This window comes from Amycolatopsis sp. NPDC051373 (genome assembly GCF_040689465.1).
Taxonomy (GTDB): domain Bacteria; phylum Actinomycetota; class Actinomycetes; order Mycobacteriales; family Pseudonocardiaceae; genus Amycolatopsis.
Window position 1 is genome coordinate 1 of the sequence record NZ_JBFBAE010000025.1, and the last position, 56,000, is coordinate 56,000.

The window sequence follows — 56,000 nt, forward strand, 5'->3', positions numbered from 1 at the left end:
GGTCACCGGGTTCCTAACAGGGCATCTCGAACTCCGGCAGTGGCCCCGCCCGCCAGCATGGTCAACAGGCAAGGAGTCGCGCAGCGCTCCACTCGGTCAAACAACGTTCACAGGCGGGTGCCGGACGACCCCGATCCCTCCCGCCGGCCGACGAGACAGGCTCAACGCCGCACACCCAGCTTGAATGTCGGTCACCACGTCGAACACCGTGACCACGGCCGGGTCGTTGAGCCGACCGCCGGCGCGCACTTCGCGCAGCACGCGTTCGGAGAACACGGCCTGGCCCTCAGTGTCCGGCAGCCGCAGTTCCTTGATGGCCACCTGCCGGCCGATCACCTGATCCTGCGCGCGCCACACCACACCCATGCCGCCGCGGCCGAGCTCACCCAGCAGCCGATAGCGGCCGGCGACGAGCCGCGGCCCGGGCGCCGGGCGGGTCGGGTCGTACGGACGCGTCTGTTCGTCGGTCACGGGGCCGGGCTCCTCGTTCGGGGTCGCGCAGATGCTAGTCGGACCACGCGAGGCCCAGGCCGGTTCCTTCGGGTTTCGGCCCCGGGTTCAGCCCGCGACGGTGAGGTAGATGAGCGCGATGTTGAGCGTGATGATCACGGCCGCGACGCACCACGCCAGCACGGTGGTGATCCGGCGGTTCACGTCGGTGCCCATGAGCTGCGCGTCCGAGGTGAGACGGATCAGCGGCACGAGCGCGAACGGGATGCCGAAGGACAGCACCACCTGCGACACCACCAGTGCCGCACTCGGGTCGGCGCCCAGCGCGAGCACCACGATTGCCGGCGTGAGCGTGACGAGCCGGCGCACGAGGATCGGGAACCTCTTGCGCAGCAAGCCTTGCATGATCATCGCGCCCGCGTAGGCGCCCACCGACGTGGACGCGAGGCCCGAGGCCAGCAACCCGATCGCGAACAGCAGTGCGACGGTCGGGCCGAGCGCGGTGGCGACGGCCCCGTGCGCGCCCTCGATCGAGTCGACGCCGGGCAGGCCTTGGAGGTTCGTCGCGGCGAGCAGCAGCATGCCGAGGTTGACCGCGCCGGCGAGCAGCATCGCGAAGCCGACGTCGTAGCGAGTAGCGCGAAGCAGGCGTCGCCGCTTCTCGGGCGCCGGCGTGCCGTGGCGGTCGCGGACGAGCCCGGAGTGCAGGTAGACCGCGTGCGGCATCACGGTGGCGCCGAGCATCGCGGCGGCGATCAGCACGCTGTCGGCGCCGTCGAAGCGCGGCACGAGCCCGCTCGCGATCCCCGAAGCCGAGGGCGGCTCCACGAACAGGCTCGCCAGGAAGCCGATGGCGATCACGGCGAGCAGACCCGTCACCACGCGTTCGAAGGGGCGCTGGCCGCCGCGGTCCTGCACCGCGAGCAGCGTCAGCGACACCAGGCCGGTGATCAGGCCGCCGACCACGAGCGGCAGGTCGAACAGCAGGTTCAGCGCGATGGCGCCGCCGACGACCTCGGCCAGGTCCGTGGCCACGGCGACCACCTCGGCCTGCGCCCAGTACGCAAGCCGCGCCGAGCGGGGCAGCCGTTCACGCAGTGCCTCGGGCAGCGACCGGCCCGTGACCAGGCCGAGCTTCGCCGACAGGTACTGCACCAGCACGGCCATCAGGTTCGCCGCGACGATCACCCACACCAGCAGGTATCCGAACCGCGCGCCCGCGCTGATGTTGGACGCGACGTTGCCCGGGTCCACGTACGCCACGGCGGCGACGAACGCCGGACCGAGCAGAGCCGAGCCCACGCGCAGGCGGGCGAGCCGCCTGGGCCGGACCGCTTCCGCCACTGCCATCACGTCGCCCTCCATCTGTCGGGTGTCCCAACTCGAAGTTTAGGCATGCCGAACTTTCCAGGGCAAGGGTGTGCTCGACCACCAGCCGGTTGGCCGTATCGGACGACGACGGCCCTCCGCCCGTGCGGGCGGACGGCCGTCGCGTGAGTCTGCTCAGGCGGGCAGGCCGACCTCGTGGCCGGCGTCGCGGAACGCCTTCACCGCGCGGTCGAGCTCCGCGGCGCGCACGAGGATGTGGTCGGTGTCGAAAGTGGACAGTGAGAACAGCGCGACGCCGGCGGCGGCGAGTTCCGAGGCCAGCGCCGAGATCACGCCGGTGAGCGTGAATTCCAGCGGGCCGCGCACGCTCATCAGGCGCCAGCCGTGCTCCACGACGCCACCCGAGGGCTCGCGGCCCGTCGGGCAGATCACCGAAAGCTCCTCCGGCGTGCGGGTCACGGACACGAGCGCGGGCTCGGCCGGGTCGAGCAGGTCTACGGGCACCGGTGCGTCGGCGGGCAGGCGCACCACCGAGTAGTCGCCCGGGCGGACGTCGATCGCGAGTCGTTTCATCAGCCTTCGAGCACCTTCGGGCTCGAGGCGACCTCGGTGCCGTCGGGCAGGGTGGAGATGGTGAAGTCGGCGAACACGTTGCCCGCGGCCTTCTGCAGCTCCCGCAGGCACTCGATGGCCAGCGCGCGGATCTCGACGTCGGCGTGCTCGGTGGCGCGCATGGCCACGAAGTGGCGCCAGGCGCGGTAGTTGCCGGTGACGACGATGCGCGTCTCGGTGGCGTTCGGGAGCACGGAGCGAGCGGCCTGGCGGGCCTGCTTGCGGCGCAGCGTGGCGCTCGGCGCGTCGGCGAACTTCTCCTCGAGCCCGGCGAGCAGCTCGGTGTAGGCGTCGGCGCTCGCCTGCGCGGCCTTGAGGAACTTCTCGTGCAGCTCGGGATCGTTCGCGATCACGTCGGGCTCGACGAAGGCCGCGTCACGCTCGGGGACGTAGCGCTGAGAGAGCTGCGAGTAGGAGAAGTGGCGGTGGCGGATGAGCTCGTGGGTGAGCGAGCGCGAGATGCCGGTGATGTAGAAGCTCACGGAACCGTGCTCCAGCACGGAAAGGTGGCCGACCTCGATGATGTGGTCGAGGTACCCGGCGTTGGTGGCGGTCTTCGGGTTCGGCTTCTTCCACGACTGGTAGCAGGCACGCCCGGCGAACTCGGCCAGGGCCTGTCCCCCGTCGGCGTCCGTCGTCCACGGCACGTCCTCCGGTGGGAAGAACTCCGTTTTCGCGACCAGTTGCACTCTGGGCGACACGGTCTCGACCACGTCAGCACTCCCTCTCCGGCTTGCGGCTCCCGGCCCGCACTCTAACCGCTTGTGTGTTCGACACCGGCGTGACACCACTTGATGTCACGACTTCCTTGACTGACGTCACTGGTGACGTCATAGTGGTGTCATGGACCTGACGCCGTACATCGCGAACCTTCGCGAAGACCTCGCGAACACGGCCTCCGCCGGGGACGAGCAGACCCGGCGCACGGCCGCCCTCCTTTCGTCCGCACTCGAACCCTCGGCTCGGCTGACGTTGATGAACGCGCTGGCCGACCTCGCCGCCGAGGTGACCGCCGCCCTGCCGGGCCAGGTCGTGGACGTCCGGCTCGACGGCCGCGACGTGCGCGTGGTCGTGACCGGCGCGGCCGAGCCCGGCGAACCGGCGCGGACGGACCAGGCGCGCACGCCGCCCCCGCCCATCGACGGCGGGGACATCTCGCGCATCACGCTGCGGCTCGTGGAGCAGATCAAGAGCCAGGCCGAGCAGGCGGCGGCCGCGCAGGGGGTCTCGCTCAACACGTTCGTCGCCCAGGCCGTGCAGGGGGCGCTCGGCCAGGCACAGCACCACCAGCAGCGACACCACCAGGGCGGCCGCTCGGAGACCAAGCTGCACGGCTGGGTCCAGAGCTAGAAGGGCGAAGCGACGATGAGTGAAGAAAATTCCAACTGGGACGAAGTCGCCGAGGAAGCCGTCGCCGGCGCGGCGGAGGAGGCTGTCGCCGCGGCTGATCTTGGTTCGTCCACTTCGGACGATCCACTGGTGCGTTCGCAGGAGTTCGAGGCCGACGGCCCGCTGGAGCTCGACGTCGGCGTGACGATCGGCCGCGTGGAGCTGGTGCTGGACCGCGAGTCCGGCGCGCGGGTCGAGCTTCGGCACGACGCCGGCGAGCAACCGCCGTGGGTCAGTGGTGTGAACAATCTGCTGTCGTGGGTCGGCGAGCGCTTCGGCGACCAGCTGGGCGTGACCGCGGACGCCTCGCCGGCCGACGCGGTGCGCCAGGCGCGCATCGAGAAGACCGGCAACCGGCTCGTGGTGCGGGCGGCGAAGGCGTGGCAGCTGCGGAACGTGCCGGTGGCCGTCACCGTGCACGCGCCGAAGGGCTCCCACGTGGAGGTCCGCGCCGGCGCCGCCGACGTCACGGTCACCGGCACCGCCGGGCGCGCCGACATCCTCACCGGCTCCGGCGAGGTCACACTGGAACAGGCCGACGGCGCCGCCACCGTGCGCACCGGCACGGGCCGCGTGAAGCTCGGCCCGACGCCCGCCGGCCTCCAGCTGCGCACCGGCAGCGGCTCGGTGGAGGCCGCGTCCGTCTCGGGCTCCGCGACGCTCGCCACGGGCACCGGCAACGTCTGGCTCGGCTCCATCGCGGGCGAAGTCATGGCCCGCACCGGCAGCGGCGACCTCTCCGTCGCCGAAGCGGCCTCCGGCTCGATCGACCTGATCACCGGCTCCGGCGAAGTCCGCGTGGGCATCCGCCGCGGCGTCGCGGCCGAAGTCGAGCTCGCCTCGTCCGCGGGCCGCGTCCAGAGCGAGCTGGAGGTGTCCGACGTGCCGCCCGAAGCGGGCGCCACCCTGCGCGTCCGCGCCCGCACCGGCACGGGCAACGCGGTGGTGACCCGCGCGGCCGGCTAAGGGGGAGGCGGCGGGCCGGACCGAGGCATCCGGTCCGGCCCGCCGCTTCGTATCCGCAGCCTGTCCGGCGTGAAACGCTTGTGCAGCAAGGCATTCAAGCCCGGCTCGGCCCGCCGCACGCGCCTTCGACACACCACGCACTCCGCCGCCGAAAATCGACCATCCCGCCAAGTACTCAACTCCCCGCGCTGGACATGCGCTCCGGCCCGCCGCTTCGTATCCACAGCACGTCCGGTCCACGGCACGTCCGGCGCGAAACGCTTGTGCAGCAGCGCATTCGGCCCGGCTCGGCCCTCCGCACGCGCCTTCGACACACCAGGCACTCCACCGCCGAAAATCGCCTTTCCCGCCACGCGCCCAGCTCCCCTACGCCAGGCATCCGCTCCAGCCCGGCAACTTCGGCGCGAGATCCGTGCGCGGTAACACATTCGGGCCGGCTCGGCTCGCCGCACGCGCCCAAGCGCACCGCCATGGCGCTGAATCCGGGTCTTCCGCCAGGGTGCACAACCCCGGTCCGGCGTGAGGCTTCGTGCAACCTGCAGGCTTCGGCGCGAAGCACATGCCCGGCACAGCGTCGTGGCCGGCTCAGCTTCGTGGCCGGCTCACCGCAACACGCGTGACGACCGCACCGCCGAGTCACCACCCCGGCTGGAACCGGCCGTGCCGCCCGATATCCGCTCCGGCCCGGCCGCTTCTCGCCCCCTCACGTGTTCCGGTGCGAAGTCCTGCTCCCAGAACGTTCAACGTCGCTCAACGCACCGCGCGCGACAACGGCCCTGCCAGGTCACCGCGCGGGCCCACCGCCACGCCGTCCAGGCCGAGCCACTGCGCCATGTGCGCCAGCTCCCCCGCCAGCTCGTCGGCGACCCGCGGCACGTCGGCGCCCTCCTCGGCGAAGGAGCCCTGCACGCGCAGTACGCCGGCGGCGCGGTCGGACTTGAGGTCCACGCGGGCGGCCAGCGAACCGTCGAGCAGGAACGGGAAGACGTAGTAGCCGTAGAGCCGCTTGGGTTCCGGCACGTAGATCTCGATGCGGTAGCGGAAGCCGAAGAGCCGCTCGGTGCGGGCGCGTTCCCAGATGAGCGGGTCGAACGGGCACAGCAGGGCCCGCCCGGTCACCGCGCGTGGGGTGCGGGCGGCTGTGTGCCGGTAGGCGATGCCGCGCCAGTCGCGGACCTGGACGGGTTCCAGGGTGCCCGCTTCGACCAGCTCGGCGACGGCTTGGCGCGCGACGTCCGGGCCGAGCCGGTAGTAGTCGCGCAGGTCGGTCTCCGTGGCCACGCCGAGAGCACGCGCGGAGCGGTCGATCAAGCCGCGGGCACCCTCCTCGGCCGACACCTGCCGGGACAGGATCTCCGGCGGCACGACGCGTTCGGTCAGGTCGTAGAGCCGCTCGAACGACCGGCGCGTGCCCGTGGACAGGCGGCCGAGGCCGAACAGGTACTCGCACGCCTTCTTGACCACCGAGCGTTCCCACCACGCGCCGGGCCCACGGCCGGCGACCTCCGCTTCGAGCGCCTTCTCGATGGCGCCCGCGCCGATGGGGCCGTGTTCCTTGACGATGGCGAGCACGTCGTCGATCAGGCCCGGCACGGTTTCGATGACGCGGGTGTAGTTGCGCCACCAGCCGTCGCGTTTGGCGCCGGAGCGCAGGAGCGGCCAGTCTTCGACGGGCAGCAGGCTCGCTTCGTGGGCCCACGACTCGACGAGCATCCGCGGTTTGCGCGCGGTGTCGGTCCAGGCGGCATCGTCGACGAGGGCCTGATCGTAGGCGCCCAGGCGCGAGAACACGGGCACGTAGTGCGCGCGGACGGCGACGTTCACGGAGTCCAGCTGCAGCAGCTGGACCCGCGAAAGCACCTTGGCCAGGTGCCGGCGGGTGGGCGGCGCGGCGGGGCGCGCGTCGGCGAACCCCTGGGCGGCCAGCGCGGTGCGGCGGGCCGTTTGAAGGCTGATCGTCTGCATGGTCTCGCCATCGTGCCAGCCGCCCCCGACAGTTTCCGCGACGGCGGGCGGTAGATTCCCCCGCGTGAGTGCCGCCGAAGTCCGTCCCGCGAGCCTGTCCGACGCCGCGGAGATCGCCCGCATCCAGCGCCTCACCTGGCGGGCGGCCTACACCGACCTGCTGGGCGCCGAGGCCATCGACGCGCTTGACGCCGCCGACCTCGAAGGCACGTGGGCCGAAACCATCGAGTTCCCCGGCACGCGGGTCTACCTCGCGGTGGAAGGCGAGTTCACCGTCGGCTACTGCGTGGCCGGCCCCGCACCCGCCGACGAGATCGCCACCGCCGACGGCACCGCCCCGCCCGACGCCGCCACCACCGCGCTGATCGCGACGCTCGTCGTCGAGCCGCGCTGGGGCCGCCGCGGGCACGCCGGCCGGCTGCTCGGCACGGCCGCCCACGACCTGCGCTCAGACGGGCTCGACCGCGGCGTCACGTGGGTCGCGCAGTCGGACCACCCGACGCTCGGGTTCTACCGGCGCGCGGGCTGGGCGCCCGACGGGACCGTCCGCACCCTCGACACGGGCCGCGGGACGCTGCGCGAAGTGCGCCTCACCGGCACGTTGCAGCTGGAGCTCACGCACTGACGGCGGGCTCTTCGCGCTTCGCGAAGACGACCCAGCGCAGCACCGAGTACATGAACACGCCCTCGCAGGCCCCCGCGATCAGCCGCGACAGGTGGTACTCCAGGCCCAGCGCGGCGAGCCCGGCGCCGACGCCCAGCAGGAAGGCCGCGTAGTTCACCCCGATCGCCACCACGTACAGCACCGCCTGCCGCCCGACGGGCGCGTGCGAACGGAAGTTCAGCGCCCGGTTGAGCACGAAGCTGAGCCCGAACGCGATCACGTAGGACGCGCTGATCGCCAGCCACACCGGCCAGCCGAGGCTGCTGCGGAACACCGTGAGCAGCCCGAGATCGACGCCGAACGTGAACCCGTTGATGATCACGAAACCGAGAAAGCTCGGCGCGACGAGACGCGAAAGCCCGAAGGGCAGGACTCGGACGACGGCCGCGCAGAACCCCGCGAAGCGATCGGCGAAGGGCACGTCGGTCACGCCCGAATGGTGGCAGACGGAGGTGTCCTGAACCGAACGTCCAGGTGATCTTCTGGGGTCAGCACCCACCGGAATTGGGGGGTTAGCCCCCGTGACCTTTTCGTGACGACTGCTAGCCTCGAATGACAAGGATCACTTCCGGGCACTTTCAGGGGGGAGGCACGATGGCCTGGTTGCTGCTGACGCTCGGCGTCGCGTTCGGCTCCGCCATCGTGCCGCTGGTCAACGCCGAGCTGTTCGTGGTCGGCCTGTGCGCGAGCCAGCACAACCCGCACTGGCTGTGGCTCGGCGCCGCCGTGGCGGTCGGCCAGATTGCCGGCAAGCTCCTGTACTTCCTCGCCGCGCGCGGTTCCATCCGCCTGCCAAGGTTCCTGCACGACCGGCTCCACCGCGAACGCCCGCCCAGCGCTCGCCGCGACCGCTGGCACCGGCGCACCAAGGTGCTGCGCAGCAAGGTCGAAGCCCTGCGCGAGCGCTGCCAGCGCCACCCGCACTGGATGACGGGCACCTACGGCGTCAGCTCGCTCGTCGGCCTGCCGCCCTTCATGGCCACGAGCGTGCTGGCCGGCATGGTGCGGATGCGGCTGGTCACGTTCGTCGCCGCCGGCCTCGCGGGCCGCTGGGTGCGGTTCAGCCTGCTCGCCGCCGCACCGGCGGTGTTCACCGGCTGGCTCCACTGAGTGAATCACGGCATGGTGGATCAACGCATGGTGGATCACGGCATGGTAGATCACGGCATGGTGGATCACGGCACGACCGAGGCTCCCGGCGACGGCACCGTGGAACTGGAGATCCACGAGGTGATCGAGACCGGCCCGGGACAGGCATCCGTCGCGGTGCGCTGCCTGCGCGGGCCGGTTTTCCTCGACGCCGGCTTCACGCAGCTCAGCGGCTCAGCGCGAGCGATCGATCTGAAGCTGACTCGGATGGTCGAGTACGGGCGCGAAATGCCCCAGCTCGACCCTGTTCACACCGCGCTCGTGACACTGCGAGGAGAAGGCGTTCAGCACCTCAGGTCGAGCGCGAGGGACACCGGGTTCCAGGTCGTCCAAGGCGCCAACGCGGTGCCCTGAGCCGGATCATCGACCCCTTCGCTGCCCCGCACGGGCACCGCGGAATGGCTACCCCTGTTCCGCCGCGCCCCCTGTTTTCCCGCGGTCCGCGGCTTCCAGTTCCACTGCCTTGCGCATCGTCGCCCGGGCGCGGCGGCGATCGCCCGCGATGTCGTAGGCGTAGGCCAGGCGGTACCAGCGGCGCCAGTCGTCGGGGGCGGCTTCGACCTCGGTGCGGCGGGCGTCGAACCAGGCGTCGGCGGCGGTGCGGTCGACGCGGCCGGACGGGCGGCGCGGGAGGTCGGACACGTCGGGCAGCGCGCCCTCCGAGTCGAGGCGGCGGGAAAGGCGCTGGATCTGCAGGCCGGATCGCCAGGTGGCCACCACGATCCACACGCCCAGCAGCGGCAGCACGAACACGCCCACGCCGAGCGCGATGCCCGCGGGCGAACCGGTGGCGAACAGCGCCACGGCCCGGTCCGCCAGCAGGACCAGGTACACGACCAGCGCGGCGGTCAGCAGCAGCGCGACGTTGCGGGCTCTCACAGGTCGAGCACGTTCTCCAGGCCGACCGTGAGGCCGGGGCGCGACACCACCGAACGCACACCCAGCAGCACCCCGGGCATGAACGACGTGCGGTCCAGCGAGTCGTGCCGGATGGTCAGGGTCTCCCCCTCGCCGCCGAACAGGATCTCCTCGTGCGCCACCAATCCCGGCAGGCGCACGGAGTGCACCGGGACCTCCGAAACCCGTGCCCCCCGGGCACCGTCCAGTTCGGACGTCGTGGCGTCCGGACCCGGTTCCAGGCCTGCGGCCCGGCGCGCCTCGCCGATCATGCGCGCGGTGTGCGAAGCGGTGCCCGACGGCGCGTCGGCCTTGCGGTTGTGGTGCAGCTCGATGATCTCGGCCGACGCGTAGAACCGTGCCGCCTGAGCCGCGAAGCGCATCGCCAGCACCGCGCCCAGTGCGAAGTTCGGCGCGATGAGGACGCCCAGCGAAGGCTTCGCGGCGAGCAGCGAACGCACCTCCGCCAGCCGCTCCTCGCTGAACCCGGTCGTGCCGACCACGGCGTGCAGGTCGTGCTCGATCAAGTACCGCAGATTGTCCATCACGGCGTCGGGGTGGGTGAAGTCCACCACCACCTGGGCCTCGCCCAGCGGCGCGAAGTCGTCTCCCGCGTCGAGCGCGGACACCAGCTTCAGGTCGGCGGCGCCTTCGACGGCGTTCACCACCGTCGCACCCATGCGGCCGCGCGCGCCCAGCACGCCGACGCGGATCGGGGAGTCGGTCATGACGCGATCACCTCGTGCAGATCGTCCGGCAGGTCGTCGGCGTGAGCGTACGGCCCCACGACCGCCGCCGACGACACCCCACCGGGGCGGCGCAGCAGAGTGCGAGCCAGCGCACACACCTCTTCGGTCGTCACCGCGTCCACCCGGGCCACGGTGTCGTCGACACCCAGGTAGCGGCCGTAGTTCAGCTCGTTCTTGCCGATGCGCGACATGCGCGACGACGTGTCCTCCAGCCCCAGCACCAATCCGCCGCGCAGCTGTCCCTTGGCTCGCGCCACCTCGGCGTCGGTCAGCCCGTCGGCGGCGACACCGTCGAGCACCTCGCGGATCACGCCCGCGACCTGCCCGAGCCGCTCCGGCTGGCAGCCCGCGTACACCGCCAGGTGCCCGGTGTCGGCGTAGCTCGCCACCGACGAGTACACCTGGTACGCGAGCCCGCGCCGCTCCCGGATCTCCTGGAACAGCCGCGAACTCATGCCGCCGCCCAGCGCCGCGTTGAGCACCGACAGCGCGAAGCGGCGCTCGTCGTGGCGCGGCAGCGAGCGCATCCCGAGCATCACGTGGGCCTGCTCGGTGTCGTCGGTGTGCAGCACCAGCTTCGGCACGGTCTGGATGCGCGCGCGGCCCGCCCGCGGCGGCACCGGGACGCCCGCGCCGTTGAGCCGATCGCCCAAAGCCTTGCGCACCAAGCGAAGCACCTGGTTGTGTTCGACGTTGCCGGCCACCGCGAGCACCATCCGCGGCATCGTGTAGCGGCGCTTGTAGAAGCCGCGCAATGCCATGGGCGACATCTCCGTGATGGACTTCTCGGTGCCCAGCACCGGCCGGCCGAGCGGGTGCTCGCCGAGGATCGCGCCCACGAACGTCTCGTGCAGCAGGTCCTCGGGGTCGTCGTCGCGCATCGCGATCTCTTCGAGCACCACGCTGCGCTCGGTGTCCATGTCGCGGTCGGTGCACAGCGCCTCGAACACCACGTCGGTCACGAGGTCCATGGCCAGTGGCAGGTCGGCGTCGAGCACCTGCGCGTAGTAGCAGGTGTGTTCCTTGGCCGTGAACGCGTTGAACTCACCGCCGACGGCGTCGATCTCCTCGGCGATCTGCGTGGCGTCCCGGTTGGCCGTTCCCTTGAACAGCAGGTGTTCCAGGTAGTGCGCGGCCCCCGCGACGGCGAGCGGCTCGTCGCGCGAACCGACGCCGACCCACAACCCCACCGTGGCCGAGCGCGACGCCGGGACGTACTCGGTGATCACCCGCAGACCGCCGGGGAGCACGCTCCGCCTGACGATCGCACCGTCCGGAGTGGACTCGAGCGTGCGGGTGCTGCCGACGGGCTGCTCGTGCCCGGAAACCTGCCGTGCCATGGGTTCCTTACTCACGATGCCGCGAAGGCCCCCTCGCCGCAATCAGCGAGGAGGCCTTCAACGACAGTTGCTTGTTCAGAAGACGAAGCTATCTCAGGCTTCGGCCTTCTCGGCGTCGGCCTTGTCGCCGCCCTCGGCGGGGGCCGCGTCGTCTTCCTTGACCACGATCAGGCTGATCTTGCCGCGGTTGTCGATGTCGGCGATCTCGACGCGGAGCTTGTCGCCCACGTTGACCACGTCTTCGACCTTGGCGATCCGCTTGCCGTTGCCCAGCTTCGAGATGTGGACGAGGCCGTCCTTGCCCGGCAGCAGCGAGACGAACGCGCCGAACGCGGCCGTCTTCACCACGGTGCCCAGGAAGCGCTCGCCGACCTTCGGCAGCTGCGGGTTGGCGATCGCGTTGATCAGGTCGATCGCCGACTCGGCCGACGGGCCGTCGGCCGCGCCCACGTAGATCGTGCCGTCGTCCTCGATGGAGATGTCGGCACCGGTCTGCTCGGTGATCGAGTTGATCATCTTGCCCTTCGGGCCGATGACCTCGCCGATCTTGTCGACCGGGATCTTCACGGAGGTGACGCGCGGGGCGTACGGGCTCATCTCGTCCGGGCCGTCGATCGCCTCGGCGATGACCTCCAGGATGGTCAGCCGTGCGTCCTTCGCCTGCTTCAGCGCGGCCGCGAGGACCTCCGACGGGATGCCGTCGAGCTTCGTGTCGAGCTGCAGCGCGGTGATGATGTCCTTGGTGCCGGCGACCTTGAAGTCCATGTCGCCGAGCGCGTCCTCCGCGCCGAGGATGTCGGTCAGCGCGACGTAGCGCGTCTCGCCGTCGACCTCGTCGGACACCAGGCCCATCGCGATGCCCGCGACCGGCGCCTTCAGCGGCACACCGGCGTTGTAGAGACCCATGGTCGACGCGCAGACCGAGCCCATCGAGGTCGAGCCGTTTGAGCCCAGCGCCTCGGAGACCTGGCGGATCGCGTACGGGAACTCGTCGCGCTTCGGCAGCACCGGGACCAGGGCGCGCTCGGCGAGCATGCCGTGGCCGATCTCGCGCCGCTTCGGCGAGCCGACGCGGCCGGTCTCACCGGTGGAGAACGGCGGGAAGTTGTAGTGGTGCAGGTAGCGCTTCGTCGTCTCCGGGGAGAGCGAGTCGATCTGCTGCTCCATGCGCAGCATGTTCAGCGTGGTGACGCCCAGGATCTGGGTTTCGCCGCGCTCGAACAGCGCCGAGCCGTGGGCCCGCGGGATCACGGCGACCTCGGCCGAGAGCGACCGGATGTCGGTCAGGCCACGGCCGTCCATGCGGATCTTCTCGGTGAGCACGCGCTGGCGCATGATCTTCTTGGTCAGCGCCTTGAACGCGCCGCCGACCTCGCCGTCGCGACCCTCGAAGGCCTCGCCCTCGCCCAGGCCCAGCTTCGCCAGCACGGTGGCCTTGACCTCGTCGGTCGCGCCGTCGCGGTCCTGCTTGCCGGCGATGGTCAGCGCCTTCGCCAGGTCGTCGTTCGCGATCGCGGCGACGGCCTCGTAGATGTCCGGCTGGTAGGCCGGGAACAGCGGGAACTCGCCGGTCGGCTTCGCGGCGTCGGCGGCCAGGCGCTGCTGCGCCTCGCACAGCACCTTGATGAACGGCTTGGCGGCCTCGAGGCCCTGGGCCACGGCGGCCTCGTCGGGCGCCTTGCCGCCGGCGGCGATCAGGTCGAGCGTGTGCTCGGTGCCCTCGGCCTCGACCATCATGATCGCGACGTCGTCACCGACGATGCGGCCCGCGACGACCATGTTGAAGGTCGCCTTCTCCAGCTGCGACCAGGTCGGGAACGCGACCCACTGGTCCTCGATCAGGGCGACGCGCACGCCGCCGACCGGACCGGAGAACGGCAGGCCCGCGATCTGCGTGGACGCGGACGCGGCGTTGATCGCCAGCACGTCGTACGGGTCCTCGGGGTTGAGGCTCTGCACGGTGATGACGACCTGGATCTCGTTGCGCAGACCGCTGGTGAACGACGGGCGCAGCGGCCGGTCGATCAGGCGGGCGGTGAGGATCGCGTCGGTCGACGGGCGGCCCTCACGGCGGAAGAACGCGCCGGGGATGCGACCCACGGCGTACATGCGCTCCTCGACGTCCACGGTCAGCGGGAAGAAGTCGAAGTGCTCCTTCGGGTGCTTCGACGCCGTGGTGGCCGAGAGCAGCATGGTCTCTTCGTCGAGGTACGCGACGACGGAGCCGGCGGCCTGCTTGGCCAAGCGGCCCGTCTCGAAACGCACGGTGCGAGTGCCGAACCGGCCGTTGTCGATCACGGCCTCGGTCTCGTGCACGGTGACTCCGGTGGAGTCGGTCATAGGGTGTATCTCCTCTTTTGTGCTTCGTCCGGCGCGAGTCTCCCACCCTGGGACCCGGTTCGCCCGCGGACGCTCGAGGAATGAGGCCGGTCTTCGATCGAAGTCCCCGGGTCTTCTCACCCGGAAACCACTACCGAGGACCGGCGGACGGATCCTCCAGCGCGCTCGCGCCGCTTCTTTTCTTCTGTTCTGGCACCGAGGGGGAGCGACCGGACCGGTCACTCCCCCTCGGGTCACGCTATCGGCGCAGGCCGAGCCGCTGGATCAGCGACCGGTAACGCTCGATGTCCACCTTCATCACGTAGTTCAGCAGCCGGCGGCGGCGGCCGACCAGCAGCAGGAGCCCGCGACGCGAGTGGTGGTCGTGCTTGTGAGCCTTGAGGTGCTCGGTGAGGCCGACGATGCGCTTGGTCAGCAGCGCGACCTGGGCCTCGGGGGATCCGGTGTCCGAGTCGTGCACGCCGTACTCGGTCAGGATCGACTTCTTCTCATCGGTGGACAGCGCCACTGGTGTTGCTCCTCGTGAAATCGGTGCCGTGGGGCCCGCACCGCACTGCGCGGCCGGGTAGTCGGTCTCGGCCGCCACGGACTGCAGCCGGACCCGATTGTCAAGGTTACCAGCCGTGTGATCAGTGCCTTCAGGCGCCGTTCACGTTCCGGCGGCGCTCAGCGGGAACGCCCGCAGCTCCCGGTAGCGCGGGCCCGCCGTGCCGCCGCTGCCCATGAGCACCACCTCGCCGGCGGTCCACTCGCGGCTGGAGAACCCGGCCAACCGCCGCGTCCACGGTTCGGCCGCGCCCCGGCGTTCACGCGGGTACCGCGCCAGCGTGAGATGCGCCCGGTAGGGACGCTCCTCCTGGTCCGCGCCGGCCGCTTCCGCGAGCCGCGTCAGCCCATCCCCAGCGACGCCCAACCACAGCACGCCGGGAAATGTTCCCGGGCCGGTCAGTCGGACGTCGACAGCCGGGCAGCCGGCCAGCGCGGGGACGAGCTCGGCGGTCCTTTCGTCCGGGTCGGCTTCGCCGTAATACGCGAGCGTGACGTGCCAGTCCTCCGGCAGCGACCAGCGCAGGCCGGGGCCGGGTTCGCCGAGGGACAGGGCCACGGCGGCCACGACGTCGGACGGCGGGCGCAGCGCGGTGAACAGTCGCACGGAGCTAGTGGCTGGCCCCGGCGCGGCGCAGGAGCTCGGCGAGGATCGGGAAGTCGTCGTCGAGGCGCTTCGCGGCCTCGGTGAGATCCTCCTCCTCGGCGACCTCGCGCAGCGCGGCGAGCACGAGCCGCTCGTCGGAGCCCACCGGGATGTTGTCGCGCCCGACTGTGGGCCGCGAGTCGCGCACGTCCTCCAGCGCCGCCTGCATCGCGTCGCGGTTGCCGGCCGCTACCTCGGGCACGAGGATCTTGCGCTCCAGCATGATCATGCGGGCCAGCACCACGGGGTTGCCGATCTTGGCGCGCCGGCCGCTCATCACCTGGCTGAGCATGGGGGCGCTGATGCCGAGGACCTCCGCGAGGAACGCCTGCGAGATGTCGAAAGCGACGACCAGTCTGCGCACCCGATCACCCAGTGGTTCGCCGTACCACTCCCGCTGCAGCGCGACGTTCCGCTGGACGATCTTGTGGTCCTCCACCAGTTCCGCTCCCCTTGGTCCCCTCGTCCGGCCGGACCGGCGTGTCCGGACCGTTTCACCCGCCCGTGAGCATCTTGCCACCGGACCCGTACCCGGGCGGCCGGAACCGCCCATTCCGCCCCCCGCCGGACCCCGTCCGGGGGAACGGCCTCAGTCTTCGGCGCCCAGCGCCTCGCGGGTGCGCGCCACGTCGTCGTCGATCCGCTCCACCAGCTGCTCGGACCGGCTGAACCGCTCCTGGTCGCGCAGCCGCGTGACGAAGTCCAGGGCCACGTGCTGGCCGTAGAAGTCCTCGTCGACGTCGAGCACGAATGCCTCGACCGTGCGCTCGCGGCCCGAGAACGTCGGGTTCGTGCCCACCGACACCGCGGCGCGCAGCCGCCGCCCCGGGTCCGACAGGCGGGTGAACCACGCCGTGTAGACGCCGTCGGCGGGTACCGCGGCGAACCGCGGCGTCGACAGGTTCGCGGTCGGATAGCCGAGGTCGTGGCCCCGGCCGTCGCCGCGCACGACGATGCCCTCGAGCCGGTGCGGGCGCCCGAGCGCGTCGGCCGCGGCGACGACGTCGCCGGCGTCGATGCACGAGCGCACGTAGGTGGAGGAGAAGGTGATGTCGTTGGCGATGCGGTCGTCGGCGAGCGAACGGCCCTGCAGCTCCGCGCCGTAGGCCACGAAGCCGAAGCGGCTGCCGAGCTTGCGCAGCAGCGTGACGTCGCCCGCGGCCTTGGCGCCGAACGTGAAGTTGTCGCCCACCAGCACGGCGGCGGCGTGCAGCCGGTCCACCAGCACCTCGTGCACGAACTCGTGCGGCGACAGGCGCGAGAGCTCGAGGGTGAAGGGCAGCACGGCGAACACGTCGACGCCCAGGGCCTCCACGAGCTCGGCCTTGCGCCGCAAGGTGGTCAGCTGCGCCGGGTGGCTGCCCGGGCGCAGGACCTCCGACGGGTGCGGGTCGAACGTGAGCACCACGCTCGGCACGCCGCGTTCGGCCGCCGCCCGCACTGTGCGCGAGATGAGCACCTGGTGCCCGCGGTGCACGCCGTCGAACACGCCGATGGTGACCACGCACCGTCCCCAGCCACTCGGGAGATCCCCGAGGCCACGCCACCGCTGCACTGTCGTCAACTCTCCCCGCGCCGGTCTCTCGCCCAACCGCGCCCCACCCTATGCGGGCAGCAGGACCACCACCGACCGGGCCACACCCTCCGTGTCGGCGGCCAGGGCGAGCACGCGCCCGTCGGGCGCGAAGAGGCCGTAGGTCCCGTCGATGCCGGCCGCCGGGATGGCCCGGCCGTGGCGCACGGCCTGCGCTTCGGCGGCGTCGACGTCGCGGCGCGGGAAGGCGGCGGCGACGGCGGCGTCGAGATCCAGCGACAGCTCGGGCGTCTCCTCGAGCTGGTCGAGCGTGCGCGCGCGGGCGAGGGTGAAGGGCCCGACCGTGGTGCGCCGCAACGCGAGCAGGTGCCCGCCGACGCCGAGCCCGGCGCCGAGGTCGCGGGCCAGCGCGCGCACGTAGGTGCCCGACGAGCACTCGACCACGGCGTCGAGCTCGATCCGGTCGTCCTCGCGGCGCGTGGCCAGCACGTCGAAGCGGTAGACGGTCACGGGCCGCGGAGGGAGCACCACGTCCTCCCCCGCGCGCACCCGCGCGTAGGCCCGCTTGCCGTCGATCTTCACGGCGCTGACGGCGCTGGGCACCTGCCGGATGTCGCCGGTGAGCTCGGCGACGCCGGCGGCGAGCTGCTCGTCGGTGATCTTCGCGAGCACGGCCTCATCGCCCTCGGTGAGCACCTCGCCCTCGGCGTCGTCGGTGGTGGTCGAGCTGCCCAGCGACAGCGTCGCGAGGTAGGTCTTGCGGTCGAGCGCCAGGTGGCCCAGCAGCTTGGTGGCTCGCTCGATGCCGAGCACGAGCACGCCGGTGGCCATCGGGTCGAGCGTGCCGGCGTGGCCGACCTTGCGGGTGCCCATGATCCGGCGCGCCCTGGCGACGACGTCGTGCGAGGTCATTCCGGCCGGTTTGTCGACGATGAGCAGACCGGGCGGCGGAGCGGGGCGGCGCGGTTCTTTCGGGCGAGACACGGGCCGAACCCTATCGAGACGTGCGGTTCGGACCGGCGAGCACCTCTCAGGCGGCGACGGCCGCGGGTTCGGCCGGCATCTCACCGTCCCAGCGCCGGCGCGTGAGCCGCACCGGCACGTCCTCGCCGCGGGCCTCGGCGGCGAACACGTGGGCCCTGGCGCGGCGCCACCACACGAGCATCCGCCAGGTGCCCAGCGCGAGCACGACCACGATGCTCAGCAGCGACACGCGGAAGTTCCCGCCCGTCCACTGCAACAGAATGCCGACCACGAGCGAGGTGACCGTGGTCGCGACGAACCCGGCGACGTTCACGAGGCCGGTCGCGGTACCGACGCGCTCGATCGGGTTGTAGTCCCGCGCCAGCGCGAAGCCGATCATCGACACCGGACCGCCGAGCGACAGCAGCGCGAACGCGGGCCCGAGCACGCCGAGCGGGAGGTGCCCGTTCCAGCCGAGCAGTACGGCCCACGTGACGGCCGCGGCGCCGAGGTACCCGCCGACGATCGGCATCCGCAGCTCCGGGTGACGGCTGATGACCGTGCCCAGCACCGGGCCGCCGGCCAGCGAGCCGAACACGAACACGGTCAGCATCGCGCTCGCCGTGGCGGCAGGGATTCCTTGGCCCTCCACGAGAAACGGGACGCCCCACAGCAGCGTGAGCACGTTGGGCGCGAACATCGTGCTGAAATGCGTCCAGAACCCGAGCCGGGTTCCGGGCACGCGCCACGCGGCGCGGATCTGGCGCGCGAGCAGCGCCGGGTGCACCGGCTTGCGCTCGGGCTCGGGGACGCCGAGCGGGGTGTCCCGCACGCGCAGCACCACCGGCACCGCGACCAGGAGTGTGAGCGCGCCGACCGAGACGAACGTGACCGTCCACCCGGGGCCGGCGAGCAGCAACGTGAGCGGCACCGTGGCGGCGAGGTTGCCGATGTAGCCGACGGCGGAGGTGAAGGACGTGATCAACGCGTACTGCCGTGCCGGGAAGTGGGCGGCGATCAGGCGCAGCACGCTGACGAACGTCAGCGCGTCGCCCAGGCCGAGCACGCCGCGGGCGAGCAGGCCGACGCCGTAGCTTTCGGCGAGGCCGAGCAGCAGCTGCCCGGTGCCGAGGATGAGCACGGCGGCGGTGAGTACCCGGCGCGGGCCGTAGCGGTCGACGAGCACGCCGGTGGGGATCTGCATGGCGGCGTAGACCCCGACCTGCAGCACGGTGAACGTGCCGAGCGCCGCGGCGCCGACGCCGAACCGGTCGGCCGCTTCCAGGCCCGCGACCCCGAACGAGGTGCGGTGGAACACGGCGAGCAAGTACACGAAGACAGCGGTGAGCCAGATGAGCCAGGACCGGACGGTGGCGCGGCCGGGCGACAAGGTTTCCTCCTGCGGGTAGCGGTCGTCGGGGAAGGACGACGACACTGCCGCCTCGATGGTTGTATCGCCTCAGCAAGCTCGAAACATAGCCGTTACCTCGGTGGGATGCGCCACATCACCCGATCACCGCAGCGCCACTTGACCTGCGACTCCCACCACTGTGTCGCCGCCCACCCACACCTCGCCGCCCGCGCGCTCGACGTGCACGCGCCCGCGCCGGCCGAGCCGGGTGCCCTGCGCGGCGATGTAGGACTCCGGCGCGCGGCCCGAACCGATGAGCCACTGGCCGATCGCGGCGTTGAGGCTGCCGGTCACCGGGTCCTCGACGAGGCCCGTGAAGGCCCGGACCTCGAACGCCGTGGGCGATCCGGCCGGGTGCGGTCCGACGACGCCGACCTTGTACTTCCCGAGCGCCGCGACGTCGCGTTCGACCGCGAGGACCGCCTCGGCGTCGGTGAGGAGCACGGCGAGCCAGCCGGGGCCGTTGTCGGCCCACCGCGCGTCGACGACGTCGCTCTCGGCCAGGTGCAGGGCTTTCCGGACGGCGGCGAGGTCCTCGGGCGCGACGGGGCCGCCGCGCGTGAGCGGTGGCGCGGCGAAGGCGAGCCGCTGGCCGGTGCGCCGCACGCGGACCAGGCCGGCGCCGCACTCCTGCACGAGGTCTTCGCCCTTCGGCGTGCCGCCGGCTTCGAGCCACGCGCGGGCCGAGCCGAGCGTGGGGTGCCCGGCGAAGGGCAGCTCGCGCTCGACGGTGAAGATCCGCACGCGGTAGTCGGCCTCGGCGCGCGCCGGCGGGAGCAGGAACGTGGTCTCGCTGAGGTTCGTCCACCGTGCGAAGGCGGCCATCCTGTCGTCGGAGAGGCCTTCGGCGTCGTGCACCACGGCGAGTGCGTTGCCGAAGGTGAGCTCATCGGTGAAGACGTCGACCTGGCTGAAGCGCATGGCTCCACCATGGCACGGCGTTCAGGCGCCGCGGACGGCCCCGACCACCGCCCAGCGGCCGGAGCGCCAGCGGATCAGCACGGCGGCCAGGCGGAACACCATGAACAGCGACAGGCCGGTCCAGATGCCCGTGAGCCCCCAGCCGAACGCGAGCGACAGCCAGATCAGCGGCAGGAAGCCCAGGCCCGCGCTGACGAGCGTGGCGGTGCGCAGGAACGCGGCGTCGCCGGCGCCCAGCAGCACGCCGTCGAGCGCGAACACCACACCCGCGATCGGTTGCAGCGCCACGAAGAACCACCACGCGTGCGGGATCTCCGCGAGCACCCCCGGATCCGAGGTGAACGCGTGCGGCAGCGTGCTCCACAACGCACCGAAGAGCACACACAGGACGCAGCCGAGCACCAGCCCGTACGCGACGATCTGGTTCGCGACCCCGCGCGCCTGCCGCTGGGCTCCCCCGCCCAGGGCCGCGCCGACGAGCGACTGCGCGGCGATCGCGACGGAGTCGAGCACGAGCGAGAGGAACGTCCACAGCTGCAGCACGACCTGGTGCGCGCCGACGGCTTCTGTCGACGTGCGCGCCGCCACGGCCGCCGCCGAGACGAAGCACGCCTGGAACGCGAGGCTGCGCAGCACGAGGTCGCGGCCCAGGCTCAGCTGCGCGCGCATCACGCCGAAGTCCGGCCGCAGCGGCACGCGCTCGCGCACCAGCGCCGCGAAGAACAGCGACGCCGAGACCACCTGGGCCACCACGTTGGCGATCGCCGAGCCTTCCAGGCCGAGCCCCGCGACGTAGACGAGCACCGGGCACAGCACGGCCGAGATGCCGTTGCCCGCCAGCACGTAACGCAGCGGCCGCGCCGCGTCCTGCACGCCGCGCATCCAGCCGTTGCCGGCCATGGTGACCAGGATCAGCGGTGCCCCGAACAGCGCGATCCGCAGCCACGACACGGCCACCGCCGCGATCTCGTCACTGCCCGACAGCGCGCGGGCGATCGGCCCGGCCAGCAGCTGACCCGCCACCAACAGCACCAGCCCCACCAGCACCGCGAGCCACGTGGCCTGGACGCCTTCGCTCACCGCGTCGCGCCGCCGCCCGGCGCCGTGCAGCCGCGCGGTGCGCGAGGTCGTGCCGTAGGAGAGGAACGTGAGCTGCGTGGAGATCTGCGACAGCACCACCCCGCCCAGCGCCAGCCCCGCCAGCGGCAACGCGCCGAGGTGCCCCACCACCGCGGTGTCCACCAGCACGTACAACGGCTCCGCCGCCAGCACCCCCAGCGCGGGCACGGCAAGCCCGAGCACGCGGCGCGCGGGGATCCGGTCTTCGGAGGTCAGGGGCGGGGCAGGCGGGGCTTCGTCGGGCACCCGGGGAGCGTAACGACCGCCGCCGACGTTCCGGACGTCAAGCGCGCAGGATCACGGGCAGGGCGGCCAACCCGCGACTGGACGCGCGGCGCTCGACAGAACCGGCAACGCCGCCGCAGCGGATCGTGCGCGAGGGTCGCGAGTCCTCCCGCCCCGCGGCCGCGGCGCCCGGCTCGCCGGGAGCCGGCCGAACGAACCTCGACTGCCGTCCGCGGACCCATCGGACGTCAAGCGCGCAGGATCACGGGCAGGGTGGCCAACCCGCGGCTGCGGAACGACGAGCGCCACACCGGGTCGCCCGCCGGGGTCATCGCCGGGAAGCGGCGCAGCAGGGTGTCGAAGCCGATCTCCAGCTCGAGGCGGGCCAGGGTGCGCCGAGGCAGAAGTGGGGGCCGTGGCCGAAGGCGAGGTGGGGGGTTGTCCGAACGATCTGCGTCGAAGGTCTCCGGGTCGTCGAACACCGTGTCGTCGCGGTGGGCGCAGGCGAGGGCGAGCAGGACGGTGTCGCCGGCGGGGATCTCGGTGTCGCCGATTCGGAGGTCCTGCAGGGGAAAGCGGCGGATGGCGAGCTGGGCCGGGGACGCGTGGCGCAGGATATCGTCCACAATGGACGCCGATGACCCGGCCGGCGCCGACCGCGGTGCCGGGCGGGTGAGCAGCTCGTGCAGGCCGTTGCCCAGCACGTGGACCACGTTCTCGTACCCCGCGAGCAGCAGCAGGAACGCGGCGCTGAGCAGTTCGTCGTCGGTGAGGTCCGGGGCGACGACGACGAGCAGGTCCTCCCCCGGCGCCGCGCGCTTGGCCGCGATGAGCTCGGCGACGAACCCGTACAGCGACCGCATGGCGTCCCGCGCGACCGCAGCGTCCGTCGGCATCAGGACGGCGTCGGTCCACGTGCGGAAGACGGCGACGTCCGCGGGGGCGACGCCGAGCAGCACGCAGATCACCGTGATCGGCAGCGGCACGGCGTAGCCGGCCATCAGGTCGGCCTCGGCCGGGAGCGCGTCGGCGAGCTCCTCGGCGATGCCCGTGACCTCCGGCCGCAGCGCCTTGACGCGCCGTGGCGTGAAGGCGCGCCCCAGGAGGCGGCGCAGACGAGTGTGCTCGGGCGCGTCGAGGTTGAGCAGGTTCTTGTCGAGCGCGGGCGACAGCGCGAGGCCCCGGTAACCGCCCGACGAGTAGGCCTTGTCCAGTGACAGCCGCGGATCGCCGAGGCCGGCCTTGACCTCGGCGTAGCGCGTGACCAGCCAGATCGGCGCGCCGTCGGGTGACTACGCTCGGTGCACGGGGCCGGCGGCGCGCAGCCGGGCATACGCGCACACCGGATCGGCCAGGAACTCGTCGTCGAACCGGACGGGTTCAGGCACTCCGGTTCCCCAGCAGCGGCGCCCGGCCGAGCGCGCCCCGCAGCCGCGCCAGCACGTCGTCCGACGTGCCCTCCATCGTGCAGCCCGCGGCCATCCGGTGCCCGCCGCCGCCGAACTCCGAGGCCACCGCCGACACGTCGACGCGGCCCGCGGACCGCAGCGAGACCGTCCACACAGAACCCCGCTCGGCGGGCGCGAACTCCTTCAGCACGCCCGCGACGCCGGCTTCCCGCGTCGCGCGGACCACGTCGATCACCGACTCGACCTCTTCCGGCCGCACACTCGCCGCCACGGCCGAGCGCACCACCGCGTGCACGAACCCGAAGCCCTGCGCGGCTTCCGGCTCCAGCTCCGCTTCGGACAGCACTGCCGAGAGCATCGGCAGCCACGCGAACGGGTGGTCGTCCACGATCCGCCGCGCCACCTCCGTCGGGTCGACGCCGGCCTCCAGCAGGCGCGCGGCGATCCGGTGCGTTTCGGGGCGGGCGCGGCGGAAACCGCTGGTGTCCGTGACGATCCCCGCGTACAGGCAGCGGGCGGCCGGCTCGTCCAGCTCGACGTTCATGGCCTCGATGATCTGCGCGACGAGCACCGCGGTCGCCTCGGTGGCCTCGTCGACCACGTGGTGCGTGCCGTAGAACGCGTTGGTGGCGTGGTGGTCCACCACCAGCACCGCACCACCGGCGGCGTGGACCGCGTCGACGCGCCCGGCGAGCCGCCCCAGCCGCGCCGGCACCGGCGTGTCGAGCGCGACCAGCAGCTGCTCCGACACGGGCAGATCGTCGGGCTTGGTGAGCAGCCCGTCGACGTCGAGCCAGGTCAGGGTCTCGGGGGCGTCGTCGGGCTCGCCGAAGGACACGCGCACGCGGGCGCCGCGCTGGTGCAGCACGTGGCCGAGGGCCAGTGCGCTGCCGAGCGCGTCGGCATCCGGGCGCACGTGGCCCAGCAGCGTCACGTCGGTGGCCCCGGCGAGCAGGGCGGCGGCGGCTTCGATGTCCTGCGCCAAAGTAGCTGTCACAGTGCGTCACGCTACGCTCTGCGGGATGCCTGAGTACGCGATTCTCGTTCACCCGTCCGCCAACCGGGTCTACGCCGCCTCGTCGCCCGCGCTGCTGCGGGCCGAGCTGGCGGTGTTCGGCGCGGCCGGGCTTTCCGCCGAGCTGTCGGAAGCCGAGGAGGTGGAGTTCGGCGGCGTGGGCTACGTCAAGTTCGCGACGCCGGAGCCGCTGACCGAACCGGACGTCGCGCTGCTGTCCAACCTGTCCTCGCTCTACGCCCTGTTCGAGCTGGGCGACGGCGTGCTGCGCCCTCTCCTGGTGCGGCCGCTGGCGAAGACGGACTCGGACCTGCTGACGATCCAGAAGTACGCGGGCAAGACCAATGAGCAGTTCACGAAGCTGCTGCTCAACGTCACGTTGCTCGCCACCGCTGACCCGACCGGGTGGCTCGAGCGCCCGCGGACGCTGCTCGACCCGCTGTGCGGGCGCGGCACCACGCTCAACCAGGCCGTGATGTACGGCTTCGACGCCACCGGTCTCGACGTGGACGGCAAGGACTTCGAGGCCTACGAGCAGTTCCTCAAGACCTGGCTGCGCACCAAGCGGGTGAAGCACACCGCCGACTCCGGGCAGCTGCGGCGCAACAAGGTCCGCCTCGGGCGCCGCCTCGACGTCGAGTACGCGTTCGACAAGGACGACTACAAGGGCGGCCAGACGCGCCGGCTCACCTACTTCAACGCCGACACCCTCACCACCGACGAGCTGCTGCGCGCGAACTCCGTGGACGTGATCGTGACCGACGCCCCGTACGGCGTGCAGCACGGCAGCCACCGCACGCAGGACGCGAGCCTCGCGCGCAGTCCACGCGACCTGCTGGCGGCGGCCGTTCCTGTGTGGACCCGCGTGCTCCGCCCGGGCGGGGCGCTCGGGATCTCCTGGAACCTCAACGTACTCCCGCGCGAGGAGCTCGTCGCGGTGCTTTCGCGGGCCGGCCTCCAGGTGCGCGAGGGCGGGCCGTACGAGGAGTTCGCCCACCGCGTGGACCAGGCGATCGAGCGGGATCTCGTGGTGGCGGCGAAACCGGCCTGAGGCGTCCTCTGTGGTCAGAGCCCGAGGAGCTTGCGCGCGTTTCCTTCCGCGATTTTCTCGTGCACCTCGCGGTCGAGGTCCAGTGCGTCGAACCACGCGGCGGCCCCGCCCATCGACTCGAACGGGTAGTCGGCTGAGAACAGTACGCGGTCGGCCCCGACCTCGTTGATCGTGAACACCAGCTCGGGCGTCGAGAAGTTGCCGCTCGTGGTGACGTGGAAGTTCTCGCGCAAGTACTCGCGCAAAGGTTTGCGCGCCGGGATGCCCGCAGGCTTGACCTCGAGCCGGTGGTCGGAGCGCCAGATGTTGAACGGCAGCAGCTCGCCCAGGTGCCCGAGGATCACCTGCACGCCCGGATGTTCGTCGAACAGGCCACTGGCCATGAGCCGCAACGCGTGCGTGCCGGTCTCGATCGAGAAGCCCCACGCCGAGCCATAGAGCCACGGGTGACCTTCGAGCATCCGGCTGTCACGCGGCAGCGGGTCGCGCGGGTGCAGGTACACGGGCACGCCCAGGTCTTCGACGGCCGCCCAGAACGGCCGGTACCGCGCCTCGTCGAGGTAGGCGATCCGGTCACCGTCCACTTCGGAGAACCCGTTCACCAGCGCGCCCTTGAACCCCAGCTCGGTCACCGCGCGGCGCAGCTCGACGACGGCTTCTTCGGGGTCCTGCAACGGAAGCGCGGCGAACGCGGCGAAGCGATCCGGCCTCAGCTGCACGTGCCGCGCGGCCACGTCGTTGGTGCGGCGCGCCCAGTCCACGGCCTGCGCACGGTCGGGCAGCCCCTGAATTCCGGGCGCCAGCAGGGAAAGCACGACGATCTCGATGCCGGCCGCGTCCATCAGCTTCAGACGTTCGTCCTGGACGTCCAGCAACTGGCGGCGGTGCGGCGGCCACGTCTGCTCGGTGAAGTGCTCGCGCGACTGCTCGACGATGTCGGGGTCGCCGGTGCCGAAGTGTTCCTCGAGGGCGATCTTGCGGACCATGCTGCGTCTCCTCTCGGTTCCGTGGTCTGAACATAGCATGCTATGAACTCCGGTGATCTAATCTTTCCGGGTGACCGAGCCCTCCGAGCCCTCCGGGTCCCTCGAGCCCGCCGACACCGCCGTCGACCGCTTCGCCGACGCCTGCAACGCGCTCTACTCGGCCATGCGCACCAACCGCGCCCGCCTCGACGCGCAGGCCGCGGCCGCCTCCGCCCTCAGCGACTCGCAGGCCCAGCTCGTGACTCCCCTGGCCCGGCTCGGCGCCATGACCATCGGCGAGCTCGCGCAGGAGGCGAAGCTCGCCCAGCCCACCGTCACGCGCTCAGTGAAGGCCTTGGAGTCCGCCGGCCTCGTCCGCCGCACCCCGCACGCCCACGACGACCGCCGTGTCGTCGTCGACCTCACCGACCGCGGCCGCGCCCACTGGGACCGCGCCCGTACCCGCCTGCGCGACAACCAGCGCGCGGCGTGGGACCTGCTGCCTGACGACCTGCGACCACAGGCGCTGGAACTACTGAAAGCGCTGACCGACGCCGTGACCGCCACCCGGCCGGCGGACTGACCGGATAAAAAAACCGCCGGCCCTGAACGTCGTGCGTTCAGGGCCGGCGGCCTGGTGGGCGGGGTAGCCGCGGGCGGCGTACCCAGCGGGGCGGAGCGCCCGGAGGAGGTGGCGACGAACGGCGCGGCGCCACCGAACAGCGCGCCGCGTCGTGGGACGTCGGGGATCCTCCGGAGCGGTTCAGCCTCGGGTCTCCTCTTCGGCTTCGATGTCGGTGTCGGCGAGGTCTTCGTCGTCTTCGCGCGGCGCCTTGTACGGGTCGGCTTCGCCGGCGTGCTGGGCGCCGGTGGCCTGGCGGGCCACCTCGGCGTCGGCCTCGCGGGCCTTGGCGAGCAGTTCCTCGATGCGGCGCGCGTCGTCGGGGATGCTGTCGGCCACGAACGCGAGGGTCGGGGTGTAGCGGACTCCGGTGCCCTGCCCGACTTTGGTGCGCAGCACACCACGCGCGGACTCGAGAGCCGCCGCGGCGCCGGCGAAGTCCGGCTCCGAGTCGAGGCTTTCGCCGAGCACCGTGTAGTACACCGTGGCGTCGTGCAGGTCCGCGGTGATCTTGGTGTCCGTGATGGTCACGGCACCGAGCCGCGGGTCTTTGACGTCGTGCTCGATCGCCGACGCCACGATCTGCGAGATCCGCTTGGCGAGCTTGCGAGCCCGAGCAGGATCGGCCATGGGAGGTGTCTCCTTCTGAAATGTTCTCCGGTCTAGTCGTCCGGACCCAGCAGCCGGCGGTGCGCCGACAGCAGGACGAACTCCGGTCGCGAGGCCACGAACCGCTCGCACGAGTCGAGCACGTCCCGGACGTGTTCGGCACCCGCGGCGACCACGGCCACCCCGATCAGGGCTCGCCGGTGCAGGTCGAGGTGACCGGCTTCGGACACCGAGACGGCGAAGCGCTTGCGCACCTCCGCCACGACCGGCTTGATCACGGATCGCTTCTGCTTCAACGAGTGAATGTCGTCGAGCAGGATGTCGAGCTCGAGAGCTCCGACGTACATAGGCTCCTTCAAAAGAAACGCAACGACCCCGGGGGGCCAGGGGGCTTGCCCCCTGGCGGGGGTTTGGGGGTTCGACCCCCAAGAAACACCGTGACGGCGGGAGAGGGGCGAGCGCAGCCTGCGAGCCCGCCCCTCTCCCAGCTAGCCGTCACGCACGGGGCTTCTCCCGCTGTTCGTAGGTCTCGATCACGTCGTCGACCTTGATGTCACTGTACGAACCCAGCGTCAGACCGCATTCGTACCCTTCACGAACCTCGACCACGTCGTCCTTGAACCGCCGCAGCGAGCTGATCGGCAGGTTCTCGGCAATGACGGTGCCGTCGCGGAGCAGGCGTGCCTTGGCGTTGCGCCGGATCTCCCCGGACATGACCAGGCAACCCGCGATCGTGCCGATCTTGGAGGACTTGAAGACGTCTCGGACCTCGGCGCGACCGAGCTCCACCTCTTCGAACTCCGGCTTGAGCATGCCCTTGAGGGCCTGCTCGATCTCGTCGATCGCCTGGTAGATGACCGTGTAGTACCGGACGTCGACGCCTTCGCGGGTGGCCCGCTCGGTCGCCTTGCCCTGGGCCCGGACGTTGAACCCGAGCACGATCGCGTCGGACGCGGTCGCCAGGTCGATGTCCGACTCGGTCACGCCACCGACACCGCGGTGCACCACGTTCAGCTCGACGTCGTCGCCGACGTCCAGCTGCAGCAGTGCCGCCTCGAGCGCTTCGACGGTACCCGAGTTGTCACCCTTGATGATCAGGTTGAGGCTGCTCGTCTCTTTCAAGGCGGAGTCGAGGTCCTCGAGGCTGACCCGCTTGCGGCGCGACGCGTTGAGCGCGTTGCGGGTGCGAGCGGAGCGGCGCTCGGCGATCTGCCGGGCGACGCGATCCTCGTCGACCACCAGGAAGGTGTCGCCCGCGCCCGGCACCGAGGTGAACCCGATGACCTGGACGGGACGCGAGGGCAGCGCCTCGGTGACGTCCACGTTGTGCTCGTCCACCATGCGGCGGACGCGGCCGTAGGCGTCGCCCGCGACGACGGAGTCGCCGACGCGCAGCGTGCCTCGCTGCACCAGCACCGTGGCCACCGGGCCGCGGCCGCGGTCGAGGTGCGCCTCGATCGCGACACCCTGGGCCTCCATGTCCGGGTTGGCCCGGAGGTCCAGAGCGGCGTCGGCCGTCAGCAGGATCGCCTCGAGGAGACCATCGATGTTGATGTTCTCCCGCGCGGAGATGTCCACGAACATCGTATCGCCGCCGTACTCCTCGGCCACGAGGTTGTACTCGGTGAGCTGCTGGCGGATCTTCTGCGGGTTGGCGCCTTCCTTGTCGATCTTGTTGACCGCGACCACGATCGGAGCCTTGGCGGCCTGTGCGTGGTTGATCGCCTCGACCGTCTGCGGCATGACCCCGTCGTCGGCGGCCACCACGATCACCGCGATGTCCGTCGAGTTCGCACCACGAGCACGCATGGCGGTGAACGCCTCGTGACCCGGGGTGTCGATGAAGGTGATCAGCCGCGGCGTGCCCTCGAGCTCGGTCTCGATCTGGTAGGCGCCGATGTGCTGGGTGATGCCACCGGCTTCACTCTCGCGCACCTTCGTCTTCCGGATCGTGTCCAGCAGGCGGGTCTTACCGTGGTCGACGTGACCCATGATCGTCACGACCGGCGGCCGGACCTGCAGGTCCTCCTCGCCACCCTCGTCCTCACCGTAGGTGATGTCGAAGGTCTCCAGCAGCTCGCGGTCCTCCTCCTCGGGGGACACGACCTGGACGACGTAATTCATCTCGCCGCCGAGCAGCTCGAGGATGTCGTCGGACACGGACTGCGTGGCCGTGACCATCTCGCCGAGGTGGAAGAGCACCTGCACCAGCGAAGCCGGGTTGGCGTCGATCTTCTCGGCGAAGTCGGTCAGCGAGGCACCACGCGGCAGCCGGATCGTCTCGCCCTGGCCCTTGGGCAGGCGGACGCCGCCGACGCTGGGCGCCTGCATGTTGTCCATGTACTCCTGGCGCTTCTGCCGCTTCGACTTGCGACCCTTGCGCGAGGGACCACCGGGACGCCCGAAGGCACCCGCGGTACCGCCACGGCCACCGGGGCCGCCACGACCGCCGCCGCCACCGCGGAAGCCACCGCCACCGCCGGCAGGAGCACCGGTGCCGCCACCGGGACGGAAGCCGCCACCGCCGCCACCGCCACCGGGACCGCCGCGGAAGCCACCGCCACCGCCGCCACCACCGGGACGGAAGCCGCCGCCACCGCCGCCGCCACCGGGACGACCGCCGCCGCCACCGGGACCGCCACGGGCACCGCCACCGGGACCGCCACGGGCGCCACCGCCCGGACCGGCCGGACGCGGGGTGCGGCCCGGCATCATGCCGGGGTTCGGCCGCGGGGGCATGTTGCCCGGGCTCGGCCGGTTGCCACCGGCGCCACCGCCGGGACGCGGCGCGGGCCGGTCACCGCCGCCACCGGCACCGCCGGGACGCGGCGGACGGTTGTCGCCGCCCTGACCCGGACCGGGGCGCTGGGCCGGCGGACGCGGGGCCGGGGCGCCGGAACCGACGCCGAACGGGTTGTTGCCGACGCGCGGGGTGCGCGGGCCGGGCTTGGGACCGCCGGGCTTGGGGCCCTGCGGCTTCGGCGGCACGACCGAGCCGGACGCAGCGTCCTGCTTCGGAGCGGGCTTCGGCGCCGCGGTGCTGCCACCGGACGGCTCGGCCTTGGCCGCGGGGGCCTGCACCTGGGGCTGCGGTTCCTGCTGCGGCTGGGCCGGAGCGGGCGTGGCCGGGCGCGGGCCGGGACGCGGGCCCGGACCCGGGCGGCTGCCCGGGGTGGCCGGACGCGGGCCGGACTGCTGCGGAGCGGCGGACGGAGCGGCCTTGGCCGCCGGCGCCTGCTGCTGGGTCTGCTGCGGAGCGGGCGCGGCCGCGGGCCGGGGGGCCTGCGGAGCGGGCGCGGCAGCGTTCGAGTTGCCCGAGCCGGGGGCGGGCGGCATGGGCCGCGGGCCGGGCGTCGGGCCGGACTTCTTCCCGCCCTTGGCGGGGTACGCGTCACGCAGACGGCGGGCGACGGGCGCCTCGACCGTGGATGACGCGGACTTGACGAACTCGCCCTGCTCCTTGAGCTTGGCGAGAACTTCCTTGCTGGTGATGCCGAGCTCTTTCGCGAGCTCGTGAACACGGGCCTTGCCTGGCACAGCTCTCCTCATCTAGGGGAGGCCAGGCGGTGAAGAGACCCGCTGACCTCGTCCTTATCGTCGCGCGTTCATGGCGTCGGCTTCACGGCTGACTCATGACGGGTCGACCTGCTTCCTTGATTCACTGCGGTTCCGGGTGGGTCCCGGAGCCCATCTCCATGGTGAACGCCGCGTGCTCACGCAGCCCCGCGGCGTCGAGCGTGCCCTGGGCCCGAAGTGCCCGGGGGAACGCCCGCTTCCGCTCGGCCTTGGCCAGACAATCCGGTGCGGGATGCAGCCACGCGCCCCGCCCCGGCAGCCGCCGACGTTCGTCGACGACCAGCCGCCCGGCCACCGCGATCACTCGCAGCAGCTCACCGATCAGGACCCGCTGCCGGCAACCGACACACGTGCGTACCGGGAAGTGCCGGTGGCGCTGGAGGTCGGTCGTGTCGCCACATCCCCGCGGCGGACCCTGAACCAGTGATGAGTCTAGCGCTTCGACCTTCACTCAGCCGAACCGGTTGTCGCGGCGGGCCGCGCCTGTCCGGCGTGGTCTTGATCACCCGCCGGGTCGGCGGGTGCGGCGTCGCTGCGGATGTCGATGCGCCAGCCCGTGAGCCGGGCCGCGAGCCGCGCGTTCTGGCCCTCCTTGCCGATGGCGAGGGAGAGCTGGAAATCGGGCACGACGACGCGGGCCGTCTTCGCCCGCTCGTCCACGACACGTACCGAAACAACCTTCGCCGGGGACAATGCATTCCCCACGAAGCGGGCCGGATCCTCCGAGTAGTCGATGATGTCGATCTTCTCGCCGGCCAGCTCGCTCATCACGTTGCGCACGCGCGCGCCCATCGGGCCGATGCAGGCGCCCTTGGCGTTCACCCCGGGCACGGTGGAGCGCACCGCGATCTTGGTGCGGTGCCCCGATTCGCGCGCCACGGCGGCGATCTCGACGGTGCCGTCGGCGATCTCGGGCACCTCGAGCGCGAAGAGCTTGCGCACCAGGTTCGGGTGCGTGCGCGAGAGCATGATCTGCGGCCCGCGGTTGCTGCGGGAGACCCCGACCACGAACGCCTTGATGCGCGTGCCGTGCTCGTAGGACTCCCCCGCGACCTGCTCGCCCGAGGGCAGGATCCCCTCGGTGTCACCGACCTGGACCACGACCATGCCGCGGGCGTTGGCGCGCGCGTCGCGCTGCACCACACCGGCCACGATCTCGCCCTCCTTGGCGGAGAACTCGCCGAAGGTCTTCTCGTGCTCGGCGTCGCGCAGCCGCTGCAGGATGACCTGGCGGGCGGTCGTCGCGGCGATCCGGCCGAAGCCCTCCGGCGTGTCGTCCCACTCCTCGTCGACCTCGCCCTCGGGGGTGAGGGTGTGCGCGAGGACGCGGACGAGGCCGGTCTTCTTGTCGATGTCGATACGCGCGTGGGACTGGTGCCCCTCGGTGTGCTTGTAGGCGGTGAGCAGGGCCGTCTCGATGGCCTCGATCACCGTGTCGAAGGGGATGTCCTTGTCCCGTTCGATCGCCCGCAGCGCGGCGATGTCCACGTTCACTTCGGCTCCTCCTTCGCTTCCGTCTGGCCGGCAGGGGTGCTGCTCTTGCCGGACGCGTCCTCTTCCAACAGTTTGAGCTCGTCGACGGGTGGTTGCTTGAACTCGATCTCCACCACGGCCTTCGCCACCGACTTGTAGTGCACGTCTTTCAGCCGGCCCTCGAAGAGCACGGTCACGCGCTCCTCGCCGGCGTGGCCCACCCGCGCGACGAACTCCGCGCCGTCGGCGGGCGTGATGCGGACCAGGCGGAACTTCGCGCGTCGCCAGTGGCGCGGCTGCGCGAGCGGCCGGTCCAGCCCCGGCGAGGTGACCTCGAGGGTGTAGGCGCTCGCGAGCACGTGCTCGTTCTCGTCGAGCGCCGCCGACACCTTGCGGCTGATCTCGGCGATCTCGTCCAGCCCGACCCCGTCGTCGGAGTCGACGACGACCTTGACCAGCTGCTTGCGGCCGGCCTGCTGCACCTCGAACGAGTCGAGGTCGAAACCCGCGACGGTGACGGCTTCGGCCACTATCGGCTGAAGCCGGCTGGCGAGTTCGTTGGGCACGTGGAGCACTCCTGTTCGGCCGAGGTGACGCGGGCTGGTCACGACAGTGGTCGGTGGTGGACCAGCTTATCCTGCGCCCCCAGGAGGACGCGCGAGCGGCGGTGCCGGTGCCGGGCCTGGCAGGATGGGCCGACGTGACCGCAAGACCGACCGACCTTTCCCGGCGCGGCGTTCTGCGCCTGGGCGCCGTCGCCGCTTTGGCCCTCCCGCTGGTGGCCTGTTCCGGGGGATACGACGAGAGCCCCGACCCGCTCGCCCCGCTGCTGTCCGCCGCCGACGCGGACGCCGCTGCGGCCAGAGCCCTCGGAGGCGGGGTCGCCGGGCAGGTCGCCGACGCGCGCGCCGCCCAGGCCGCTGCCCTGAAACCCGAGGTGGACCGGCTGAACCGGCCCAAGCCGACCACGGCGCCCCCGCCCGCGCCCGCCGACCTGGGCGCGTTCAAAGAGCGCTTGGCGACGGCCCGCAAGCAGGCCGAGGACCTCGTGCCCTCGCTCCCGGCCTACCGCGCCGGCCTGGTCGCGGGCGTCGCGGCGGGCTGCGCGAGCCTGCAGCGCCTCGCCTCGACACTCGGGCCCGGCGAAGACGCCCAGGCCGTGGTCGCGCCCGCCGCCACCGCCGCGTCCGACGCCGTCGACCCCCTGCAGAAGGCGCTGGCCTCGGAGCACGCCGCGCTGTGGGTGTACGGGCTGGTCACGGCCTTCCTGCCGGGCGAGTTCGGCGACGCCCTGAAGGCCGGGCGCGCCGAGCACACCGCGCGCCGCGACGTCGTCACCCAGATGATCGAGGCCGCGGGCGGCACGCCGGTGGCCCCGGAAGCGGCGTACGTGCCGCCGAAGCCGGTCAAGGACACCGCCTCGGCCGCCGCCCTGGTGGCGAGCGCCGAGGAGGACTCGGCGGCCGCGTGGCTCGGCGTCGTGACCCACACGGACGACGCGGGGCTGCGGAAGATGGCTTTGCAGGCGTTGATCGCGGCGGCCCGGCGAGGCACGCCGTGGCGCCAGGAGGCGGACGAGAAGCCGACCGCACTGGCGATGCCGGGTCAGCCGGCTTGAGCTGGGTCCGGCGGTGAAAAAAAGGGCCGTTCCCGGTGTCTTCGGGAACGGCCCTTTTCGCGTCGTAGGGGTCAGCGCAGGTCGGGGCCGAGGTCCAGCGCGCTGGTGGCGATGCGCTTGAGCAGCACGTCGTCACGGTGCTTGGCGTAGAAGTCGGCCAGGACGATGGTGACGTCGGTGCCCGTGACCCGGGACTCGTACTCCGCCTGGTCGCCACTCACCTTGGGCGCGCCCGCGGCCTTGTACGTGCCGTCGCGCATCAGGTCGCTCACGTTGCCGGTGCCGTCCTGATCGGTGAGCGCCTTGAGCTGCGCCGCCTGCGCCGCGGTCGGCATGCTCACCTTGACGACGGAGACGAGCGCCTTCGCGTCGCCGTACTCGACCGTGAAAAGCCCGCGCGCGAGCGAGGAGCACGGGTTGGTCTGGAAGAACTTCTTGGTGTCGTCGTAGGCCTTCGCCGCGCAGTCGGTGGACTTGTTCGGGCCTTCCACCAGCTTGTAGTCGAAGGGGTTCGTCTTCACCGGCGCCTGCGCCACCGGCTCGGGCGTGCTGTCGTGCCGGATGAGGAACCAGACCAGCCCGGCCACGACGGCGATCGCGACCAGGCCCGCACCGCGCAGCAGCAGCGCCTTGGTGTCCTGCGGCCGCTGCGGCGGGGTTGGGCCTTGGCCGGAGCCGGGGCCGAGGCCGGGCGGCGACCCCGGCTGCGCGGGCACCGCAGCGAGCGGCGCCGTGTCCGAGGGACCGGGGGTGAATTGGGGACCGACCACGGGCACATACGGTAGTTCACCGCGCTGAGCGCCTTCAGCCGAATGCGGTGAGAAGGCGTTCGACGTCGTCAGGGGTGTTGTAGAGGTGGAATCCGACGCGGACCCGACCGGCGCGTTTGCTCACGACGAGGCCCGCCGCGGCGAGCCGGTCGGGGTCCGCGTCCAGCGACACGATGGCGGTGCCGCGGGGCGGGAGGTCCAGGGGGGCGAGCAGGGAGTCCGCGAGGCCGACGTTGTGGTCGCGGACGGCGGTGAGGTCGAGGCCGGCGACGTACTCCAGCGCCGGCGCCGCGCCGGTGTGGGCGAGCCAGACCGGGGAGAGGTCGAAGGCGCGGGCGTCGCGGGCCAGGTGCAGGGGCAGGCCGTAGACGGTGGTCCAGGGGTCGTCACCCGCGTACCACCCGGCGGCGACGGGTCGGGTGCGCTCGTGGGCGCGCGGGTGCACGGCCAGCCAGGCGCACCCGCGCGGCGAGAACAGCCACTTGTAGCCCGCGCACACCACCCAGTCGGCCCACGCGACGTCGAGCGGCAGCCAGCCGGCGGCCTGCGTGACGTCGAGCAGCACGGCCGCGCCGGCACTCTCCGCTGCGGTGCGCAGGGTCTCGGTGTCCAGGACGGTGCCGTCGGCGGACTGCACCAGGCTGACCGCCACGAGGTCCGTGGCCCTCGACGTGCCCGGCCAGCTGTGCCGGCGGCCGCTCGGTCACTTTGAGGTCGGGCCGCGCGGCGAACGGGAACGTGACACTCGTGAAGTCCCCGGCCGCCACCAGGACGCGCGCGCCCTCGGGCAGGCCTCCCGCGACGTTGGCGACCAGCTGGGACACCGACGCGCCGACGGCCACGCGGTCGGTCGGCACGCCGGTCAGCCGCGCGAAGGCGTTGCGTGAGCGCGCCACGGCCTCGTCGAACCCTCCCGGCAGGTCCGCCCCGACCCGCCAGCGCTGCACGGCCGCCGCCACGGCGTCCGCGACCGCTCCGGCGGGATCCCGATGCTCGGCGTGTTCAGGTACCCGGCGGGAACGGCGAACTCGGCTCCGAAGGCGCGCATGCCTTCGACGCTACTGAACCGGTGGCAGCAACCCGGCCACTTCCGCGTACGGAAGGCCGCCGCGTGCGAGGCGCGCATGGCTCCAGCTCCGCTGACGGCCGTGCGGGCTCCTCGAAACGTCGGCCTGGAAGGGCTCGTCCTGTACCGCCCCTCCCCCAAGTGCTTCTGAAACCGGTGGCGGCAATTCGGCCGCGTCGGCGTAAGGCCGCACCGGCTGCGCCTTGAGGCGCATGTCTCCAGCCCCCGCCGAGCTGTGGCCGTCCGGGCAGCCCGCCACGTCGGCACGGGAGGGCGGAAGCGCGCATCCGCTCACTACAGACCCGGCGGCAGCAACCCCGCCACCTCCGCGTGGACGACGGAAACGACAACGCCCGCGCCCCAAGGCGCGCGCCCGCCGGGCCGTGGCCGTGCGGGCAGCCCGCCACGTCGGCGAACGAACGAGGAAGCGGCGCCGTTCTACCGCGAAGCCCGCATCCCCCTCACTACAGGGCCGGTGGCAGCAAATCCGCTACCTCCGCGTAGGACGGCGGAGGCAGTGGCAGGGAAGTCCCGTCGCGGGCGGCGTCCACGGTCGCCAGGGCGGCGGCCAGCGCGACGCGGTACGGCGTCGAGCCCAGGCTCACCCTCGCCACCCCCAGCTCGGCGAGGCCGGCCAACGTGACGCGGCCCGGCAGGAACAGGACGTTGAGCGGCACGTCCACTGCCGCCACCACCTCCGCGACCTCGCCCGGGTCGGCGAGGCCCGGGACGAACACCCCGTCGGCGCCCGCGTCGCGGTAGGCGCGGGCCCGCGCGATCGCGGCGGAAACCGGGCCCGAGCCGAGCCAGTGGGTGTCCGTGCGCGCGTTCAGGAAAACGGGCGAAGCCGAACGCACGGCCGCGATCAAAGCGCTCTGCACCTCCACCGGCGCGAGGGTGCCGTCCGCGCGGCCGTCTTCGAGGTTCACGCCCACGGCGCCCGCTTCGGCGAGCTCCGCGACCAGGTCGGCGACCTCGGCCGGGTCCGCGCTGAAGCCGTCGGCGACGTCGACGCTCACCAGCACGTCCAGCGGAGCCAGCGCGCGGGTCAGCGCCACTGTCGCCGCGCGGGACGCCGGGGCCCCGTCGGCCAGGCCCGCGGCGGCCGACACGCCGAGGCTCGTCGTGCCGACCGCCGGGTGCCCCGCCGCGGCGAGCGCGGCCGCGAAGCCGAACTCCCACACATTGGGCAGCAGCAACGGTTTCCCGGGCACGTGCAGAGCGGCGAACGAAGTCATGCCCGCAACCTACGCGCGCGACGCTTCGGCGGCCGCCGAAGCAATCCGCTCAGGTGCCGCCTGCGATACCGAGGCCGCTGAGCCGAGCGCTCATTCGCCCGAATCGGCCGTCGCCCAACAGCACTCCGCTCAACTGCCGTTCCCCAGGTTCGGCCGCCACCGGCTGAGCGCGCGACCGCCACCCTCCACAATCGCTCGCCGCCCAGCCACATCCGCTCAAGCACTGCCCCGCCAGGTTCGGCCGCCACCGTGCTCCGCGCTCAACCGCCACCCATCGGTTTCGGTCGCCGGCCAACCCTCACCCGCCACTCACCGCAATCGAGTCACCGCCCAACCGCACGCACTCAGCTCCCGCCCGCCATGATCGCCACCCGGCGAGTGCGCAGCAGTCTGCGCAGCGCCGGCACCGCCGGGCCCGCGGCGTCGTCCAGCTGAGCGAGGCGCGCGGCATGGGGGCGGGACGAGCGGCGGGTGAATCCCACCTGGGCCGCCGCGGCGAGGGCGGTCAGCGCGGCGGCGCGGGTGTCCACTTCGGACAAGGGCGCGCGCAGCGCTCGGTCCACAGTGGCGCGGACCTCATCGGCCCGCACCCGATCGTCGAGGCGGAAAACCTTCCGGCGCAGCACCGGCGTGACGTGTGACCGCAGGAGTCCCGCGGCGGCCAGCTGCAGCTCCAGGGAGCGGAGGGTGTCGGCCGAGTTGCGGCGTAGCAGGCGTCGCCAGCGGGTCGGGCCCTCGTCGGCGAGGTCGGTGAGCAGGTCGTCGAGCAACAGGTCGCCGGTGGGGCCGTGGCCGGCAGCCGAGACGCGGCCGCCGGTGACCGTCAGGTGGCCGCGCAGCAGGAGGTCTGTGACAGCGGAAGCACGCACGAGCAGTGCGGCGTGGCCGCGTCTGCGGATGCGACCCTGGTCCGGGTCGCACGCGAGCAGGTAGGCCTGGGTAGCCAGCGAGGGGGTCATTGCCGCTTCACCGACGGCCAGATCTGGTCCCACGACTGCGTCCTTCCGGTGTAGAGCCAAACAAGTCCTGGCACGACCTCGGTCGCCGACGCGAAGTAAGGCTTCAGCAGCGTCGGGTCGAAGCCGGTGAAAAGCGCGTCCCGCGCCTGGTCCGGTGGCCGGTCGAAGTACCAGTAACCGCGGTGTCCACTGTAGACGTCGGTGATCCCGTACCGCGGGCCGTAGTACTCGACTGCCGCGGCGAACGGGTAGATCTCCGCGTACACCGCCGTCTGGGCCTTCACCCCGGGGGGCAACGACGAGTACGTCTGCCCGACGACGTCGGCGACCTGCTTCTGCGCCGTCTCGCCGTCCGCGAACACCGTGCCGAGCGAAAACGGCCCGAACGACGTCGCCGTGACCGACGCCGGCCACACCGGCAGCGCGGCGACGGTGACGGCGGCCGACAGCCCGAACGCGATCCCCACCGGGATCCGCCACCAGCGCACCAGGTCGCGCCGGCTCAGCTCCGTGGCCGCGGCCGCGAACGGCAGCGCGTAGAGGCTCATCAGGTAGTACGAACGGCCGTGAATCAGCACCACCACGACGGTGACCAGCAGCAACGCCAAGGCAAGGTAGCGGTACGGCCGCAGCTCGGGCGAGCGGAACAGGCGCCACACCCCGTAGAGCAGGGCCAGCACGCCGACGCCCATGCCCGCGCCGAGCAGCCCGTCGCGCGCGAAGGCGAAGTAGCCGGGGAACTCGGCGGCGACGACGTCGGCCATGTGCGCGTACGGCCAGTCGTGCGTGGCCTGCCAGCCGAGCGCGGGGATCGTGGCGACCACCGCGATCAGCGCGCCCAGCCACAGTTTCGGGTGGCTCAGCAGACGACGTGGGCCGACGACCGCCGCGGACACCAGCACGGCGGCCCACAGCGCGGGGATGAGGAACTTGACCTCCAGCGACACCGCCGTGACCGCGCCCGCCCACACGAGCGGGCCGTCGCGGCGCGTGCGGGTCCAGCGGACCAGCAGGAAGCCGACGACCGTCCACAGGAACGGGTCCAGCGCATAGGTGGAGACCCAGTGGCTGAGGACGGCCAGGTTGGACGTGGCGGACAGCCCGCCCGCCATCAGCTGCGCCGGGCGGCGGCCGCCCAGTTCGCGGGCGATCAGCGCGGTGACCACCACGCCGGCGCCGACCGCGAGCGCCATCGGCAGCCGGAACGCGAGCAACGAACCGGGGAACAGGCGGTCGAGCGTGCCCGCGAGCAGCGGGACGAGCGGTGGCTGGTCGAAATACCCCCAGGCCGGATGATCTCGACCAGCCACCAGGAAATAGAGCTCGTCGAACCCGTGCGCGTAGCGGACGCTCGTGAGCCCGAGCAGCGCCGCCGCCAGCGCGGCCACGGTGAGCACCGGCAGCCGGGCGAACGGGGCGATCTCCCCCCTGCTGGTCTCGCGGCTCGTCATGAGGCTCGTCATGATCCGAGTCCACCGCGCCGGCCGGGGCCGGCGAAACGGTGATCGGTAGCCGGTGCGGACGACGAACGTTGTCCCGCGCGCAACTTTCGTTGCGGGTCCTGTCCCGGCCGGTGCGATTCCCCCGCGGCGGTCCGGACCAGCCGTTACCGTGACGGGGGTGAGCGAAGTGCGGCGTGGAACCTGGCCCCGGCCGGCCGAAATGGGCTGGCTGCTGGCGGCGGCGGTCCTGTTCGCCGGGCTCGACTTCGCGTTGCACTGGGCCGGACCGACGAGCGGGGCCTTCGGGCCGTACGCCGGGCTGGCGCTGCGCCTCGCGTGCGACCTTTCGCTGCTGGCGGTGTTCCGCTTCCCCGACGCGGTGGCCGGGATGCTCGTGGTGGCGTCGCTGGCGATGCTGGCGTCGGACCTGTTCTGGCCCGGGCTGCTGGTGCCCGCCGACCAGCCGAGCCTGATGACCGTGCCCACGGTGACGCCGGTGGTGCTGAGCCAGCTCCCGCGCGTGATGGACCGGCGGCGGTTGCTGTGGATCGGCGGCGTGCTGGCGGTGCTGGCGACGCGGCCGTGGGACCCCGCCTGGAACACAACGCCGTTCGGGCTGCTGAGCACCGCGTTGCCCGTGGCGGTGGCGCTGTACTTCGAGGCGCGCCGGCAGCTGCTGCGTTCACTGCGGGACCGGGCCGAGCGCGCCGAACGCGAGCAGCACCTGCTCGCGGAGCGGGCCCGCGCCGAGGAACGGCGGCGGCTCGCGGGCGAGATGCACGACGTGGTGACCCACCGGCTGAGCCTGATGGTGCTGCACGCGGGCGCGCTCGGCGTGGTGTCGACGGACCCGTCCGTGCGCTCCGCGGCCGAGGACATCCGCCGTGAGGGCGCGCACGCGCTCGACGAGCTGCGTGATCTGGTGGGCGTGCTGCGCGACGGTTCGAGCATCGAACCCCCCGCCGCTTCGCCGGCCCCGGTCGCTTCGCCGGCGGACCTGGTGGCCGAGTCGGTGGCCGTCGGCGTGGCCACGGAGCTTTCGGTGCGCGGGGACCCGGACCAGGTGTCGCCGACGGTGGCGCGCACGGCGTACCGCGTGGTGCAGGAAGCGCTGACGAACGTCCGCAAGCACGCGCCGGGTTCGTCGGCCGCCGTGTCGCTGCGGTACCACTCGGGTGGTCTCGACGTGTGCGTCACGAACACCCGCGGGTGCCTGCCGCCCGACCCGACGCTCGCCGGCAGCGGCTCGGGCTCCGGGCTGAGCGGGCTCCGGCAACGCGTCGAGCTCGTCGGCGGGCAGCTCGAGTCCGGCCCCGGGCCGGGCGGCGGATTCCGCGTCGGTGCGATACTTCCCGCCTACGTCCCGACGACGGAAGGTGCTCCCCGGTGATCACGGTGGTCGTGGCCGACGACGAGCCGATGGTCTGCGCGCACCTGCGCACGATCCTGGGGTCGGCCGAGGACCTCGCGGTGGTCGCTTCGGCCTCCGACGGCGCCGAAGCGGTCGAGGCCGTCGTCCGGCACCGCCCCGACGTCGTGCTCATGGACCTGCGCATGCCGGGCGTCGACGGTCTCACCGCCATCGCCCGCATCGTGCAACTGCCGGACCCACCCGCGGTCGTCGCGCTGACCACCTTCGACGCCGACACCTACGTCATCCGGGCGCTGCGCGCGGGCGCCGCGGGTTTCCTCGTGAAGTCCACACCGCCCGAAGACCTCATCGGCCTCGTCCGCGTCGCCGCCGACGGCCACACCGTCCTGTCCCCCTCCGCGGCCCGCCGCCTCGTCGCACTGTCGGCCGACGGCCACGCCCGCACCGCCTCGGCCCTCCGCCGCGCCGGCGCCCTCACCGACCGCGAACGCGACGTCCTCACCTGCCTCGGCGAGGGACTGTCCAATGCGGACATCGCCGCCCGCCTGCACCTCGCGGAGGCCACGGTGAAGAGCTATGTGTCGCGGATGCTGGTGAAGCTGGAATGCGCGAACCGGACGCAGGCGGGGTTGCTGGCACATGAGGCCGGGTTGGTGAGTCGCTGAGGTTCAGGCCAGGGCGGTCGACTGCAGAGTCTCGTCCTCGTTGCGCAACTTGGCGAGCAGCGCCGTTCCGAGGTCGGTCAGCGCGTAGTGAGCGCCACCTCTCTGAGAGAGGAAGGAGTTCTCGGTGAGGTTCGTGATCAACTGCAGCGATTCCAATGAGTTCAGGATCATCCTCATCACCCACAGCCAGGTGTGGCATCGCGGCAACCACGTTGTCGCGGGAGCACTCACTCTCGGCGCCATAGTCGCCGCATCCTTGCCGGCGTCGGCCTTCACGTAGTTGGAGAGCTTTCCCTCGACGCGCTCCACCTCGCCGCAGCCACCTTCGTCAGCCATCGGCCCTCATTCGCGCTACCTCAAGCCGAAGCCGGCGTGTGTTCCGCGTCGAACGCCTCGCGGGCGGCGGTCACCTGGGTCATGTGGTGGCGGGCCCAGCGGTCGAGCATGTCGAGGGGCTCGGACAGGTCGCGGCCCAGCGGGGTGAGTTCGTATTCCACGCGGGGTGGGATGACGGGGTAGGCCGTGCGCGTGAGGATGCCGTCGCGGACGAGGCTGCGGAGGGTTTGCGTCAGGACTTTCTGGGAGATGCCCTCGACGCGTTTGCCGATCTGGGTGAAGCGCAGCGGGCCGTCGCGGAGGGAGCCGACGATGAGGACGGTCCACTGGTCGCCGATGCGGTCGAGGAGCTGGCGGGTCGGGCAGTCGCGGTCGTAAGGGTTTCCCAGCACCACAGGCCTCCTCGAATCACTCTCTCAAAGAGAGTAACACTCCTGGGCACCACCGCACCTCAACCCGAGGGCACCGCCGCACCCCCAGCGCAGCGCTGCCCGAACCCGAGGGCCGGAAACCTACCGAGCGACCCGAGACGTCTCCGCCACCAAACCCGCCACCACGCGGCCGATGAACCGCGCCAGCACCAGCCGGTAGAACCACCCCGTCCCCGGCACCTTGCCCGTGAACGACGAGTGCCAGTGGATCTCCGTGCCGCCGTCGACCGGGGTCAGGTCGACGTAGGCGCGATAGTCGCGAAGGGGCAGGCCGCTGCGCAAGGCGTAGCCGAACCGGCGGTCGGGGACCAGTTCGATCACCTCCTCGCAGGAGCGCGTGCGGCCGGTGCGGAACACGCGCAGCGCACCCAGCCCCTCGCGTTCCGACGAACCCGCACGGGCCAGTTCGAACGAGCCCAGCGGCGACCAGCGCGGCCAGCTCTCGCCGTCGCGCAGCAGCGCGTAGACCGTCGCCGGATCGGCGGGCGTGCGGGCCCGGACCGAGATTCGTTGCATCAGGCCTCCTCAAAGAGCATGTACCACGTGGTACATGTACCATCTGGTACATGGCGGAGGCAAGGGCGAAGCTCCTCGACGCGGCCGTCGAGCACATCGCGCGGAACGGGGCAGAGCAGAGCCTCCGCGCGCTCGCGACGGCGCTCGGCACGAGCCACCGGATGCTCATCTACCACTTCGGCTCGAAGGAAGGCCTGCTCACGCAGGTCGCGCGCGAGGTGGAACGCCGGCAGCGCGCCGTGCTCGCCGACCTCGACCCGAGCCTGCCGCCGGACGAGCTGGCGCGCGTGTTCTGGCGCCGGCTCACCGACGAAGCGCTGCGCCACAACGAAAAGCTCTTCTTCCAGCTCTACGGCCAAGCCCTCGGCGGCGCGCCCGGCACGGCGGAGTTCCTCGACGGCGTGATCGACGGCTGGCTCGCGCCCGTCGAAGCGCTGCTCGAACGGCTCGGCGTGCCCGAGCAGCACCGCGCGGCGCAGGCCCGGCTCGGCCTCGCCGTGGCGCGCGGGCTGCTGCTCGACCTCGTCACCACGGGTGACCGCGAAGCCGTCGACGCGGCGATGGAACGCTTCCTGAACCTGCAGAACGCCGGTTTCTTGCAGACCTGACCCTTGACTTGACGTTTTCCTGCATCCACGATGCAGTCGTGCCCGACGAAGTCAAAGTCAGCGATCTGGACCGGCGCATCGTCGCCGCATTGCAGCTCAACGGGCGCGCGTCGTGGGGCGCGATCGCCCGGCACGTGGGCACGAGCGAGTCCACCGTGCTGCGCCGCGCCGGCCAGCTGACGGAATCCGGCCAGCTGCGCGTGATCGGCGTGGTCGACGTGCTGCGCTGCGGCCTCGGCGTGCCGGTGCTGGCGCGGCTGCGGTGCCGGCCCGGTACGGCGGCCGCCGTCGCCGAGGCGCTGGCCGCGCGGCCCGAGGTCCGCTACGCCACCGTGCTCGCCGGCAGTGCCGACTGCTCAGCCGAGTTCGTGCTCCCCACCTACCGCGAAATCGCGCGTCTCCAGGGCGATTTCCCCGCCGCCGACAACGTCCGCGACGCCGAGACCTTCGCCGTGATGCGCACGTTCACCTCCAACCACGACTGGAACTCCGGCGAGCTCAGCGCGGAAGCGGCGGCCGAGCTGCGCGGCGGCGAGGTACGGCCGTTCGAGGAACAGCACTGGGAACGCCCCCCGGAGCAGCTGGACGAGCTGGACCTCGCGATCAGCGCCGCACTCGGCGAAGACGGCCGGCTGTCGTTCAAAGAGGTCTCGCGCCAGGTCGGCACGAGCGAGTCCACCGTCGCGCGCCGCATCGACTCCCTCGTACGCCGTGGTTGCCTGCGCTTCCGCACGCTCGCCGAGCCCGCGATGTTCGGCTACGCCCTCGAGTTCATGCTCTGGCTCTCGGTCGTCCCGGCCGAGCTCGACCGCGCCGGACAGCAGCTCGCCGCTCACCCGGGCACCAAGTACCTCAGCGCCACGACCGGCCGCTTCAACCTCGTCGGCCAGATCGTGCTGCGTCACTACGGCGAGCTCTACCGCCACACCACCGACGTCGTCGGCGCCCTGCCGGGCCTGCGGGAAGCCGACGTGACCCTGCAGGTCTCGACCCTCAAACGCGCCTGGTCGCCCACGCCGGCGGCCACAGCAACCCGGGAGGAAGCATGACCGAACAACCATGGCTCTGGGACGAGAAGACGTGGCGGGGACACGTCGAGCACGTCCGCGCCGGCCGCTCACTGCGGCCGGCGTCGTGGCCCGGCGGCGCGAAGGTGGCCGTGGCGCTGTCCTTCGACTCCGACCACGAGACGCCCGCCCTGCGCGACGGTGAAGTGCTGCCCGGCAAGCTCGCCCAAGGCGAGTACGGCGCCCGCGTCGGCGTGCCGCGCCTGCTCAAACTGCTGGACCGCTTCAACGCCCCCGCGTCCTTCTTCGTCCCCGCCGTGTCGGCCCTGCTGCACGACGGCGAAGTCAAGTCCTATGTGGACGCCGGTCACGAAGTGGCCCTGCACGGCTGGATCCACGAACGCAACACCGCGCTGGCCGAGACCGAGGAGCGCGACCTCGCCTTCCGCGCCGCCGACGTGCTGGAACGCCTCACCGGCACCCGTCCGGTCGGCATCCGCACGCCGTCGTGGGACTTCTCGGCCCACACCCTCTCCATCACGCGCGAGCTCGGCCTGAAGTACGACTCCTCGCTGATGGCCGACGACGACTGCTACGAGCTGCTCGAGAACGGCGAGCCCACCGGCGTCGTCGAGCTGCCCGTGGAGTGGATCCGCGACGACGCGCCGTACTTCATGATGGACCGCTTCGCCTCGCTGCGGCCGTACACGCCGCCGCGTGGAGTGCTCTCGATCTGGCGCGACGAGTTCGACGCCGCCTACGCCGAGGGCGGGCTCTTCCAGCTCACCATGCACCCGCACATCATCGGGCACCGCTCACGCGTCACGATCCTCACCGAGCTGCTCGACCACATCAGCGGCCACGCCGGCGTGTGGTTCGCCACCCACGCCCAGGTCGTCGACCACGTCCTCGCAACCGAAGGGACGCAGCCATGACGACCGTACCGTCCACTTCGGATACCTCCACCAAAACCCACCGCCTGAACCCGAAGCAGCGCAAAGCGATCGTCGCCGGCTCGATCGGCAACACCGTCGAGTGGGTCGACTGGGCGGTGTACGCCACCTTCTCCCCCATCTTCGCCGGCCAGTTCTTCGCCGGCGGCAACGAAACCACGGCACTGCTGTCCACGCTGGCCGTGTTCGCCGTCGGCTTCGTGATGCGCCCGATCGGCGGCGCGGTGCTCGGCGCGTATGCCGACCGGCGCGGCCGCAAGAAGGGCCTCACACTCACCATCTCGCTGATGGCGGGCGCGTCGATCGTGATCGCGGTCTGCCCCACCTACACACAGATCGGCGTCGGCGCCCCGATCGTCCTGCTGCTCGCCCGGCTCGTGCAGGGCTTCTCGGCGGGCGGCGAGTTCGGTTCGTCGTCGGCGTTCCTCATCGAGTCGGCCGCCACCGGACGCCGGGCGTTCGCCGGGTCCTGGCAGCAAGTCTCCGTCGGCGCCGGCTCGCTCATCGCGGCCCTGCTCGGCACCATCCTCAACTCGACACTGTCCGACTCCGACCTGCACGGCTGGGGCTGGCGCCTCGCGTTCGGCGTCGCCGGGCTGCTGGGCCTGGTCGGGCTGTGGCTGCGCCGCTCGGTGCACGAGACGGAGGCGTTCGGCAAGATCACCGCCAAACCACGCCGGAACCCCGTCGTCGCGATGTTCCGCGACCACCCGGGCGCGGCGCTGCGCGTGGCCGGCGTGACGATCGCCGGCACGCTCATCTACTACGTGTGGGTCAGCTACATGCCGGCCTACGCCCACCTCGCCACCGGAATCCCGCTCAAGACGGCGCTGCTGGCCAACACGCTGGCGATGCTCGTGTTCATCTGCCTGCTGCCCTTCGGCGGGCTGCTGTCCGACCGCATCGGCCGCAAACCCACGATGACGGCGTTCGCGGCCGGGTTCGTGATCTTCGCGTGGCCCGCGTTCCACTTCCTGGCCAACGGGTTCTGGAGCGTTTTCGTGATCGAGCTCATCGGGCTCGTGCTGATCGTCGGCTACTCGGCCAACTGCGCGGTGATCATGGCCGAGCAGTTCCCGCCCGAGGTGCGCACCACCGGCATCGGGCTGCCCTACGCGCTGGCCGTCGCCGTGTTCGGCGGCACCGCGCCGTACGTCACGACCTGGCTCAACGCCAATCACCACGGGGATCTCGTGTGGATCTACGTCGCCGTCGCTGCGTTGATCGGCGTCGCGGTGTACCTCACGATGCCCGAGACGAAGGGAAAGCAGCTCTAGTGCGCACTGTGCTCGTCACCGGTGCCGCGGGCGGGATCGGGGCCGCGATCGCGGCCCGCTTCGCCGCCGCGGGCGACCGGCTGACTTTGTCGGACCTGCGTCCGGCCGAACTGTCCGCGGTGGCCGGAAAGCTACGCGCCGACCACGGCGTGACCGTGGCCGAGCTGCCCGGCGACCTCGCCGACGCCGCCTACGCCGAAGGCCTGGTGGACGCGGCCGGCGCGGTCGACGTGCTCGTCAACGCGGCCGGTATCTACCCCGCCACGCGCCTGCTCGACATGACCGCGCAGCGCTGGGATCGCGTGCAGGACGTGAACGTACGGGCGGCGGTGCTCACCACCGTCGCGTTCGGACGCAAGCACGTGGCCGCCGGCACCACCGGCGCGGTCGTGAACATCTCCTCCGGCGCGGCCACGCGCGCCCGGCCCGGCGCCTCGCACTACGCGACGTCGAAGGCCGCGCTGGAGATGGCGACCAAGGCGTGTGCCGTGGAGCTCGGTCCGCACGGCATCCGCGTCAACGCCGTGAGCCCCGGGTTCGTGACGGTCGACAGCGAAGCCAATCCCGTGACCGAGGCCTACGCCGCGGCTGTGTCGGTGAACCCGCTCGGCCGCCGCGGTGTGCCGCGTGAGATCGCCGACGCCGTGTTCTGGCTCGCCGGCCCGGAAGCCGGGTGGATCACCGGCACGGTGCTACGCGTCGACGGCGGCTCGACCGCGGGTGCGGCGGGCCTGCCGCTGCACTGGTCCGGAGAAACCCCAGTCCAAACGGGAGGAAGCACTCATGTCTGACCGCCGCTCTTACACGGTGGTGGGTGGCGGCGCGATCGGCGGAACGCTGGCGTTCCACCTCGCGAAAGCCGGGCACCCGGTGGTGATCGTCGACGCCGACGCGGCGCATGTGGCCACGATCAACGAGCGCGGGCTGACGCTGGTGCGATCCGAAGGTGAGGAGCGCGTCGACCTTCCCGCGTTCGTTCCCGACGAGGCGCCGCCGGAGCTGAGCCGCGTGCTGCTCTCCGTGAAGGCCCAGGCCACGGAGCACGCCATGCAGTGGCTCGAACCGCGGCTGGCGTCCGACGGGTTCGTGGTGTCCCTGCAGAACGGCCTCAACGAGCAGCTCATCGCGTCGTTCGTCGGCGAGCAGCGCACGGTGGGCGCGTTCGTGAACCTCTTCGCCGACGTCGCCGAGCCCGGCGTGGTGCGCGACGGCGGGGCCGGCGCCCTGGTCATCGGCGAGCCCGACGGCCGGATCACCGGCCGTGTCGAGGAAGTCGTGGCCGATCTGCAGGCCTGGGGCCCGGCCAAGGCGACCGCCAACGTCGAGGGCTACCTGTGGGCCAAGCTCGGCTTCGGCGCGATGCTGACCACGACCGCACTGGCCGACGCGCCGATGGCCGACCTCATCGACCGGCACCAGCCGCTGATGCACGCGCTCGCGGCCGAGGTGTTCGCCGCGGCCGGTTCGCGGGTCCTGGAGCCGTTCGACCAGTTCGATCCCACCGCGTACCTGCCGGGCGCGGACGGGCGCGAGGCGGCGACGGACCGGCTGGTGGCCTGGCTGCGCTCGCAGCCGAAGGACCGCAGCGGGATCTGGCGCGACATCGCCGTGCGCCACCGTCCGGTGGAGGTCTTCCACCACTACGCGCCGGTGCTCGACGAAGCCGCCGAGCTGGGGATCGGCCTGCCGCTGCTCACGGCCGTGCTCAAACGCCTCGGCGACGTCGAGGCCGGCGCCGCGATGTCCGAGGACCACCTCACCGAACTGGAGGCACACCTGTGACCGGAATCCGCGAGCTGCACGAGTGGGTGCGCGCGCACCGCGACGACCTGCTCGCCGACCTCGCCGAGTACGTCGGCATCGAGACTCCCAGTGACGACAAGGAAAGTCTCATCCGCGGGCTGTCCTGGGTGGACGGCTGGCTGCGCTCCCGGCTCGGCGATCCGACGGCCGTGCGTGAAGTCGACGGCGGCCGCCACGGCGACATCAAGGTCTACGACTACCCCGGCGCCGGCGAGCAGCCCGTCCTCCTGCTCTGCCACTACGACACCGTGTGGCCGCTGGGCACGCTCGCCGAGTGGCCGTTCACCGTCGACGGCGACCGCGCGACCGGGCCGGGCATCTTCGACATGAAGTCGGGCCTGGTCCACGCCGTGTGGGCGCTGCGCGCACTCGACGCCGCCGGCGTGGCCCGCCCGGCGATCCGGCTGGTCCTCAACGGCGACGAGGAGCTCGGCAGCCCCGCCTCGCGGCCGACGATCGAGGAGGCGGCCGCGGGCACGAAGGCGACGCTGGTGTTCGAAGCCAGCGCCGACGGTGCGGTGAAGACCTCCCGCAAAGGCGTGGGCCTGTTCCAGGTACACGCGAAAGGCGTGGAATCCCACGCGGGCCTCGACCCGACGAAGGGCGCGAGCGCGATCGACGAGCTGGCCCGCGCGATCCTGGCCCTGCACGCGATGACCGACCTTGACGCCGGGACCACCGTGAACGTCGGTGTGATCTCCGGCGGCAGCAGGCAGAACGTGATCGCGGGGGCGGCGCGCGGGGAGATCGACGTGCGCGTGTCCAGCGCCGCCGAAGCCGCGCGCATCGACGCGGGCGTCGCGGCCATCACGGCCCACGACCCGCGCGCCACCGTCACCGTGGAGGGCGGCTGGAACCGGCCCGTGATGGAGCGTTCGGACGGCATCGCCCGGCTCTACGAGCTCGCGCGCGGCCTCGCGGCCGAGCTGGGCGTGACCCTGCGCGAATGCTCCGTCGGCGGCGCGAGCGACGGCAACTTCGTGGCCGCCCTGGGCCACCCCGTCCTCGACGGCTTCGGCGCCGTCGGCGACGGCGCCCACGCGCGTCACGAGCACATCAGCGTCGAAGGCATGCTCGAACGCACCGCGCTGGCGGCCGCGGTCCTGCACCGGCTCGGCACCGAGTAGGCACCCGGGCTTTACGAAGCCCGAACATTCACCCCACACCCCTCGTACACCGGGACGAGAAGGTACTGCCCGTACCCGGAACTCACCGGTCACGAGAGGGAGAACGAACGATGCGAGGAACCACCTGGACCCGGCGGCTGGCGTTGGCGGGCGGCGGTGTCGCGGCCGGGCTGCTGGTCGTGACGCCGCTGGCCGTGGCGGACACCACCGCTCCCCCGGCGCCGTCCAGCGTCGCGCCGATCACGCTCAGCCCCGAGGAGTCGCAGCAGGTCTGCGGCGAGTGGGTGCCCAAGCTGCAGAAGCGGGCGCAGAACCTGACCGACCGCATCAACGGCGGCGCGGAGGTCGCCGGGTCCGTCGCGAACCTCGAGGCGCGCTCGGCCGACCAGAAGGCCAAGGGCCACACCGCGGCGGCCGACCGGCTGCAGAAGCGCGCGGACAAGCGCCAGAGCCGGATCAGCCAGCTCGGCGACGCGAAGAGCAAGCTCGACGCGTTCGCCTCGGCGCACTGCAAGCCCGCGGGCACGAAGTGAGGGCGGCCCGGCTCGCGGCCGCGGTCGGGGCGGCCGCGCTACTGGCGCTGGGGTGCACCGCGTGCGACGGTGGCGACTCGGCGGCGCCGTCGGGCGGTGGCGCACAGGCGACGAGCGAACTCAACGGCATCCAGTCCACGCTCGACAGCATCGAGTCGGACATGGCCGGCGACGGCTCACCGTGAGCCAGGCCGGTAACGGCTCACCCTGAGCCGGCCATGGCAGGCGGCAGCCCACCCCGAGCTCGCCACCACGGGAACCAGCCCGCCGTGGCACGGTCAGCGCCAGCAGCGGCTCACCCCGCCTGACACCGCAGGCACGAATCAGCCACCGAGGGCAGCAGCCCACCGCAAGTCGGACACCGCGGGCGACGCCTCGCCCTGAGCGGGCCGTGGCGGCCATCGCAAGCCGGTCGTCGCGGGCACCGCCCGCCGCCCCCGGCGTCGCGGGTGGCGGCTCACGCCGAGTCGCACAGCCCGCGATGTCCCCCACATCGCGAGCGACGGCTCGCCCTGAGCCGCGTAGTCTCTCGGCCGACGTTGGCGGAGACGGAGAACGGGAGCCCGCATGGGGTCAGCCGGGCGCGGGCTCGTCCTCGTCGTCGAGGACGAGGCCGCGATCGCCGAACTCGCTGCGATGTACCTGCGGCGCGACGGGTTCGGCGTGCACGTGGAGTCAGACGGCGCGGCCGCGCTGGGGGCCGTCCGCCGGCTCAAGCCGGTGGCCGTGGTGCTCGACATCGGACTGTCCGGAATGGACGGGATCGAGATCTGCAAGGCGTTGCGCGCGGCCGGCGACTGGACGCCGGTCCTGTTCGTCACCGCACGCGACGACGAGCTCGACCGTCTCCTCGGCCTCGAGATCGGCGCCGACGACTACCTCACCAAACCCTTCAGCCCGCGCGAGCTGGCCGCGCGCGTGCGTACGGTGCTGCGCCGCGCGTCCGGGGGCACGCCGGCCGCGGAGACCTTCGAATGCGGTGGCGCGCGCGTCGACGTGACGAGCCGCCGGGCCTGGGCGGGCGGGCAGGAGATGGCGCTGACGTCCACGGAGTTCGATCTGCTCACCCACCTCGTCCGCCACCCCGGCCACGTGCTCTCGCGCGACCAGCTGCTGTCCGCCGTGTGGGGCTACTCCGCCGCGGCGGGCACCCGCACGGTCGACGTGCACGTGGCTCAGCTGGCGCGAAGCTCGGCGAGCACAGTCCGATCAGGACGGTGCGCGGCATCGGCTACGCGGCGGACGCCGGATGAGGGGCACGCTCGCGCTGCGCATCACGGTCGTGTGCCTGGCGGTGGCGGGGATCGCCGTGATCGTCTCGGGTCTGGTGGCGACGCGGCTCGTGCGCACGACCGCCGACACCGTGCTGCAGCAGTCGTTGAAAGCCCAGGCCGACGTGGTCGCCACGCAGCTCGACGACACCGGCATCGGCAACCGCCTCGGCGTCGGCAAGGTCGCCGACGTGGTGCGCGGCCAGGGCATCGCCGTGGTCGTGCGGCGCCCGGGCGGCCAGGACGTGGGCGACGCGACGTCGACCCGAGTGGCCGAACGGGCCGGCCTCGCGTCGGGCGAGAACCAGTCGGACCGCGTGACGGTGGACGGGCAGCAATACCTCGTGGAGGTCCGAGCCGTCGGCCCGCGCGCGGCTGCGTTCGCGCTGGTCCAGCCCGCGCGTAGCGGTGAGGCGACGCAGCGCGCGCTGGTGCGCAACATCGCGCTGGCGCTGGGCATCGGGCTGCTGGTGGCGGCCGTCGCCGGGTACGCGTCCGGACGGCTGCTCGGCCGGCCCCTGCGGAAGGCGGCGGCCGCGGCGGTCAGCCTGCGCACCGGCCGACGTGACGTGCGCGTGCCCGTGGAAGGACCCGTCGAGGTCGCCGAGGTCGCGGGCTCACTCAACGAATTGGCCGACGCCCTGGCCCACAGCGAGGCGCGCCAGCGGGAGTTCCTGCTGTCGGTGTCCCACGAGCTGCGCACCCCGCTCACCGCGGTGACCGGCTTCGCCGAGGCCATCGCCGACGGCGTCGCCGAGGGCCCCGACGCGCGCCGCGCGGGCCAGACCATCCACCGCGAGGCGCAGCGGCTCGAACGCCTGGTGAGCGACCTGCTCGAACTCGCCCGCCTCGGCGCCGACGAGTTCCGCCTCGACCTCGCGACGCTCGACCTGGCCGCGCTCGTCGGCGACCGCGCGCAGGTCTGGCAGCTGCGCTGCGAACGCGAAAACGTGCCCCTGTACGTCGATTCGCCCGCCGCCCCGGTGCTCGTCACCGCCGACGCGCGCCGGCTGCAGCAGGTGGTCGACGGCCTCGCGGAGAACGCCCTGCGGGTGACCCCGGCCGGCGCGCCGATGGTGTTCTCCCTGGTCCTGGACCAGGGGCACGCGCATCTCGCCGTGCGCGACGGCGGGCCCGGCCTCGCGCCGGAGGACTACGCCGTGGCCTTCGAGTGCGGCGTGCTGAACAAGCGCTACCGCGACCGCCGCCCCGTCGGCTCCGGCATCGGCCTGGCCCTGGTCCACGGCCTGGTCGAGCGCATGGGCGGCGCGCTCCGGGCCGGGCCGGCCCCCGAGGGCGGCGCCGCGTTCACGATCACGCTCCCGCTCGCAGCTGTGCCGCCCGGTCCGTCACGTCCATGAGCGCCCAGTGCTCGACGATCCGCCCGTCGCGCACCCGGACCATGTCCATGCTGGTCACGGCGTACGAACGTCCGGTGGAGACCTGCGTGCCGGTGCTCGTGTAGCGGTTCACGGAGAACTCGCCGTCGCTCACGTTCTGCTCGACGCGCACCGCCAGGTCGCGGAAGTCCGCGAGGAACTCGCCGCGGCTGATCGCGGCCCACTTCTCCCGCCACGCGGCGATGCCGACGTGATCTCCCCCGGCGCCGCCGCGGTGATCGATGACGTCCGGGTCCACGTACTTGAGGCCCTCCTCGGTGAACGCCGTCTCGACGATCCGGCGATGCACCTCGGCCGGGGTGAGTTCGCCGGTCATGACCGCGTACTCTAAGTGGGGAACTCCCCACTTAGCAACCCCGAGGAGGCCGGCCGTGACACCACGGGCCGACGCACGCGACAACCGGGCGCAGCTCGTGCGCGCCGCCCGTGAGGTGTTCGCCGCCGAGGGCAGCGACGCGCCACTGGACCGCGTGGCCAAGCACGCCGGCATCGGCAACGCCACGCTGTACCGCCACTTCCCCCGGCGGCGCGACCTGCTCGCGGCGGTCTACACCGAAGAGGTCGAGACACTCCGAGCCGAGGGCGAGGCCCTGCTGGCCCACGAGGACCCCGAGGCCGCGCTGTTCGTGTGGCTCGGACTCTTCCTCGACCACGTCCGGGACAAACGCGACCTCGCACTGTCCATAACGGACGATCCCGGCAGCGACCGCGAGGAGCTTTTCTCCTGCTGGCACGGGGTGATGACCGACACAGCCACCGCCCTCGCCACCCGCGCCGGCCTCATCGAGGAGGTCGAACCCCTCGACCTGCTGGTACTCACGACGGGAATCGCCTTGTCCGGCGCGGAAAAACCCCGCATCGAACGGCTGCTGCGCGTGATCCGCCGGGGCAGCACCGGCGCCGGTCAGGCAGGCGCCGGTCAAGCTCGCACGGGTTAAGCTCACGTCGTGGAAATGCTGCACCTGCGCTACTTCGTGGCCGTCGCCGAAGAGCTGAACTTCTCGGCGGCCGCGCGGCGGCTCCACATGGCCGCGTCGCCGTTGAGCCAGCGGATCAAGGATCTCGAGCACGAGCTCGGGCAGCAGCTGTTCGACCGCAGCACACACCACGTCACCCTCACCGTCGCGGGCACCGCGTTGCTGCCGATCGCGCGCGACGTGCTGGAGCAGGTGAACTCCATCCCGTGGCGGCTGCGCGAGGCGGCGAACCCCCAGCGCAGCACGGTGTTCCTCGGCATGCCCGCGGGCGTGCACCCGGATCTGCGCGACCGCGTCACGGCGCTGGCCGAGCGGGTGCGCGAGCGGTTCGAGCTCAAGCGCTGGCCCGGCGCCAGCCCCGACCTCGTCGACGCCGTGCTCGACGGGCGGCTCGCGTTGACGTTGGCGCGCATGCCCGTGACCGATCCGGCGCTCGGAGCACTGCCGGCGATGTCCGAGCGGCTCGCCGCCGTGGTGCCGGCCGACCAGTTCACCGGCCGGGACTCGGTGAGCCTGGCCGAGCTGTCCGGGTTCGCCTACATCGCCTCACCCGAGGATTCGACACCGGGCGACGTGAGCGGCTACGGCCCCTACACCGAGTCGGGCCAGGCCATCCCGGTCACCTTCGACGGCGAGCGCGGCGAGTACCTGCACGCGATGTACCTCGACAACTTCCCGGCCACCGCGTCGGGCCGCGAGGTCAGCGCCTACCCGAAGACCATCGGGGCGCCGAATCTCTATGTCGACAACGGCGCGCTGGTCGGCACGCTGGACTACGGCACGCTTCGCGTGGCCACCGCGACCATGGGCTACAAGCACTTCGCCCTCGACACCGAGGCCGCCGGAGCACAGATCACCGTGCCGACGTTCATGCTGAAGATCATCCTCGGCTACGACGGCGCGCCTCGAGTGATGGAGCTCGTGCGGACCGAGATCACCGACGTCGTCGTGAAGGAGGCCTGGACCGGCCCCGCGCGGCTGCAGCTGTTCGAGCACGTACTGGCGCCGCTGGCCGACCTGCCGGTGCGCGAGATCGTCTCCGCGAGCCACATTCTCACCGACCTCACACTGGCGCCCGTCACGCCGGTCCACGACTACCTCAAGGGAGCTTGACCATGAGCACCACCGAGTTCCGCGGCGAGTTCCGGCAGGCCGCCGTGATCGGCGCGGGCACCATCGGCCTCTCGTGGACCGCGTTGTTCGCCGGCCACGGCCTCACCGTGAAGGTCACGGACCCGCGCCCCGACCTGGCCGAGGCCGTCGCCGCCGCGCTGGCCGAGTACGCCCCGCACCTCGCGGCCCAGGGCCTCGACGTGACCGGCCTGGCCGACCGCGTCCAGATTGCCGCCGACGTGACCGAGGCCGTCCGTGACGCCGACGTGGTGCAGGAGAACGGTCCCGAGAGCGTCGAGTTCAAAAAGGAACTGTTCGCCACACTCGTGGAAGCAGCGCCGAAGCACGCGCTGCTACTGAGCTCGTCGTCGGCGATACCCTCGACCGCCTTCACCGGCCAGCTGGCCGACGCGAGCCGGGTCCTCATCGGACACCCGTTCAACCCGCCGCACCTCATCCCGCTCGTCGAGGTCGTCCCGGGCGAGCGCACCGGCGAGGACGCGACCCAGGCGGCCGTCGACTTCTACACGTTCCTCGGCCGCGTGCCGGTGGTGGAGCGCAAGGAAATCCCCGGCTTCGTCGGCAACCGCCTGCAGAACGCACTGAGCCGCGAGGCGATCTACCTCGTCGAGCAGGGCGTGGTCACGCCCGAGGACCTCGACAAGGTGATGACCAACTCGCTCGGCATCCGCTGGGCCACGGTCGGCCCGTTCCTCGGCTCGCACCTGGGCGGTGGCCCCGGCGGCTACCGGCACATGGCCGAGCACATCGGCCCGTCGATGAAGAAGATGTGGACCGGCCTCGGGCAGCCCTCGCAGACCCCGGAAGAAACCGAACGGCTCATCGAAGCCGTCGAAAAGGCTTACGGCTCCTCCACGTACTCGCAACTCGCCGAGGCGCGCGACCGCAAGCAACTCGCCGTTCTGTCTGCTTTGGACAGCGCGGACCGCAAGGAGGAGAACTGATGACGACTCTCGAAGACCAGCTGATCGCCGACTTCTACGACTACGAAACCCTGCTGAGCGACGAAGAGCGCAAGCTGCTCGTCAAGGCCCGCGGGTTCATGCGCGACGAGGTCAAGCCGCTGGTGAACGAGAACTGGGCCGCCGGCACCTTCCCGAAGGAGCTCATCGCGAAGTTCCGCGAGAGCGGTCTCGCGGGCCTGCCCTACGAGGGCTACGGCGAGCACCGCGCCGCGACCAGCCACCTGCTCACCGGCATGATGGCCATGGAGATGAGCCGCACCGACGCGTCGGTCGCCACGTTCTTCGGTGTCCACAACGGACTCGCGATGTACTCGATCTACTCCGGCGGCAGCCAGGAACAGCGCGACCGCTGGCTCCCCGAGATGGCCGCGATGGACAAGATCGGCGCGTTCGCCATGACCGAGCCGCTCGGCGGGTCCGATGTGGCCGGTGGCATGCGCACCACCGCGCAGCGAGATGGTGACACCTGGATCCTCAACGGTGCCAAGCGCTGGATCGGCAACGCGACGTTCGCCGACTACGTGGTGGTCTGGGCGCGCGACGTCGACGACCACAACGTGAAGGGCTTCGTCGTCGAGAAAGGCACACCGGGCTTCT

58 protein-coding genes and 4 pseudogenes (1 of these 62 running past the window's edge) are annotated in these 56,000 nt (G+C 71.9%); 26 read left to right on the forward strand and 36 right to left on the reverse strand.

The genetic code is table 11. From position 1 onward, the window contains the following. Window positions 1-186: 186 nt before the first annotated feature. The 4 genes and pseudogenes from AB0383_RS36560 to thyX all read right to left on the reverse strand — a co-directional run. Window positions 187-471, reverse strand: a pseudogene (locus tag AB0383_RS36560) (serine/threonine protein kinase); the annotation flags it as partial. A gap of 87 nt (window positions 472-558) precedes the next feature. After that, the gene (locus AB0383_RS36565) at window positions 559-1,800 is read right to left on the reverse strand and encodes an Nramp family divalent metal transporter (RefSeq protein ID WP_366189731.1); all 1,242 of its coding nucleotides are present in this window, start codon (window positions 1,798-1,800) and stop codon (window positions 559-561) included. Window positions 1,801-1,953: 153 nt separating this feature from the next. Then, window positions 1,954-2,352, reverse strand: coding sequence for an ACT domain-containing protein (locus AB0383_RS36570; protein WP_364178913.1), 399 nt, complete (start codon window positions 2,350-2,352; stop codon window positions 1,954-1,956). Further along, entirely contained in the window at window positions 2,352-3,104 is a 753-nt protein-coding gene (gene thyX, locus AB0383_RS36575) for an FAD-dependent thymidylate synthase (RefSeq protein ID WP_364178915.1), read from the reverse strand. The genes AB0383_RS36570 and thyX overlap by 1 nt, the downstream gene beginning before the upstream one ends. A gap of 130 nt (window positions 3,105-3,234) precedes the next feature. Between thyX and AB0383_RS36580 the strand changes: the two genes are divergently transcribed. Continuing rightward, complete coding sequence (locus AB0383_RS36580) at window positions 3,235-3,741, forward strand: toxin-antitoxin system HicB family antitoxin (RefSeq protein WP_364178917.1); 507 nt, start codon at window positions 3,235-3,237, stop codon at window positions 3,739-3,741. 15 nt (window positions 3,742-3,756) lie between these two features. Further along, window positions 3,757-4,746 (forward strand): DUF4097 family beta strand repeat-containing protein, encoded by a 990-nt coding sequence (locus AB0383_RS36585; RefSeq protein WP_366189732.1) that lies wholly within the window; start codon window positions 3,757-3,759, stop codon window positions 4,744-4,746. Between the two features lie 750 nt (window positions 4,747-5,496). On the opposite strand, the gene AB0383_RS36590 is transcribed toward AB0383_RS36585, so the two are convergent. Beyond that, a complete protein-coding gene (locus AB0383_RS36590; protein ID WP_366189733.1) occupies window positions 5,497-6,711 on the reverse strand; it encodes a crosslink repair DNA glycosylase YcaQ family protein in 1,215 nt (404 codons plus the stop codon). Window positions 6,712-6,775: 64 nt separating this feature from the next. On the opposite strand from AB0383_RS36590, the gene AB0383_RS36595 reads away from it, so the two are divergent. Beyond that, the gene (locus AB0383_RS36595; RefSeq protein ID WP_366189734.1) at window positions 6,776-7,336 is read left to right on the forward strand and encodes a GNAT family N-acetyltransferase; all 561 of its coding nucleotides are present in this window, start codon (window positions 6,776-6,778) and stop codon (window positions 7,334-7,336) included. On the opposite strand, the gene AB0383_RS36600 is transcribed toward AB0383_RS36595, so the two are convergent. Continuing rightward, window positions 7,326-7,805, reverse strand: a complete 480-nt coding sequence (locus AB0383_RS36600) for a GtrA family protein (protein WP_364178924.1) — start codon at window positions 7,803-7,805, stop codon at window positions 7,326-7,328. The two genes, AB0383_RS36595 and AB0383_RS36600, sit on opposite strands and share 11 nt — an antisense overlap. Before the next feature lie 164 nt (window positions 7,806-7,969). Here AB0383_RS36600 and AB0383_RS36605 point away from each other — a divergent pair, with 164 nt between their 5' ends. Together AB0383_RS36605 and AB0383_RS36610 are read left to right on the forward strand one after the other, a co-directional pair. Then, window positions 7,970-8,485 (forward strand): hypothetical protein, encoded by a 516-nt coding sequence (locus AB0383_RS36605; protein ID WP_366189735.1) that lies wholly within the window; start codon window positions 7,970-7,972, stop codon window positions 8,483-8,485. Between the two features lie 42 nt (window positions 8,486-8,527). Beyond that, a complete protein-coding gene (locus AB0383_RS36610) occupies window positions 8,528-8,878 on the forward strand; it encodes a hypothetical protein (RefSeq protein WP_366189736.1) in 351 nt (116 codons plus the stop codon). Between the two features lie 48 nt (window positions 8,879-8,926). Here AB0383_RS36610 and AB0383_RS36615 read toward each other — a convergent pair whose 3' ends face one another. The 14 genes from AB0383_RS36615 to AB0383_RS36680 form a co-directional block, all read right to left on the reverse strand. Further along, a complete protein-coding gene (locus AB0383_RS36615; protein WP_364178930.1) occupies window positions 8,927-9,403 on the reverse strand; it encodes a tetratricopeptide repeat protein in 477 nt (158 codons plus the stop codon). Continuing rightward, the gene (gene dapB, locus AB0383_RS36620) at window positions 9,400-10,149 is read right to left on the reverse strand and encodes a 4-hydroxy-tetrahydrodipicolinate reductase (protein WP_364178932.1); all 750 of its coding nucleotides are present in this window, start codon (window positions 10,147-10,149) and stop codon (window positions 9,400-9,402) included. The genes AB0383_RS36615 and dapB overlap by 4 nt, the downstream gene beginning before the upstream one ends. After that, entirely contained in the window at window positions 10,146-11,510 is a 1,365-nt protein-coding gene (locus tag AB0383_RS36625; RefSeq protein ID WP_364178934.1) for a pitrilysin family protein, read from the reverse strand. The genes dapB and AB0383_RS36625 overlap by 4 nt, the downstream gene beginning before the upstream one ends. Before the next feature lie 93 nt (window positions 11,511-11,603). After that, window positions 11,604-13,850 carry a polyribonucleotide nucleotidyltransferase gene (locus tag AB0383_RS36630; protein WP_364178936.1) on the reverse strand — a complete coding sequence of 749 codons (2,247 nt, stop codon included), beginning with the start codon at window positions 13,848-13,850 and terminating at the stop codon, window positions 11,604-11,606. Window positions 13,851-14,088: 238 nt separating this feature from the next. After that, window positions 14,089-14,358 (reverse strand): 30S ribosomal protein S15, encoded by a 270-nt coding sequence (gene rpsO, locus AB0383_RS36635; protein ID WP_220242296.1) that lies wholly within the window; start codon window positions 14,356-14,358, stop codon window positions 14,089-14,091. A gap of 141 nt (window positions 14,359-14,499) precedes the next feature. Continuing rightward, entirely contained in the window at window positions 14,500-15,003 is a 504-nt protein-coding gene (thpR, locus tag AB0383_RS36640) for an RNA 2',3'-cyclic phosphodiesterase (RefSeq protein ID WP_366189737.1), read from the reverse strand. Between the two features lie 4 nt (window positions 15,004-15,007). After that, window positions 15,008-15,481 carry a helix-turn-helix transcriptional regulator gene (locus tag AB0383_RS36645; protein ID WP_220242298.1) on the reverse strand — a complete coding sequence of 158 codons (474 nt, stop codon included), beginning with the start codon at window positions 15,479-15,481 and terminating at the stop codon, window positions 15,008-15,010. Window positions 15,482-15,631: 150 nt separating this feature from the next. Further along, window positions 15,632-16,597: a bifunctional riboflavin kinase/FAD synthetase gene (locus tag AB0383_RS36650; protein ID WP_364179272.1), complete on the reverse strand. Its 966-nt coding sequence runs from the start codon at window positions 16,595-16,597 to the stop codon at window positions 15,632-15,634. A gap of 48 nt (window positions 16,598-16,645) precedes the next feature. Next, window positions 16,646-17,560, reverse strand: a complete 915-nt coding sequence (truB, locus tag AB0383_RS36655; protein WP_364178941.1) for a tRNA pseudouridine(55) synthase TruB — start codon at window positions 17,558-17,560, stop codon at window positions 16,646-16,648. A 46-nt stretch (window positions 17,561-17,606) separates the two neighbouring features. Beyond that, complete coding sequence (locus tag AB0383_RS36660; protein ID WP_364179273.1) at window positions 17,607-18,929, reverse strand: MFS transporter; 1,323 nt, start codon at window positions 18,927-18,929, stop codon at window positions 17,607-17,609. A gap of 123 nt (window positions 18,930-19,052) precedes the next feature. Further along, on the reverse strand, window positions 19,053-19,871 hold the full coding sequence (locus tag AB0383_RS36665; RefSeq protein ID WP_364178943.1) for a PhzF family phenazine biosynthesis protein: 819 nt from the start codon (window positions 19,869-19,871) through the stop codon (window positions 19,053-19,055). 21 nt (window positions 19,872-19,892) lie between these two features. Continuing rightward, on the reverse strand, window positions 19,893-21,206 hold the full coding sequence (locus AB0383_RS36670; RefSeq protein ID WP_364179275.1) for an MATE family efflux transporter: 1,314 nt from the start codon (window positions 21,204-21,206) through the stop codon (window positions 19,893-19,895). 257 nt (window positions 21,207-21,463) lie between these two features. Beyond that, window positions 21,464-22,216: a cytochrome P450 gene (locus AB0383_RS36675; protein ID WP_364178945.1), complete on the reverse strand. Its 753-nt coding sequence runs from the start codon at window positions 22,214-22,216 to the stop codon at window positions 21,464-21,466. 379 nt (window positions 22,217-22,595) lie between these two features. Then, window positions 22,596-23,621, reverse strand: coding sequence for a bifunctional oligoribonuclease/PAP phosphatase NrnA (locus AB0383_RS36680; protein ID WP_364178947.1), 1,026 nt, complete (start codon window positions 23,619-23,621; stop codon window positions 22,596-22,598). A 25-nt stretch (window positions 23,622-23,646) separates the two neighbouring features. On the opposite strand from AB0383_RS36680, the gene AB0383_RS36685 reads away from it, so the two are divergent. After that, window positions 23,647-24,690, forward strand: coding sequence for an SAM-dependent methyltransferase (locus AB0383_RS36685; protein ID WP_366189738.1), 1,044 nt, complete (start codon window positions 23,647-23,649; stop codon window positions 24,688-24,690). A 14-nt stretch (window positions 24,691-24,704) separates the two neighbouring features. Here AB0383_RS36685 and AB0383_RS36690 read toward each other — a convergent pair whose 3' ends face one another. Beyond that, window positions 24,705-25,676, reverse strand: a complete 972-nt coding sequence (locus tag AB0383_RS36690) for an amidohydrolase family protein (RefSeq protein WP_364178951.1) — start codon at window positions 25,674-25,676, stop codon at window positions 24,705-24,707. A gap of 70 nt (window positions 25,677-25,746) precedes the next feature. Between AB0383_RS36690 and AB0383_RS36695 the strand changes: the two genes are divergently transcribed. Beyond that, window positions 25,747-26,238 (forward strand): MarR family transcriptional regulator, encoded by a 492-nt coding sequence (locus tag AB0383_RS36695; RefSeq protein WP_364178952.1) that lies wholly within the window; start codon window positions 25,747-25,749, stop codon window positions 26,236-26,238. A gap of 180 nt (window positions 26,239-26,418) precedes the next feature. Here AB0383_RS36695 and rbfA read toward each other — a convergent pair whose 3' ends face one another. The 6 genes from rbfA to rimP form a co-directional block, all read right to left on the reverse strand. Continuing rightward, window positions 26,419-26,907: a 30S ribosome-binding factor RbfA gene (rbfA, locus tag AB0383_RS36700; protein ID WP_366189739.1), complete on the reverse strand. Its 489-nt coding sequence runs from the start codon at window positions 26,905-26,907 to the stop codon at window positions 26,419-26,421. A 32-nt stretch (window positions 26,908-26,939) separates the two neighbouring features. Next, on the reverse strand, window positions 26,940-27,233 hold the full coding sequence (locus AB0383_RS36705; protein WP_364178956.1) for a DUF503 domain-containing protein: 294 nt from the start codon (window positions 27,231-27,233) through the stop codon (window positions 26,940-26,942). Window positions 27,234-27,381: 148 nt separating this feature from the next. Continuing rightward, window positions 27,382-30,423 carry a translation initiation factor IF-2 gene (gene infB / locus AB0383_RS36710; protein WP_364178957.1) on the reverse strand — a complete coding sequence of 1,014 codons (3,042 nt, stop codon included), beginning with the start codon at window positions 30,421-30,423 and terminating at the stop codon, window positions 27,382-27,384. Window positions 30,424-30,544: 121 nt separating this feature from the next. Further along, window positions 30,545-30,766, reverse strand: a complete 222-nt coding sequence (locus tag AB0383_RS36715) for a YlxR family protein (RefSeq protein WP_364178959.1) — start codon at window positions 30,764-30,766, stop codon at window positions 30,545-30,547. A 143-nt stretch (window positions 30,767-30,909) separates the two neighbouring features. Further along, window positions 30,910-31,956, reverse strand: coding sequence for a transcription termination factor NusA (gene nusA, locus AB0383_RS36720; RefSeq protein WP_364178960.1), 1,047 nt, complete (start codon window positions 31,954-31,956; stop codon window positions 30,910-30,912). Beyond that, window positions 31,953-32,501, reverse strand: a complete 549-nt coding sequence (rimP, locus tag AB0383_RS36725) for a ribosome maturation factor RimP (protein WP_364178962.1) — start codon at window positions 32,499-32,501, stop codon at window positions 31,953-31,955. The genes nusA and rimP overlap by 4 nt, the downstream gene beginning before the upstream one ends. A 134-nt stretch (window positions 32,502-32,635) precedes the next feature. Here rimP and AB0383_RS36730 point away from each other — a divergent pair, with 134 nt between their 5' ends. Continuing rightward, entirely contained in the window at window positions 32,636-33,553 is a 918-nt protein-coding gene (locus AB0383_RS36730) for a ferritin-like domain-containing protein (RefSeq protein ID WP_364179277.1), read from the forward strand. A 71-nt stretch (window positions 33,554-33,624) separates the two neighbouring features. Here AB0383_RS36730 and AB0383_RS36735 read toward each other — a convergent pair whose 3' ends face one another. The 5 genes and pseudogenes from AB0383_RS36735 to AB0383_RS36755 form a co-directional block, all read right to left on the reverse strand. Continuing rightward, window positions 33,625-34,269 carry a hypothetical protein gene (locus tag AB0383_RS36735; protein ID WP_364179278.1) on the reverse strand — a complete coding sequence of 215 codons (645 nt, stop codon included), beginning with the start codon at window positions 34,267-34,269 and terminating at the stop codon, window positions 33,625-33,627. A gap of 88 nt (window positions 34,270-34,357) precedes the next feature. Continuing rightward, window positions 34,358-35,371, reverse strand: a pseudogene (locus AB0383_RS36740) (aminotransferase class V-fold PLP-dependent enzyme). A gap of 482 nt (window positions 35,372-35,853) precedes the next feature. Next, window positions 35,854-36,627: an isocitrate lyase/phosphoenolpyruvate mutase family protein gene (locus AB0383_RS36745; RefSeq protein ID WP_364178963.1), complete on the reverse strand. Its 774-nt coding sequence runs from the start codon at window positions 36,625-36,627 to the stop codon at window positions 35,854-35,856. Window positions 36,628-36,971: 344 nt separating this feature from the next. Beyond that, window positions 36,972-37,586, reverse strand: coding sequence for a GPP34 family phosphoprotein (locus AB0383_RS36750; RefSeq protein ID WP_364178965.1), 615 nt, complete (start codon window positions 37,584-37,586; stop codon window positions 36,972-36,974). After that, on the reverse strand, window positions 37,583-39,049 hold the full coding sequence (locus AB0383_RS36755; RefSeq protein ID WP_366189740.1) for a glycosyltransferase family 39 protein: 1,467 nt from the start codon (window positions 39,047-39,049) through the stop codon (window positions 37,583-37,585). Before AB0383_RS36755 ends, AB0383_RS36750 begins: the two co-directional genes overlap by 4 nt. A 157-nt stretch (window positions 39,050-39,206) precedes the next feature. Here AB0383_RS36755 and AB0383_RS36760 point away from each other — a divergent pair, with 157 nt between their 5' ends. Both AB0383_RS36760 and AB0383_RS36765 read left to right on the forward strand, forming a co-directional pair. Next, window positions 39,207-40,418: a histidine kinase gene (locus AB0383_RS36760; protein WP_366189741.1), complete on the forward strand. Its 1,212-nt coding sequence runs from the start codon at window positions 39,207-39,209 to the stop codon at window positions 40,416-40,418. Next, the gene (locus AB0383_RS36765; protein ID WP_364178971.1) at window positions 40,415-41,065 is read left to right on the forward strand and encodes a response regulator transcription factor; all 651 of its coding nucleotides are present in this window, start codon (window positions 40,415-40,417) and stop codon (window positions 41,063-41,065) included. The genes AB0383_RS36760 and AB0383_RS36765 overlap by 4 nt, the downstream gene beginning before the upstream one ends. A 3-nt stretch (window positions 41,066-41,068) precedes the next feature. Here the strand turns inward: AB0383_RS36765 and AB0383_RS36770 are convergent, their stop codons facing one another. The 3 genes from AB0383_RS36770 to AB0383_RS36780 form a co-directional block, all read right to left on the reverse strand. Then, window positions 41,069-41,401 (reverse strand): hypothetical protein, encoded by a 333-nt coding sequence (locus AB0383_RS36770; RefSeq protein WP_364178972.1) that lies wholly within the window; start codon window positions 41,399-41,401, stop codon window positions 41,069-41,071. Between the two features lie 20 nt (window positions 41,402-41,421). Then, complete coding sequence (locus AB0383_RS36775; RefSeq protein ID WP_364178974.1) at window positions 41,422-41,793, reverse strand: helix-turn-helix domain-containing protein; 372 nt, start codon at window positions 41,791-41,793, stop codon at window positions 41,422-41,424. Between the two features lie 120 nt (window positions 41,794-41,913). Next, window positions 41,914-42,348, reverse strand: a complete 435-nt coding sequence (locus tag AB0383_RS36780; protein WP_366189742.1) for an SRPBCC family protein — start codon at window positions 42,346-42,348, stop codon at window positions 41,914-41,916. A gap of 50 nt (window positions 42,349-42,398) precedes the next feature. On the opposite strand from AB0383_RS36780, the gene AB0383_RS36785 reads away from it, so the two are divergent. From AB0383_RS36785 to AB0383_RS36835, 11 genes and pseudogenes are all read left to right on the forward strand, one after another. Then, window positions 42,399-42,956 (forward strand): TetR/AcrR family transcriptional regulator, encoded by a 558-nt coding sequence (locus AB0383_RS36785; protein ID WP_364178978.1) that lies wholly within the window; start codon window positions 42,399-42,401, stop codon window positions 42,954-42,956. 38 nt (window positions 42,957-42,994) lie between these two features. Then, window positions 42,995-44,005, forward strand: a complete 1,011-nt coding sequence (locus tag AB0383_RS36790; protein ID WP_364178980.1) for an Lrp/AsnC family transcriptional regulator — start codon at window positions 42,995-42,997, stop codon at window positions 44,003-44,005. Beyond that, on the forward strand, window positions 44,002-44,898 hold the full coding sequence (locus AB0383_RS36795) for a polysaccharide deacetylase (protein WP_364178981.1): 897 nt from the start codon (window positions 44,002-44,004) through the stop codon (window positions 44,896-44,898). Before AB0383_RS36790 ends, AB0383_RS36795 begins: the two co-directional genes overlap by 4 nt. Further along, on the forward strand, window positions 44,895-46,193 hold the full coding sequence (locus tag AB0383_RS36800) for an MFS transporter (protein WP_364178983.1): 1,299 nt from the start codon (window positions 44,895-44,897) through the stop codon (window positions 46,191-46,193). Before AB0383_RS36795 ends, AB0383_RS36800 begins: the two co-directional genes overlap by 4 nt. Continuing rightward, window positions 46,193-46,984 (forward strand): SDR family oxidoreductase, encoded by a 792-nt coding sequence (locus AB0383_RS36805; RefSeq protein WP_364178985.1) that lies wholly within the window; start codon window positions 46,193-46,195, stop codon window positions 46,982-46,984. The genes AB0383_RS36800 and AB0383_RS36805 overlap by 1 nt, the downstream gene beginning before the upstream one ends. Then, window positions 46,977-47,975 (forward strand): 2-dehydropantoate 2-reductase, encoded by a 999-nt coding sequence (locus AB0383_RS36810; RefSeq protein ID WP_364178987.1) that lies wholly within the window; start codon window positions 46,977-46,979, stop codon window positions 47,973-47,975. The genes AB0383_RS36805 and AB0383_RS36810 overlap by 8 nt, the downstream gene beginning before the upstream one ends. After that, on the forward strand, window positions 47,972-49,123 hold the full coding sequence (locus tag AB0383_RS36815; RefSeq protein ID WP_364178988.1) for a M20 family metallopeptidase: 1,152 nt from the start codon (window positions 47,972-47,974) through the stop codon (window positions 49,121-49,123). Before AB0383_RS36810 ends, AB0383_RS36815 begins: the two co-directional genes overlap by 4 nt. Window positions 49,124-49,233: 110 nt before the next feature. Further along, window positions 49,234-49,656 carry a hypothetical protein gene (locus tag AB0383_RS36820; protein ID WP_364178989.1) on the forward strand — a complete coding sequence of 141 codons (423 nt, stop codon included), beginning with the start codon at window positions 49,234-49,236 and terminating at the stop codon, window positions 49,654-49,656. Beyond that, a complete protein-coding gene (locus tag AB0383_RS36825; protein ID WP_364178991.1) occupies window positions 49,653-49,841 on the forward strand; it encodes a hypothetical protein in 189 nt (62 codons plus the stop codon). The genes AB0383_RS36820 and AB0383_RS36825 overlap by 4 nt, the downstream gene beginning before the upstream one ends. A 451-nt stretch (window positions 49,842-50,292) precedes the next feature. Next, window positions 50,293-50,909: pseudogene (locus tag AB0383_RS36830) on the forward strand (response regulator transcription factor). Then, complete coding sequence (locus AB0383_RS36835; protein ID WP_366189743.1) at window positions 50,906-52,288, forward strand: HAMP domain-containing sensor histidine kinase; 1,383 nt, start codon at window positions 50,906-50,908, stop codon at window positions 52,286-52,288. Before AB0383_RS36830 ends, AB0383_RS36835 begins: the two are co-directional and overlap by 4 nt. Here AB0383_RS36835 and AB0383_RS36840 read toward each other — a convergent pair. Beyond that, a complete protein-coding gene (locus tag AB0383_RS36840; protein ID WP_364178996.1) occupies window positions 52,242-52,643 on the reverse strand; it encodes an ester cyclase in 402 nt (133 codons plus the stop codon). The two genes, AB0383_RS36835 and AB0383_RS36840, sit on opposite strands and share 47 nt — an antisense overlap. A 55-nt stretch (window positions 52,644-52,698) precedes the next feature. Here AB0383_RS36840 and AB0383_RS36845 point away from each other — a divergent pair, with 55 nt between their 5' ends. The 5 genes and pseudogenes from AB0383_RS36845 to AB0383_RS36865 all read left to right on the forward strand — a co-directional run. Next, a complete protein-coding gene (locus AB0383_RS36845) occupies window positions 52,699-53,265 on the forward strand; it encodes a TetR/AcrR family transcriptional regulator (protein WP_364178998.1) in 567 nt (188 codons plus the stop codon). Between the two features lie 15 nt (window positions 53,266-53,280). Then, a pseudogene (locus AB0383_RS36850) lies at window positions 53,281-53,445 on the forward strand (LysR family transcriptional regulator); the annotation flags it as partial. Window positions 53,446-53,562: 117 nt separating this feature from the next. Further along, a complete protein-coding gene (locus AB0383_RS36855; protein ID WP_364179280.1) occupies window positions 53,563-54,417 on the forward strand; it encodes an acetoacetate decarboxylase in 855 nt (284 codons plus the stop codon). 2 nt (window positions 54,418-54,419) lie between these two features. Then, complete coding sequence (locus AB0383_RS36860) at window positions 54,420-55,382, forward strand: 3-hydroxyacyl-CoA dehydrogenase NAD-binding domain-containing protein (RefSeq protein ID WP_364179000.1); 963 nt, start codon at window positions 54,420-54,422, stop codon at window positions 55,380-55,382. Next, window positions 55,382-56,000: the 5' portion of an acyl-CoA dehydrogenase family protein gene (locus tag AB0383_RS36865; protein ID WP_364179001.1), read on the forward strand. Its footprint extends 572 nt past the window's final position; 619 of the gene's 1,191 nt are visible here — the first part of the coding sequence; its start codon is at window positions 55,382-55,384; its stop codon lies beyond the right edge, outside the window. Before AB0383_RS36860 ends, AB0383_RS36865 begins: the two co-directional genes overlap by 1 nt.

Coding starts and splice junctions, on each gene's coding strand:
- AB0383_RS36565 (WP_366189731.1), bottom strand. CDS start 1,800: ATGGCAGTGGCGGAAGCGGTCCGGCCCAGGCGGCTCGCCCGCCTGCGC.
- AB0383_RS36570 (WP_364178913.1), bottom strand. CDS start 2,352: ATGAAACGACTCGCGATCGACGTCCGCCCGGGCGACTACTCGGTGGTG.
- AB0383_RS36580 (WP_364178917.1), top strand. CDS start 3,235: ATGGACCTGACGCCGTACATCGCGAACCTTCGCGAAGACCTCGCGAAC.
- AB0383_RS36585 (WP_366189732.1), top strand. CDS start 3,757: ATGAGTGAAGAAAATTCCAACTGGGACGAAGTCGCCGAGGAAGCCGTC.
- AB0383_RS36590 (WP_366189733.1), bottom strand. CDS start 6,711: ATGCAGACGATCAGCCTTCAAACGGCCCGCCGCACCGCGCTGGCCGCC.
- AB0383_RS36605 (WP_366189735.1), top strand. CDS start 7,970: ATGGCCTGGTTGCTGCTGACGCTCGGCGTCGCGTTCGGCTCCGCCATC.
- AB0383_RS36610 (WP_366189736.1), top strand. CDS start 8,528: ATGGTAGATCACGGCATGGTGGATCACGGCACGACCGAGGCTCCCGGC.
- dapB (WP_364178932.1), bottom strand. CDS start 10,149: ATGACCGACTCCCCGATCCGCGTCGGCGTGCTGGGCGCGCGCGGCCGC.
- AB0383_RS36625 (WP_364178934.1), bottom strand. CDS start 11,510: ATGGCACGGCAGGTTTCCGGGCACGAGCAGCCCGTCGGCAGCACCCGC.
- AB0383_RS36630 (WP_364178936.1), bottom strand. CDS start 13,850: ATGACCGACTCCACCGGAGTCACCGTGCACGAGACCGAGGCCGTGATC.
- AB0383_RS36665 (WP_364178943.1), bottom strand. CDS start 19,871: ATGCGCTTCAGCCAGGTCGACGTCTTCACCGATGAGCTCACCTTCGGC.
- AB0383_RS36675 (WP_364178945.1), bottom strand. CDS start 22,216: ATGGCCGGCTACGCCGTGCCGCTGCCGATCACGGTGATCTGCGTGCTG.
- AB0383_RS36685 (WP_366189738.1), top strand. CDS start 23,647: ATGCCTGAGTACGCGATTCTCGTTCACCCGTCCGCCAACCGGGTCTAC.
- AB0383_RS36690 (WP_364178951.1), bottom strand. CDS start 25,676: ATGGTCCGCAAGATCGCCCTCGAGGAACACTTCGGCACCGGCGACCCC.
- rbfA (WP_366189739.1), bottom strand. CDS start 26,907: ATGGCCGATCCTGCTCGGGCTCGCAAGCTCGCCAAGCGGATCTCGCAG.
- AB0383_RS36705 (WP_364178956.1), bottom strand. CDS start 27,233: ATGTACGTCGGAGCTCTCGAGCTCGACATCCTGCTCGACGACATTCAC.
- AB0383_RS36745 (WP_364178963.1), bottom strand. CDS start 36,627: ATGACTTCGTTCGCCGCTCTGCACGTGCCCGGGAAACCGTTGCTGCTG.
- AB0383_RS36750 (WP_364178965.1), bottom strand. CDS start 37,586: ATGACCCCCTCGCTGGCTACCCAGGCCTACCTGCTCGCGTGCGACCCG.
- AB0383_RS36755 (WP_366189740.1), bottom strand. CDS start 39,049: ATGACGAGCCTCATGACGAGCCGCGAGACCAGCAGGGGGGAGATCGCC.
- AB0383_RS36770 (WP_364178972.1), bottom strand. CDS start 41,401: ATGGCTGACGAAGGTGGCTGCGGCGAGGTGGAGCGCGTCGAGGGAAAG.
- AB0383_RS36780 (WP_366189742.1), bottom strand. CDS start 42,348: ATGCAACGAATCTCGGTCCGGGCCCGCACGCCCGCCGATCCGGCGACG.
- AB0383_RS36785 (WP_364178978.1), top strand. CDS start 42,399: ATGGCGGAGGCAAGGGCGAAGCTCCTCGACGCGGCCGTCGAGCACATC.
- AB0383_RS36795 (WP_364178981.1), top strand. CDS start 44,002: ATGACCGAACAACCATGGCTCTGGGACGAGAAGACGTGGCGGGGACAC.
- AB0383_RS36800 (WP_364178983.1), top strand. CDS start 44,895: ATGACGACCGTACCGTCCACTTCGGATACCTCCACCAAAACCCACCGC.
- AB0383_RS36810 (WP_364178987.1), top strand. CDS start 46,977: ATGTCTGACCGCCGCTCTTACACGGTGGTGGGTGGCGGCGCGATCGGC.
- AB0383_RS36820 (WP_364178989.1), top strand. CDS start 49,234: ATGCGAGGAACCACCTGGACCCGGCGGCTGGCGTTGGCGGGCGGCGGT.
- AB0383_RS36835 (WP_366189743.1), top strand. CDS start 50,906: ATGAGGGGCACGCTCGCGCTGCGCATCACGGTCGTGTGCCTGGCGGTG.
- AB0383_RS36840 (WP_364178996.1), bottom strand. CDS start 52,643: ATGACCGGCGAACTCACCCCGGCCGAGGTGCATCGCCGGATCGTCGAG.
- AB0383_RS36855 (WP_364179280.1), top strand. CDS start 53,563: ATGCCCGCGGGCGTGCACCCGGATCTGCGCGACCGCGTCACGGCGCTG.
- AB0383_RS36860 (WP_364179000.1), top strand. CDS start 54,420: ATGAGCACCACCGAGTTCCGCGGCGAGTTCCGGCAGGCCGCCGTGATC.